Origin of the sequence: Methanolobus chelungpuianus (assembly GCF_024500045.1) — an archaeon.
GTDB lineage: Archaea > Halobacteriota > Methanosarcinia > Methanosarcinales > Methanosarcinaceae > Methanolobus > Methanolobus chelungpuianus.
The window spans coordinates 113852-165903 of sequence record NZ_JTEO01000001.1 but is presented as its reverse complement, the minus strand read 5'-3'; the positions used below and the strand labels follow the sequence as shown (position 1 = coordinate 165903).

The window sequence follows — 52052 nt, the reverse complement described above, 5'->3', positions numbered from 1 at the left end:
GGCGAATATTGAAAGCCTTGCGCGACAATCCGGCGCTATTTCGCCACATTTCTACGAGGATTTTAACTATTGGTTTTAATCCTATATCAATGTTACGGAGCGCCATCCCGTCACTGCATACAGCCGGAAATAAGCACCATCCAGGATGCTTTATTTATGCTGCTTTTGCAGGAGGAGCTAGATATACAAAAAAGGATATAAATCTAACGTAGCCAATTAATTGGAAAAGCATACTATGCCATAACTCAAAAAAACGGGAGCATGTACGCAACATTTAACAACGAATGATACTATAGCAGTACTCAAATCCGAGAATAATCAAACTAATCTAAGAGAGGAATATCACTGCAGAGAAGAAATGACACCGAGGAGAACCCTGAAAACACAATTACCAGGGTCAGGACCCCACGCAAAGAGAACAAAGAAGTGCTTGCGATAGTAGAGAACATGCTTGGGGCAAACAGAGTAAAGCTCAGATGCATGGACGGTGTGGTGAGAATGGGCAGGATACCCGGCTCCATGAAAAAGAAGACATGGATACGCGAAGGAGATATTGTTATAGCAGTACCATGGGACTTCCAGGATGAAAAGGCAGACGTCATCTGGAAATATACACGTCCGCAGGTGAACTGGCTGGAGCGGAAAGGATACCTTAAAGGCTAACCCTTATGAAAAAAGAAGTAACCCGGAAAGTTGAGCGGATCGACACACAGGTCGACGAGATGCGCGTAAGGCGCAAAGACAGCAATGCGCTTAAAGTAATCGAGAATGTATTTGACGACGCAACTCTCAAGACCCTGTACACCATCTCCAACAAAGGCATAATAAAAGCTCTGGGAGGGTCCATCAGCACCGGGAAAGAAGCAAACGTGTTCCTCGCGGAGGGAGAGGACAGGAACCTGGCAGTCAAGATATACAGGATATCCTCAAGCACGTTCAACTCCATGGAGGAATATATACTGGGAGACCCCAGGTTCCGCAATGTAAGACATTCCAAGCGCGATATCATCTTTGCCTGGACAAAGAAAGAGCATCGCAATCTGGAACGCGCCATAGAGGCAGGAGTAAAGGTGCCTGTCCCAATCATCTCCGAACGCAACGTACTTGTCATGGAATTCATGGGAGAGGGCGAAAGATCATACCCCCAGTTAAAAGAGGCAGGCGTTAATAAAGAGAATGCCAGAGCTTTTTTTGATACGATCAGCAAGTACATAGAACTACTTTACACAAAGGCTAACCTCGTGCACGGCGACCTGAGCGAATACAATATCCTTGTTGACCCGCACACGCAGGAACCCATCTTTATAGACATGGGGCAGTCAGTCACTCTTGAGCATCCCAAATCACAGGAATTCCTGCGAAGGGATATCGAGAACATAATACGCTATTTTAAAAAATACGGAATCGATGCAGATCCCGAAAAGCTCTATTCGACCATTCGCGAGATAAAAGAGAAGGGTCAATAATAAAACAGAGCATTATAAACATACATGGTAGATTCATTATGACACACGTTAAAGTTCCCAAGGACAGAATTGGTGCCATTATAGGCCCAAAGGGCAGTGTTAAGCAGCTCATTGAAAGCAAATCCGGTGCTGAGCTTGACATCGACAGCGAGAATGGAGTGGTGGAAATAATCCCGGGAGAGGAGCCAGTGGGAGCAATGAGGGCTACGGAAGTAGTGAATGCCATTGCAAGAGGGTTCAATCCTGAAAAGACCATAGGCATGCTCGATGACGACCTGCTCATGCTTGAAGTGATAGATCTCTCAAAGATCACCGACAGCCAGAAAGACCTTCTCCGCCTGAAGGGCCGCATAATCGGCAAAGGAGGAAAGACAAGAGAGATCACGGAAAGGCTTATCGGAGTCAAGATCTCCGTTTACGGCAAGACCGTGAGCATTATAGGCGGACCTGAACAGAACCAGATAGCAAGGACATCCATAGAGATGCTGATCAACGGGGCATCTCACGGCAGTGTTTACAGTTTCCTGGAAAAGAAGAGGCAAGAGCTCCTCCAGTCGAGGATGGACTATTACTGATAAGACAGTTACATTACAGGAAAAATATTTAAATCAGTCAGGATGATATAATACCGGTGCACACATGAGAGGCTATCTTACCAGGTCCGAAATAAAGATGTACGCAATCTTTGTACTGATATTGCTGCCCATTGCAGCCCTGTGTTACAACCAAAGCCTGTCCATCGGAAGCATATCATCCTTCTGGCTGATGGCCATACTTGTTCTGATGCTTGCAGGGTCTTTCGTAGAGATACCTGTCGCAACCATGCGTTCAGTGAAGAACGAGCAGCTTTCCAGATTCGCGCCCGTGATGGAAGAGATATATGCCGTCCCCCTCGTAAAAGAGCTCAGCATCGGCAAAGAACGGGTTTTTGACACCACGATAACGCTCAACCTGGGAGGCTTTTTGATCCCTGCGATAGCCATGATCTACCTGATGTTCACACAGCCGGATGTGACGGCTCTTGAGATCATGCTGATAATCATAGTCGCAGTCACCCTCCTGTCCAGCATCGTCAACGGTGTCGGGATTGTGGTTCCGGAATACACGGGAATACTGCCTGTCCCCTTTGCACTGCTGGTCGCGCCCCAGGAAGCAGCATCAATAACATTCATTGCAGGGATGGCAGGAATACTGCTTGGCGTCATTGCCCTTACAGTGACATTCAATAAGGAAAAGTACGGCAGTGCCTACCTGAACATAGGCGGTGCCGGGAGTTTTAAGGCTGTCTATATAACAGTTCTTATCGCAAGCCTGATTTCATATTTCACCTGAGGAGGATGAACCCGTCCTCTCAGCCCTGCGCTTCTCCATCTTTGCCTGCAGTACGGTTGGCGGCAGGTTCAATGCACGGTATTTTGCTATGCCGGAATTAGTGAATCTGAAAGGCTGCGGCGTATGATCCACACGGGTAGCCCTCATTTTCTGTATGGCCATGACAGGCATAGGAGTGGTGTCAATATCATTGGTCTGGATGAAGTCCAGGAATATGACACCGTCACCAAGGAAATCGAAATCGTCGAATTGCTTCTTTTCGATGCCGTGGGTCTTTTCAGTGATCAGCAGGGAGGTGACCATATTCTTTTTCAGGAGTCTGTGAAGTCCCCTCCACGAAGTGGAAGTTCTGAAATCACCCGGTGCGGTGAAAACATTCAGCGAGTCAAAGACAACCCGGTCAGGCTTATGAGAATCGATTATCTCTATCATTTCTTCTGAGGTCAGCATGGAGATACCGAATATCTCCAGGTAGCCATCGTCAATGAACTTCCCGACATCCCAGCCAAACCTGGTAAAATGCTGCACCAGCTGCTGGGCTCTTTCCTCGAAAGAGAAGAAGATGCATCTTTCCCCATTCTTCACACCTTCCATCAGGAACTGCATCGAGAAAGTTGTCTTCCCTGTACCGGGAGGACCTGTGACAATGACAGCAAATCCTTTAGGGAAGCCACCCTCAAGGAAATCATCAAGCCCGGGAATGCCGGTACTTATACGCTTGATGATCCTGTCGATGTTCTGGGTATCCAGTTTAGCCTTGAAGCGGGTAGCATCAAGGTTCAGAAGTGCTTTTTCAAGCACCACATTTTTTGCGCCAAGTTCTTTTTCATACCTATCAAGGACTTTGATAGCATCAGCACTTAATGTAGTATGAATGGGGAATTTTGTTTTCATCACACCACCATGTACATAATAACGCATTATATATTTAAAATGTTATGGTTATACCTACATAATTAAATTATTATGTTCACAGGTCATCGTCGATATCGCCATTTTCATCATCTTCATCAACTGCCACAAGGCCCCTTCCCGGAAGGAAGCTGCCCCTGCCGCGGCTTGCAACGATTTCTCCGTCCCAGACAATTTCTCCCCTTGCAATAGTATACTCGGGAAATATACCTTCCATACCTTCATAAGGTGTCCACCCTGCCTTACTGTGCAGACGATCACCCTTTATCGTGCTTGACTTTCGCGTATCCACGATTACCAGATCCGCATCATATCCTTCGGCAAAAGTACCCTTTGAGTGACGGTCAAAGCCAAATACACGGGCAGGATTCCTGCTTGTTACATCGATCATCCTTTCCAGTGGCAGAAGGTTCCTCTTAACAGCTACCAGCATCAAAGGCAGCAGTGTCTCGACACCCGGAACACCTGATGGCGCCTTCTTGATATCAGTCTCCTTCTCAGCCTCCGTATGAGGAGCGTGGTCGGATGCGACCATATCAATTGTGCCATCGTTGAGCGCGTTCATCAGTGCCTTCACATCATGCCTGCCCCTCAGAGGAGGGTTCATCTTCCCGAAAGTGCCAAGGCGGTCCCAGTCCCCCGTGGAGAGGAAGAGATGATGGGGGGTGACCTCCGAAGTGATCCCCAGGGAAGAAGACTGGCTCTGTGCAACATACTTTTCCTTGCGCAGGAGGCCTACGGTCTCCAGAGCACTTATATGACAGAAGTGAGATCTTGTCCGGTTCTTCTTCACAAGCTTGATAGCCTTCTCAACAGCAAGTGCCTCACACAGATTGGGCCTGGCCCGGGAGTGTGACTGTGGCGAGAAATCGCTTTTCAGGTGAGCCTCACATTCCAGTCTTGTGGCCTCATCCTCCGCATGGATGCATGCCATGGCATCAAGACATGCAATGACAGACAATGCCTCATCCAGGGTTTGTTCACTAATGTTCAGTTCGCCCGTGGACTGGGCCATGAATATCTCCCCGAATGCAAAGGCTCCAAGCTCCCACAATTCCGCAAGTTTCTCAACATTCCCTGTCACTCCCCCGTATATCCCGAAATCGATGATGGACTTGCGCCTAGCCATCTTGAGCTTCTCCTTAAAGGACCTTCTGTTGATGGTGGGAGGGATAGTGTTTGGATGTTCAAGGACGGTTGTAATACCCCCGGCAGCCGCGGAACAGGAACCTGTATACCAGTCCTCCTTCTGCGTCAGTCCGGGTTCCCGGAAGTGCACATGTACGTCGATACCCGCGGGCAGGGTCAGGCAACCTTCCGCATCGATGACCTGATCCAGTCTCTGGAGGTCGATCTGCTTTCCGATCTTTGCGATCTTGCCGTTGCGGATAAGTACATCTGCTGGCTGAAGATAATTATTGAAGAAAACCCTTGTGTCCTTAATGAGAATATCAGGCATAACACCATTTATATTCTTCAGCATATATGCATGTTCTGATAGATTCGACGTATGAATTCAAGAAATCCCGACCAATGTGAAAATTACTACATATAATATATATACCCAATAGACACTATATTCTAAATATATACCTAGAGGATTAAATCGTGAAATATATATAGTAAATACATAAGCGTTATGTATAATATCCGTGTAGGTCAACTGTCAACTAAAGAAAGTATAGGGAAAGTAAACTGAAAGGTGAATTACTAAATGTCAAAAGGAATGTTAAAGGCCATTTCTGCATTTTTCATTGTATTCCTGCTCATGGCACTGGTTTTCGTGGGTATCGGATGTACGGACCGCGGAGCAACTGACGACACTGCAGGTGTTCAGGATGCAAGCTCTTCAAGCATAACAGTAAAGGGATCAGATACGGTACTGCCGCTCTCCCAGGCAGAAGCTGAGGATTTCATGATGGAGAATCAGAACGTAAGAGTATCGGTCATTGGAGGAGGTTCAGGAGTTGGGTTTACCGCTCTCATTGACGGCGAGGTCCCGATAGCAATGGCATCAAGGGAAATAAAGGACTCAGAGATACAGAAAGCCCAGCAGAGAGGAGTTAACCCGGTAGAGCACACCATCGCATGGGACGGGATCGCAGTCGTTGTAAACCCGAACAATCCCGTCTCACAGCTGACCTATGAGCAGCTTCAGGGAATATACGACGGTAATATCAGCAACTGGAAAGAAGTTGGCGGAGAGGATCGCCCAATAGCGGTCATTACCCGTGACAGCAGCTCCGGTACTTACGAGTACTTCAAGGAAGAGATACTCGTGGACAGGGAATACCGCCCTGACGCACTGGCACAGCCTGCTACAGGAGGAATAGTCCAGGAAGTATCAAGGAACAAAGGAGCGATCGGCTACATAGGCTTCGCATACCTTGATGATAGCGTAAAGGCAGTCACACTTGACGGAGGAGAAGGCTTCGTTGAAGCAACTGAAGAGAACATCCTCAGTGGAGACTACCCCCTCTCAAGACCGCTCTACTATTATACGAACGGTGAGCCACAGGGAGCAGTCAAGGAATTCATAGACTTTGTCCTGAGCCCAACAGGCCAGGCAATAGTTTCCGAGATCGGATACTTCCCTGCAGCCAACTGAAGAGGTCACAAGCTGAATTTACAAATAAGGATAGCAGATGTTCAAGAGATATGGAACGGAAAAAGGTATTGAGTCGCTGCTCTTTATTTCAGCAGCAGCGGCAGTCCTTGCCCTTTTCCTTCTCTGTTTATTTTTATTCCGGGATGGAATCCTGCTTTTTAAAGATTATTCCTTCAGTAGTTTCCTGACCGAGAAAAGCTGGTACCCCACATCCTCATATCCCCGCTTCGGACTTCAGCCCCTGCTTTTCGGTTCGATCCTGGTGACAGTGGGAGCGATCCTGTTTGCAGTACCTCTCGGAATAGCAGCAGCAATATACATGTCCGAGCTTGCCGGCCCCAGGGTTGCTGGCGTACTGAAACCTTTAACAGAGGTACTTGCAGGCATCCCTTCAGTAGTTTTTGGCTTCTTCGGTCTTGTCGTGCTTGTTCCCCTGGTCCAGGATGCTCTTGACCTTAGTACCGGACAGACCGCACTTACAGGATCCATAATGCTGGGAATAATGGCGCTGCCCACGATCATCTCCATATCGGAGGACGCTATCAGTTCCGTCCCACGGTCCATAAAGGAAGGATCCCTTGCCCTCGGGTCCACAAGATGGCAGACCATCCACAAGGTAACAGTTCCAGCGGCACTTTCAGGAATATCGGCTGCAGTGATGCTTGGCATAGGACGTGCGATCGGTGAGACCATGGTAGTAATGATGGTTACAGGGAACACTGCCATAATGCCAGGATTCCCCTCCGGCCTGTTCGAACCTGTAAGAACTATGACAGCTACTATTGCGCTTGAGATGGGAGAGGTCCCCCAGGGAAGCGAACACTTCCACGCACTCTTTGCAGTGGGATCCGTGCTATTCATAACCACTTTCTTGATCAACATAGTAGCCGGCCATATCAAGGACAGGTACAGGTTCAAATTGTGATAATATGCTCTCAAATGCAAAGACAAATGAAAAAATAGCTTTCACTCTCTTGCGGATGGCCATGGGACTTGTGGTGCTGTTTGTACTCATCATTCTGTATTATATTGTAGCCAATGGTTACAGTGCGCTCAGCCTGGAGTTCCTGACAAGCATGCCGGCTAAAAGAATGACAGCAGGAGGCATCTATCCTGCAATAGTAGGAACCATTTACCTGATAATAGTTTCAATGGCGTTCGCGCTCCCCCTGGGAATCCTTGCAGCGATCTACCTGAACGAGTATGCAAGGCCCGGAAAGGTCACATGGACCATTGAGATGGCTATAAGCAACCTTGCAGGAACACCTTCAGTAGTGTTTGGCCTGTTCGGGCTTGCCATGTTTGTAAAGTACCTCGGTTTCGGACCCTCCATACTTGCAGCATCCCTTACACTTGCATTGATGATCCTGCCGGTGATAATAAGGTCAAGCCAGGAAGCCCTTATCACCGTCCCCAGGGAATACCGTGAAGCTTCACTTGCCCTGGGTGTGACGAAGTGGCAGACTATCCGCAGGGTCGTACTGCCCGTAGCAATCCCGGGTATGGTGACGGGAGCCATATTAAGCGTGGGCAGGGTTGCCGGAGAAACGGCACCGATACTGCTAACCGGCGCAGCATACTTCCTTCCAAGACTGCCTGATTCGGTTTTCTCGCAGTTCATGGCGTTGCCTTACCACCTGTTCGTGCTTGCCACCGCGGGCACAAACATAGCACAGACAAGACCCATCCAGTACGGTACGGCACTGGTACTCATGATAATCGTACTCGGAGTCAACGTTTTTGCCATAGCCATACGAAACCATTACAGGAAGAAAATGCACAGGTGAAGATCAATCCCATAAGCAGTACCAACTGATAATAAACTGATCCAGAGGTAACATTTGTGACAGATGATTTTACAAGCGATACGGAGATAGAGGTCAGAGGGCTCAACCTCTGGTACGGCACAAACCATGCGCTGCATGACATATCTATAGATATACCTAAGAACAGCGTAACAGCCTTTATCGGGCCTTCGGGCTGTGGTAAATCCACATTCCTGAGGTGTCTCAACAGGATGAACGACCTTATCCCAAACTGCAGGATAGAAGGTAATGTGAATATCAACGGAGAGGACATATACAGCAAGGCAGTGGATGTTGTGGACCTGAGAAAAAAGGTAGGAATGGTGTTCCAGAAACCTAATCCTTTCCCCATGTCAATACATGACAACGTTGCATACGGGCCCCGCATACATGGCGCTCCCAGAAAAGAAATAGACGGCATTGTAGAATATGCACTCAGATCCGGTGCTCTCTGGGACGAGGTTTCCGGCAGGCTGAACACCTCAGCCCTTGACCTCAGCGGCGGCCAGCAGCAGAGGCTCTGCATCGCAAGGACCCTTGCAGTGAAACCGGAAGTCATACTCTTTGACGAACCATGCAGTGCGCTCGATCCCATATCCACTAACAAGATAGAGGACCTTATACTGGAGCTTAAAAAGCAATACACTATTGTAATAGTTACTCATAATATGCAACAAGCTGCCAGGATTTCCGATTATACGGCATTCTTCCTACTTGGCGACCTGATAGAGTTCGGAAGAACGGAGCAGATATTCGAGAGCCCGCAGAAAAGAGAAACTGAAGATTATATTACAGGAAGGTTTGGGTGAAATATGACACGTACACACTACCAGCACAGTCTGGATGTTCTCAAGAAGAACGTGATGGAAATGGGAGAGAAATCGCATAAGCTGGTCACAGATTCCGTGAGGGCATTAGGTTCAAGGGATATCGGGCTTGCAGAGGAGGTCATTGGCAGAGATAAGGAGATCGATGGTTACGATCTGAAGATAGAAAAGTGCGTTTCCCAGCTTATCGCACGCGAGAGCCCGACAGCCGGAGATATGAGATTTGTGACATCCTGCTTCAAGATATCGCTTGACCTTGAGAGAATGAGCGATAATGCAGTGGACATTGCCAAAGGGACCAGATGCCTTGAGGAAGGACATACACAAGCTCCGGAAAACATCTTCAGGATGGCAGAACTGGGGCAGGAAATGCTCAGGCGGTCCATGAAGGCTTTTGACACACTGGACGAGAAGCTCGCCAGAGCAACGGCTAAGGAAGACGACAAGATCGACAGGCTCTTCTATGAGACCCAGAGGGAGCTTATCGAAATGATGAGTGATGACAAGTCCATGATAAACAATGCATCTTACCTGCTGTTTGTCATACGCTACCTGGAGCGCATAGGTGACCATGCGTGCAACATCTGCGAGAGCGTGGTCTACATGGCCTCAGGCGAGAGAGTGGATCTGAATTAGACACGGGATCGTGTAAAAAAGAAAAGGGGCGCAAGGCCTAGAAATCAAACAGGGAGCTCTGCGATCTTGCAGAAGGGGAACTGCCTGAGGGCTTTTCCTCTCTCTTCTTCCTGTTGTTGACCGCCGGTTCCCTTGGCCTGTCAGAGAAATCGAACAGGCCTTTTTGTTTGGAGTCATAATCGAGGTTGGAGATGTCAACCCCAAAGGCATCCAGTATCCTCTCTACGGGCGGAAGCACCTGTTTCTTGATATAGTAATCTACGTCGATAGGTATGTTGTGCTCCCTGACATATTCCGGGTCCTCTGCACGGTTGACGAAAAGGTCTTTGCCTGCCGTAATGACAAAGGGAATACGTTCACCGACAGCTGGCGGGGCACCTGTCCGCTCCTCTATCTTTTCAACAACAGTGAGATGGGGCTGCTTGTTCTTATAGCGGGAGGCATTCTTCGAGAACATGCGTGTCATGGTAAGGTCGTCGATTATATCCTTGTCCTTGCGCACATCGATATTCCTCACGCGGTCCACCACCTGGCGTACGTGGGAAACTGCCGCCTCAACATTACCTTCCTTAAGGATCAACTCCAGGACACGGTTAAGCGTCTTGGATGTAAGCTCACACCAGTCCCTCCGGACAGTTTCCATGCCTTTGACCTTGATGGAATCCTTCCATTCATTTCCTGCGCGTTCAAAGACCCATATTGCATATCTCTTCTTGGCCAGGAAGATGCCTCTCCTTGCTATGGATTCGAATTCAAGTTCCATCGGGTCAGGCAGTGAGGCTGAAACCGTATCTGCGATCCTGCTGCCCACAAGGCCTGCATCATCGAGGGATATGGGAGTCTTTGAAGTGCACTGGACGAAAACACTGTCTGTATCCCCGTACACAACTGAAAGTGAGACTGTCCTGTCGCCTGCCCGGGGAACATCCACTTCCTCTGTGAAGAGAACCTTGCTGTCCCTCAATACGACCTTGTTGATCTGTCCATTGATGATGGCCCGTGTATTAATGATATTCTCCCTGCCGAAACTCGTAACTGCATTGGCAAGCGGGAGACTGTAAAGCCTTGCTCTTGTATAACCTGAATACCCGTAGAAACTGTTAAGCAGGATCTTCAGTGCAAGCTGGGTTGCATCGAGCACCCGATGCTCTTCCTCACTGGAGGCACCCTTCATGCGCTTCTTGGTCTCTATTCTCCGGTTCAGGAGATTCTCCAGGATAGTCGGCATGACGCCCTTGAAGATTTCCGCAGATACGAATTCCCCTCCCGAAGGAGGCTTTATGGTCTCTCCCTGCGGGCGGTCCTTTTCCACAACGGTGGTATAGCAGAGGTTATGCGCCATCATTATGGTCGGATAAAGTGACTTGTAGTCCATTATGATGATGTTCTCGATAAGCCCTTTCTTTGGCTCGAGGACCTCACCGCCTTTGAGACCTTCACTGCTGAGGTTCCTGAAGCCTACCTCATCATCGGAGGGCTTGGGAGGAATTACGCGATCCCGTTTGCCATATTCCCTGAGCAACAGGTTATCCACCATGGAGGTCTGGCCGCCGTCGACAACCTCCTGCAGCAGGGAACCGCTTACCTGGGACACCGCAATATACTTGTCCAGCAGCCTGAGCCTCATGAACAGTTCCAGGGCAAGCTCGGAGTCACGCTGGGCGTAATCGATGAAACGCAGTATCTTTTCCCCGGAGTCTTCCCAGTGCTCTTCCATCTCGGAGGGGGCGATGTCCAGTTTCTCCATATCAAGGAGTTCCTTTGCCACGTTGCGGAGCGTGTATCGCTTCAGACTGAACTGGCTGCGGATAAGAGGCAGCGCATCCACAACTACCCTCCCGGGCATGGAGACCATGGTGCGGGTCCCTATCTTACGGTAACTGAGCAGCCTGCCGTCCCTGCCTGTTACCGGCCTGACCGTATTCACAGGATCGTTGAGGATGCTTACCCTGTCGACAATATAGGGAATATCGAAGTCCAGTATGTTGTAGCCACCGACAATGTCTGGATCGTACTGCTGGAACACTTCGAAGAAGCGGTTGAGCATATCGGCTTCACTGGCAAAGGTCTCCACATTATCGCTTACTCCTTCTACAGGCTTTGAGACCAGCACAAGGGAGCCATAACCCTCAAAGGCAGGGCTGAAGGAAAGGCTGACCATGATTATGGGAGATGTCTCGGGCATGGGCAAAGACCCGCCCAGAGGCAGGCATTCTATATCGAATGCAAGATACTTCAGAGGGGCGTTTGAAAGTTTCTCGATCTCCTCTATGGAAGAGGCTGTGATGACGTCGTCACAATAAAGTCTCTGGTCCGGGGAACTATCGGAAGAGGGCTCAACTGAAATCCAGCCCATGCCGTGCAGTTCACGGTCAATGAGGAAGCGGTTCCTGAAGAGGATATCCGTCTCGTATATCTCCTTGACAGCAGGGATGCCTGCTATCTCATCGCGTATCTCGGGAACGTTCCCGGGATCGTAGGTGGTCACCTTGAGCATGGGCTTCGGAGACACTTGGTAGCCTACAGGCTCGAATTTATTAACGATCTCCACTTTCTTTATCGCGGAGGAAAAGCGCTCTTTGAGCAACTCACCGGCAGATCCGGGGTCGCTTTTAGTGTTCACATAGAAATAGGGCTCAAAACCAGGTACAAAACAACAGACGCTCCTGCCATCCTCTCCTCTCCCGAAAAGCCGGATGACGGGTCCCTTGTCCTCACGGACATAATCAGCGTCCAGTATCTGAAAATTCATGGCTTCCCTTATGGTGGTACTATTCATATATGTTTTGTTTTAATGCCTGACCGGCATACTCCGGAACTGCCTTCCCGAGAGTAAGAACAAGTATATCTATAAGGCCGGATAAAACTCCAACTGGTTATTTGGGGAATGTAACTAGTGAAAGGGGTAGTATGAATGAATCAAGATCATGTCAACTACTGGTGGGTGTTTCCAGGATTTAAGGTAGAACGAGTCCTTTCAGGGCTAAACCTGCCGGTGAACATTGCATTTGTACCGGACACGGGTAATATTAAAGAAAAGCCGTTATTTTATGTAACGGAACTGTACGGGCAGGTAAAGGCAGTAACAAAAGATTATAAAGTGCATACATATGCCGAGAATTTGCTGGACTACAGACCCAGCCACGAATTTCCGGGCACAGGTGAATCCGGGGTTATAGGGATATGTGTAGAACCCCTGACAGGTGACCTGTTCATATCACTGGTATACAAGGAGGGTGAAAAAACAAAGGCCAAGGTTGTCAGGACAAGCAGCGGCGATGGACTGAGGATGGAATCTCATGAAACCATCATAGATGACATACCTTCTACTTTCCGCTCCCATCAGGTACAGGCTGTTACTATCGGACCTGACAGTAAACTGTATATCAACAACGGGGATGGAGGAGAGGCATGGAAATCGCAGGATGTGAACGACCTGCGCGGGAAAATATTGCGGCTTAATCCTGACGGGACCATACCCTGGGACAACCCCTATCAGGATAGTCCGGTATATGCCGGAGGCCTGAGGAACCCTTTTGGAGGAGTGTGGAGAAAAAGCGATAACCATCTCTATGTTTCGGACAACGGGCCGCATAAGGATGACCGCATTGCAAGGATAGAACCGTATGGTAACTATGGATGGCCCGGAGATATGCGCAAAGGATCCATATTCTGGTGGCACCATACCCAGGCTCCGACAGCCTTAGACTTCATGCAGGGAGGGCAGTTCCCGCCCCAATTCAATGACCACTTGTTCGTAGCCCTTTTTGGCAATACCTACAGCGAAGGAAGAGTGGATGGAAAGGGAAAGAGGATAGTTAAAATTGAACTGAACGCCCAGGCAAGTGCAGTCAAATCATATGACGATTTTGTAATATATACCGGCAAGGGACCTGCAAGCCCATGCGGCCTGGCCTTCGGACCGGACGGACTGTACTTCTCAGACCTGCATGGAGAAAAGGACAGCGGGGGAAATATCTATAAGGTAACTATTGATCCTGAAAAGCTTCAGGGGCTGATAGAATACGGAATGGAAGACGAGTATCCGGGATTCTGGGCAGAACTCCGGAGCTGGGCTAGGGCTAAAGGAATTGCCTGATTTGTCCTGAGAGGATTGGCGGGGAATATCAATGGAATATATAAAAATATCAGGAACAGATATCAGAGTATCAAGGATTGGCCTAGGAACTCAGCCAATCGGCTATTTCGATAAGGAGTCGGGCATGCGGACCATCAGGAAGGCGCTTGACCAGGGCATTGATCTCATGGACACCGCACCCGTGTACGGTGACGGAAGAGCTGAAGAGATCCTGGGAGAAGTTTTGAAGGACTACGATCGCGAGGAAGTGATAATCTCAAGCAAGGCAGGGATGGAAAAGATCAACAGTAGACCTGTAAGAAATGCCAGTCCTGAACTGATGGAAAAGACACTTGAGCAGTCGCTTCAAAGGCTTGGCACGGACCACATAGATATTTTCCATGTACACTGGCCTGATCCGCTTTATCCTGCAGAGGAAACTGCCAGGTTCATGGGCGAACTTAAGGAAGAAGGAACCATAAGGGCTATCGGGGTCAGTAACTTCAGCTCCGAGCAGACATATGAGTTTTGCAGGCATGCGGAGGTCAATGTCTCCCAGCCCCCGTACAACGTGTTCGAAAGAGCTGTGGAGGTGGGTGTACTGCCCTTCTGCCAGAAGAACGACATAACGCTCATGGCATACAGGACCCTCTGCCAGGGCCTGCTTACAGGGAAGATGAGATTGGATGCTGATTTCAGCAGCCACCCGGTGAAGAAGGCCGACCCGAAGTTCCAGTCTCCAAGATATCAACAGTATCTGGAAGCTGTGGGCAGGATAGATGACTTCATGAAAGAAAAGCATGGCAGGACAGTACTGGATCTTGCCGTCCAGTGGATCCTTGGCTACGATAACACCATAGCCCTCTGGGGCGGATGGAAGCCTGAGCACATGGAGCCTGTCAGCGAGATCTTTGGCTGGAAACCTGATCCGGAAACAAGGGACCAGGTGGTAGAGATAATCAGGAAGACAGTCAAGGATCCGGTGGGACCGGGATTTCTGGAGCCTCCAACAAGGCAGAAAACAGATTAAAATGGCTGCATGAGCAAAATCACTGCCAATAAAATGTAAAACATGCCCGGAGCGTGACTCGAACACGCGACCTCCAGATGTCTCAGGAGATTTGGACGCACGGTTAATATTCCCTATGAGTCTGGCGCCCCAACCGACTAGGCTATCCGGGCAGTGCAGCATGTAAAAGGGCAATCTTGTATTAAAGCGTGTCGATTGAATATCGCATTCCATTACCTGTTTTTAATAACGCCTGAAAGAAAATAGTAATGAGGAACCGGATCAATACCCGGTTGCCTCAGCCAGAGCACGTGCGGACTCAGGGTTTGCGGAGTTGCCTCCGACAACGATCACAAAGTTCTCGTTGCTCCAGATATACCTGTACCTGGCAGCCTGTGTTCCGTCTGCAGTCGTGTAGGTGTTTATCCGTGTTGCAGCATGATCATTAAAGGAGTCTTCGGTAAAGCGCTCCCCAGAGGAAAGCGGCCTGAAGGTAGCCTTGTACTGCTCCACGAAGTTCTCTGCCGCAGAGCTGCTTTCCATCTCAATGGCATGGATGTAGTAATCCACAGCACCGGTGTCCTGGTATAAGCCCTCTGCCGCGCCGGTAAGATCCGATACCGCGACATACTGCCTGCTGACCTCATCCACTGTCATGGCCCTCGAACCCAGGTACTCAAAGCCGGAAGCATCTTCAACAACCACAACATCAGCAGCATCCACTCCGGACATATCCCTGCCGCCGTTCCCACCGATACAGCCGGACAGCGCCAGTGTAAGCATCATGATAGCAAGTGTGCTGCACACTAAAAGTTTCCTGTTCAGTTTCATCTGTAAACCTCAAACTGCGAAATAAACATTCGCCGTTCTAAATGAATTGCATTAAAAAAAGAATTGTAGAAGGGAAGATCCCTTCTAGCGTTTATCTATTGTTCGTTTAGTTCCTTCTGACAAGGTATGCGACTGCAAGGAGACCTGCAACTGCGAAGATTGCCTCAAATCCTGGGGACTCTTCCTCAGGAGTGTCGACTGGAGTGTCGTTGGTTGGAGTGTCAACTGGAGTCTCGTCAACTGGAGTCTCGTTTCCTGGAGTCTCGTTGCCGTTGTCGACTGGAGTCTCATCGGTTGGAGTGTCAGGCTGGGTTACGCCATCGCCCTCGATAGTTACTGTAGCGAATGGGTAATATCTTACTGCAGTATCGTCTGCAACCTTGAAGCTCATGCCCTGTGCGATTGAAACAGTCTTGTCTCTTGTAAGGGTTATGGAGTTAGTGTTTTCCATAAGGAGGTAGTCAGCTCCTACTGTTACAACCTCGAGCTTGTCGAAAGTGTCATCAGTCTCGATTTCAAGTACATTCTCGTAGTCCATGAGCCAGATACCGTCAACAACTGCAAGGCTGTCAACCTGTCCCTGGAAGACGTTGGTAACTGCGACTCTCAGAACTGCAACATCATCCTCACCGGCGATATCGTCAGCTTCGTAAGTCCAGACTGCGGTAGAGCCTGTGGATACATCGAGGATCTCATCTTCTATGAACTCTCCGTCCTTACTGAACTCTATCCAGACCTTGTTACCTTCAACATCGATCTGCTTTGCAGTAATTGCATAGCCTTCTGGAAGCTGAAGTGCTGTACCGGTTCTCAGAGTGTACTTCTGATCTGCATCCAGAAGAAGCTTTGAGAGCTTGTCTGGTGTGTTGTTGTCGAGTGGGATGTACTTCTCAGCGAAGAGACCCATGACATTGTAAGAGCCAAGCAGGTTGCCACTTGCATAGTCTACGGACTCGATTGAGGTGTTGTATGTAAGGTCGCCTGCTGCAATGGTACGGCTGCTAATTGCTGCGATCTCCATTGTTTCAGTAGAAATGTTGTCATCCAGGTCATAGTAGAAGCCTGCGAAGTTTGTAGCGTCGAGTACGCCAGGGCCTGTTAAAACAGAACTCCTGATCTCAACACTGGTAGCTGCACTTGCTGACATTACGGTCAATGCCATCAGCATAAGGGCAACTACTACAGTTGTCGTTAATTTAGTCATTTTTGTTCCTCCGTTTAGTTCTAATGTCAAAGAGTGAGAATCATGGAATAAAGCACGATTTGTGCTTTATGGGCTTCAGCCGGACCGGACGATTTGTCGGGTTCGTTTATTGCCGAAGGAGACTTCATCACCCTCCTAATCCCGTCATATTGGATTACAAGTGTTCTATTAAACAATTGCCGTATTAAATCTTTTGTGGTCAAAATTCGGGGAATTATCACACTGCACTGGCAAGTATCGATGCATTTGACGGTAAATGTCGAATTAAAAGCTCCCATGTTCGATAAAAGCCGATGAAAACCTGAGATTTGAGGTTCTTTTATATATGATAGGATGAAAGCCCATCGTACTTGTATCTAAATTAATAGGGCCAGGCAGTACCTGATCTTCAGCATCTGTTTTACTAAACACATGCAATTATCAGGGATAGGATGCCAGATTGGATTTATAGTATAAATGCCTGCCTGTACTTTCATCCGGACTGATATTTTTCCACAATCTTCTTCATGACATGGATTCACACGGATGAACACGGATTTCGGGAATTTTGGATATAGAATTCTCTCCGGGCCCAATCTGTGAATCCGTTATTATTATATGTGCCAGGACATTTAAAATAAGGACAGGACCTCAGATTAGCCTGATAACCCCTCATTATAATAAGAATAAGTTCAATATATTTATATATACGGTACAATAGAAGACATATCGTAAAAATCATTCATCCGCTTTGATACAAAACATGACCTCCCTGCTACAGGGAGTTATTGATCTCACAAGGAGTGAAAAAGTAAAATGTTCGATGGTGCAGTTTCTGAAGTAATCTCGATGGAGGACGCGGCAAACCGGGTCAAGACAGGCATACCCGGCTTTGATGAGCTGTGCGGTGGCGGGCTTATCAGGGACAGGACATACCTGATATCCGGCACATCGGGTGCAGGGAAGACCAACTTCTCAATACAGTTCATATATAACGGCATTACCAAGTACGGAGAGAACGGGATCATAGTCGCGACCGAGGAGCGGCCCGAGCAGATACGGGAGAACGTCCTGAAGTTCGGCTGGGACCTTGAGGCACTCGAGGAGGAGAACAAGCTGGTGATAATCGACGCATGCTCCACCAAGATAGGCATCCCCTCCCAGGAGAAATACGTCGATGTGCGGCCCTTCGATATCCGTTCCATGATGGACCAGATCATCGCAACCCAGGAAGAGATCAATGCCCGGCGTGCGCTCATCGATTCCACAACATCCGTAAGTTTCTACCTGCAGGACCCTGCGAAGATCAGGATAGAGCTCCTCAAGCTCAGTACCACGCTGGAGGTCATCGGCCTTACCTCAATGATGACATGCGAGCTGATCGAAGAAGAAAACCCTTCCAGGTTCGGCGTGGAAAACTTCGTCACCGACGGGACCATCGTACTATACTACAAAAGGCATGAGAACGTGCGCATGAGAAGCATGGAGATCTACAAGATGCGCGGTTCCGACCATAGCAAGAAGATCCACCCCTATGACATAACCCCCGACGGGTTCGTCATCCATCCGCACGAAGAAGTCTATTCCATGTTCTGAATGGAACGGGACCAGGGCTCCGGAAACAACAAAAGGCCATCTTATCTGCCGGATACCGGTCCATCGTTCTTCTTCATCGAAAGATAGGATCATAAAAAAGAGATGTGCAACTCAGAGAACTGCCATCAAGCAGGATTCCCAAGTCCCTGTAACTTAAAGCCACCTGTTGAAGCGGTAAAATGGAAGAATTGAAAAATATCTCCTGTGGGATTAAAAGCCTGGATGAATTGCTGGGAGGCTTCAGGTCACCATCCACTATGCTGATAGCAGGGACTGCAGGGGTCGGCAAGACGATCATGGCTCTGCAGATGCTCTCCGAGGCAGCCCGTAACGGGGAAAGTACATTATATATCCCTATCACCACCGAGAAAGAACATAAGCTCAGGATGTACCATTCTACGCTTGATTTCTTCGATGATTCATTCAGGGTACATCCGATCAACCGCCAGCTTTCTGAAAAAGACCCCCTGACAACGCTTATAGATATCGGCAACGTCATAGACTCTGCCAAACCCGACAGGCTCGTGATCGATCCTGTCACGCCTCTTGGCTTCGGGTTTGTGGAACAGGAGCGCAGACGCTTCTTCTATACGCTGGATTCGATGCTGCAGGAGAGGGACATGCTTACCCTGCTTGTGGGAGAACTGGTACGGGAAGAGCTGCACAGGTCAGTCATCAGCCATCTCTCTGACGGGATCATATATCTTTCACGTGCAGATAAGGGAGCAAGAGCTGACCATTACCTGGAGTTTGTCAAAATGAGGGGCATTGATCCTGGAAAGAGGCCAGAGATCACATCCTGTAAATACCTGTATGATATTACGTCGAAAGGCTTTACAGTCTATCCACACCTTAAGCCCGAGAATGATTTCAGGCTTGACGATTCACGGGTAGAGGCCGGGATCCCGGGCCTTGACTGCATGCTGGGAGGAGGGATGATCAGATATAGCAGCACCCTTGTAGCAGGAAAGCCTGGCACCGGGAAGAAAATATTCGGTCTTCAGTTTATCAGCCAGGGCCTGCAGAATAGTGAACCCGCACTGGTAGTAACTTTCGACGACTCCCCCCACCAGTTACTCATGGATGCGAGAAGAATGGGATGGGATCTGCTCCCCTATATCGACACAGGGCAATTGCGCTTTATCTGCACGAACCCTGGCAGCATCTACCCTGCAGAACATGCACTCAGGATCAAGAAAGACATAGAAGCAGCAGGTGCAACAAGGGTCTTCTTCGATGGCATCAACAACCTGGAGATATCCATACCTGATCACCTCAAACTGCGCGGATACCTGCACTCCCTTACAAGCTACCTTAAAAGTAAAAACATCACATCATTATTTACAACAGACACTGAATCCTGCGATTGCCCCGGTGACGAGAGAATAGATTTCGCCTACATCATGGACTCCGTGGTGATCCTCCACAGCTCCAATGCAAACAGCCGTATGTACATGTGCATAACAAAATCAAGAGGCACGAAGCATAAGAATGCCGTAAGGGAATATTCTATCACGGAAGAAGGGATAAAACTGCGTACTGACACCCTCCTCGGGTAAAAGAAAAAGGCAGTAGAGGGTCAGATAGTGCGTACCCGCTTCTCTACGGCGTCACCAAGCTCGGTCAGGCTATAGGAGCCGTTATCCTGCTTTATGAGACCCTTTTCCAGCAGTTCGTCAATGATCTTTTTAACAGAAGGGCTGGCGATATGCATGTTCTTTGCCAGGCGGTCCACGTCCAGTTCATGCTTTGAGCCCAGAAGGGAAAGAAGTTTCTGCCTATTCTTGTTTCCTGTCACAAATCCTATCATGTCTTCCATTTTATCCTCACTATCAATAGGAGCCACATAGTATAATTATTTTCTCACTTCATGTCTTATTAAAGAGCATCAGATCAGATATCGCTTCAAGCACAGGTCTTTAGCCACCAGTTTATGCTTTCCCAGTGTACTTCAGGCAGATTCACACGAGAAGGGATAGATTTCGGGAACACTGGTTTTAGAAGCCACTGCCACGTAAGAGCAGTGTAAATCAGTGCTGATCCATGTCTGAAAAAATAAACAGGAAAACACAACAAACCATAAAGACATGGATTTGCGCAGTTGAAAATGAATCTTACATAATTAGTTTCATTAGATTAGAAAGAGGTTTTAAGAAGTTGCGATACCCGCTTACTACTGGGCCATAAGGATACATTTATAAACGGTGATGTATATGTAGTTGTGGCGGGCTAGTCCGGGTAGGCCGGCGTTACCTGTAACCCGAAATCGCCGATATGCGGGGGACGAAGCCAAGAGGAGATGTCTGGATCATTTTCAAACCTGTGATCTCAACTGAGAAGCCCCGTCCTGTTTGGATGGTGTCGGTATAAGGGCTTGTTGGAGAACCTGTTCTTATATCTTAACTGCGGGAACCAGTTCAGGACCGGAAGGGAGCAGACCTACCGTGGGCAACTATCGCTTGCAGGGCTGCGGGGTGGAGAAGAGGCCACAGATAATTTGAAGATGTGAAGGGCAGCGACTTGCGGCGTGCCCGCTACCTGACTCCAGAAGCATTAAATACATTGCTTGCATTTAGGGACGCATTCTGATAGTGACGAGATAGCCAAGCCCGGTATGGCGCAGGATTGCTAATCCTGTGGTGCTTCGCATCACGGGGGTTCGAATCCCCCTCTCGTCGTCCATTTTTCCGGTTATTGAGACGTCGGGGCGAAAAGAACTAATCACATGAGCTCTTATCCAACCACGTTATGTCAGAGAAAATACCCCTCCCGGTTCTGAACAATCATCCGAGGAACCAGACGAAGAAGACCGTGTCCTGCAATTCCTGTGGCACGGGAGGTTGCAGAGGCGGCTTCGGAATAAAGCAGGGATCTGAAAAGGAAGAAGCCTTCAGGCTCATATTCCTGTATGTTGCCATGGGGATCATTATGTTCGTAGTAGCCTACGGAATAATGAGACTTCTATCTTACATCAGCGGATAAGGTTATTCTTCCGCTTTGGCCCTGGAGCTGACCCTTCTACTGTTTCCTTCGCTACTATCTTTTCGCCAGCCAGAGGATATCGCTGCACTCTGCCACAGCTCAGGCATGTGATGTTAAGGCGCCCGTCTTTCAGGCGGACCCTGCAACTGGCCCCGGGAGAGAGAAAGGAGCCACAGCCTTTGCACATTTTCCTTTTCAGTTCAGAAGGCAGGCTCACCCGATAGCGCATCCCGATCCGTTTTGCCAGGGAAACATACCTGTTGCTTCTTACAGGACTCTCCGCATACTCCCTGCCTGCCAGATCGAACAGGCAGACTATACGTTCATATGCGATGTCCTTTGCAACTGCTTTGTTTTTCTGTCTGTGTTTTGCCATGGATACTTCCTCAGAAAGGATCAAGGATGATTACATCTATGTTTGGCGCTCCTGATCCGACCATCCGGGAGAATTTATCCGGATCAGCATCCTGCCTCCCGGGATCATAATGCATAGGTATGGCGACCTTGGGAGAGAGAATAACTGCAGCCTCAGCAGCTTGTTCCTCCTTCATGGGAGAACGGCCGCCTATGGGAAGAAGGGCTACATCTACCGAGAAGTCACGCATCTCGGGTATTACGGCAGTATCGCCTGCATGATATATCCTCAGGCCGCCTATTTCAAGTATATACCCAACACCGCCGTTCTGCGGTTCAGGGAGGGTTTCACCCTCGTATGCAGGAACCACTTCTATGCCCACGCCTTTTATAGCAAGTTCACCCGTCAGGGAATCACCTGCTGCGACCCTTCTGGCGTCCCCCCTGAAATCAAGGCTGACGCTTTCGGGTACAAGTGTCGTTGCATCGCCCTTGCGGACCTTCCGGATGGACTCCGGATGGCAGTGCTCATCATGTTCCTGTGTTATAAGGAGTATGTCTCCCATATCCTCTGAAGGAACATCGTATGCAGGCAGATACGGGTCGATGTAGATTACCCGGTCATCCCCTTTGATCATGAAACCTGCGTGCCCTAGCCAATCTATTGTCACACTGCCAATTGTTACACTGCCCAAATTATCACTTCATCAGCCTTGCGCCTGTATTTTATTATGATACTCCTATAGTACTACAGATGACGACATGATATATCTTAAGTTTGCTGAGCCGGCGAACTGTGACGACAGTTATATCAGATGGATTGTAAATGAATATTCTAACTCACCACCAGATCCCTACAGACATCATGAAAGGCATGAACTATAAGAAAACCAACATTCTCTGCTCCTCAGCAGATCCGGCAAGCAGAAATATCAAAGAGAAGTTACTGTTGATCCGGGAGTGGAAACCCGTGGAGGAGCTTCCGCGATTGTGGGAAGGCCTCGCCGGTATACTCGAAACTGACACCCACAGGATAATCGAGATCGAACAGCATCACATATACCAGGACCGTATCGATGAGACCATGGAACAGCATGGATATGATACCGACCTCATCATTGTGGCGTCCAGGCATAAGAGCAGTGACGGCAGGGCAGTCCTGACAGCACATTTCACAGGAAATGTCAAAAGTGCGCATTTTGGCGGGAGGCCTTTTGAGCTGTCCGTACCGGCCCCTTTTATGATCAGTTCCATCCTTCGCAACATGCAGCATCTTGCAAAAGGGACCGGCTTTGAGATAAACATGGAATCCACTCACCACGGCCCCACAGATATTGCAACTCCAATGGTGTACGCCGAGATCGGCAGTGGGCCGGAGCAGTGGGTCGATCCGGCTGCAGGAGAGATCGTTGCAAAGGCAATAATGGAAGCTGAGCCGGTAAATCAGCCGGTGGCGATTGGTTTTGGAGGCGGGCATTATGCAAGCAGACAGACAAAGCTGTTACTTGAAGAGGACATCACTTTCGGGCATAATTTCCCGGACCATCAGCTGGGCGACATAGATATTGAGCTTATAAGGCAGGCTTTTGACAAGTCCGGGGCAAAGTTCGCATACCTGGATCGGAAATCGATGCCTGCCAGGGAAAGGGACAGGATACAGGGCCTCCTTCAGGAGCTGGGATACATCGTACTGCGGGAAGGGGATATAAGGGAGTTGAGAGGTCTTGACTGGGAACTGTTCCTGGATATCCGCAGGATGGCTGAAGAACTGTGCCCCGGAGGCAGGTTCAGGATAAACAGGTGTTTCAGGAGCGCAGCGGCCAGTGCACTGCAGGCAGGACAGGAGGAGAAGATCCATGCTGCAGTGGTGAACGAGCAACTGCTACAGGAAGTAGTTTCCGTGGACAGGGAGGCACTATACCGGACCCTGGAAGAGTTTGCTCCCGTTTATCTTGAAAAGGAGAATGGCACATTATCCGGACACATACTGGGCTTCGGTGAAAAGGTAAGAATAATGACGCAGGATATCATAAATGAATGCATTAAAATACTAAAAGAGCATTATGAAGTTAAATATATTCCAGAGGAGAATCTAATTTATATAGTGACTGAGAAGTTCAGTCCCGAGATGGCAAAGGGGCTTGGTGTCGGTCCGGGTCCTCTGTATGGAAAACTGGCCAACAAGGAAACAGTTATAGTCAATGGAAATGTTATCGGACCGGAAATGGTCCACGTGCGAAAGATTAAAGAAATCCCATTGACCATTCACTAACAATCACCCGTAACTGAATACACGACATCTGAGGGAAAAAAGATGAAATCCATAGTAGAAGAGGCACTGGCAAGGTCTGAACAGGAAGCGCATCTTCGCAACCCGGCTAGAAGCCAGGATCAGAGAGACATCAATGCTGAACTAGAAGAAATGCTGCGTGAGCTGCAAACCAATATCAAGGTAATTGGTTGCGGTGGCGGTGGTTCTAACAGCGCGCAGAGGATGGCTGACGAAGGAATAAAGGGCGCAGAGCTTGTTGCGCTCAATACGGATGCACAGCACCTCCTGAACATAAGTGCCGACAGGAAGATACTCATCGGAAGGAAGAAGACAAGAGGACTTGGTGCAGGCAGCCTTCCGCAGATAGGAGAAGACGCAGCCCTTGAGAGCGTGGATGATATTGCCAGCGTGGTTCAGGGAAGCGACATGGTATTCATTACAGCCGGACTCGGAGGAGGAACCGGAACAGGTTCAGCCCCAATTGTTGCAGAGGCTGCAAGGGATGCAGGCGCACTGACCATCGCAGTGGTAACATTGCCTTTCAGCGTGGAAGGCCATGTGAGGCGCACAAACGCAGAAGCAGGCCTTGAGAGATTAAGGGATGTGGCAGATACTGTCATCGTCGTACCAAATGACAAGCTGCTGGAAGTAGTTCCCAGGCTGCCCCTTCAGGCAGCATTCAAGGTTTCTGATGAAGTCCTCATGAGAGCCGTAAAAGGTATTACAGAGCTCATCACAAAACCAGGGCTTGTCAACCTTGACTTTGCCGATGTAAGGACCGTGATGCAGAACGGAGGAGTTGCCATGATAGGTCTTGGCGAGGCAGAGGGCGAGGCAAAGGCAGTGGAATCCGTGCAGAAAGCACTTCGCAGCCCGTTGCTGGACGTTGATATCTCAGGTGCTACATCAGCCCTGGTCAATGTTGTGGGCGGACCGGACATGACCATTGCAGAAGCAGAGAGCGTAGTGCAGGAAGTCTACAACAGGATTGACCCGGAGGCAAGACTTATATGGGGTGCCCAGGTGGATAACTCCCTTGAGAATACCGTGCGTACCATGATCGTGGTTACCGGAGTGAAGTCCCCGCAGATCTACGGCCACGGCGGTGCAAAGAACGTCACCAGGAGATACGGCATAGACTTTGTCAAATGAAGTCCTTATAAAGACAGACTACCGGTTGAACAGTACTGAATGCACTGTTCAATCGAAAGGTATTTTATTATATACGCTATTTAGATGGCTCTATAAATTGCGTTTGGCAGGAATTTACCAAAGCTATTATCCTATCATCTTATCAAGCTTAACCGGTTGTGAAGTACTTGGCAGAAGAATTTGATATTAAAGAACTTAACAGTAACATAGGCCAGACCCTCAGGTCCTACCTCAGGGTGCTCAAGCTTACAAAGAAACCCTCCAGGGAAGAGTTTCTGACTATAGCAAAGGTTGCCGGGCTGGGAATCCTCGCAATCGGATTTGTAGGGTTCATCATATACGTGCTATTGGTAGAATTGCCGAGAATGGTGTGAATATGGCCGAAGATTCTGCGATATTTGTGGTCAAGACTACTGCAAATCAGGAGCGCTCAGTTGCAAACATGCTCACACAGGTCGCACGCAAGGACCATCTTGATATCAGGGCGATAATCGCCCCTGATGAGCTTAAAGGATATGTTCTCATCGAAGCACCCGAACCAGGTGTTGTTGAACAGGCCATCCAGACAGTTCCCCACGCGAGGACAGTTGTCAAGGGAAGGTCAAGCATAGAGGAGATATCCCACTTCCTTACTCCGAAACCCACTGTAACAGGCATAACAGAAGGCGCGATCATTGAGATCACTTCCGGCCCGTTCAAGGGAGAGAGAGCCCGCGTCAAGAGAGTGGACGAAGGTCACGAGGAGATCACTGTGGAACTCTTCGATGCAGTTGTACCGATACCTATAACTATTCGTGGCGATACTGTAAGAGTCCTCAGGAAAGAAGAAGAGAACAATTCCTGATACAATTTATTTATAATCAAAATTCAATGGTGATGTTCAAATGGCAAATGTCGTTGAAGCACTGGTCCCGGGAGGCAAAGCAAACCCAGGACCACCACTTGGTCCGGCACTTGGTCCTCTGGGGATCAACGTAAAAGCCGTGATCGATAAGATCAATGAGAAAACAAAGGATTACAACGGAATGCAGGTCCCCATCAAGGTAATAGTTGCTGCGGACAAGACATTCGAGATCGAGGTCGGTACACCCCCGACAGCAGCACTGATCCTGAAGGAACTTGGACTTGAGAAGGGTTCAGGAGCCGCAGGGACCACCATGGTAGGCAATCTCACAATCCCGCAGGCCTCCAAGATAGCACGCATGAAGAAGGATGATATGCTTGCATACACCTTAAAGGCCGCTGTCAAGGAAGTCCTTGGTGCTTGTGTGCCAATGGGCGTCACCGCTGAAGGGATGCATGCCAGGGAATGTCAGAAGGCCATTGATGAAGGCAAGTTTGACGACGTGCTGGCAGCAGAATCCTGGTAACCGCACTTACACAGGCCTGACCGATAGGTTTAAAACTGTTGTTTAAGTAAAGGTGCCCGTTAGACAGAGTTTCAGTCATCTAACTGAAACTCTAAATAAGCCGTAGTAGACCGGAACGGTCCTGCCTGAACATTTTGTTCAAACTACGGGAGGTAAAGAATGGCAGAACAAAATATAGTAGAAGCTATTAACAGGTTATTGCAGGAGTCACCACAGCGTAATTTCGCTGAGAGTGTGGACCTGGCTATAAACCTTAAGAATCTTGACATGAGTCAGCCTAAAAACCGTGTCGATGAAGAGATATTATTACCGCACGGTTTAGGAAAGGACCTCAAGATCGCTGTTTTTGCGAAAGGAGAAGTAGGTCTCCAGGCAAAGGAAGCGGGTGTCCAGTACGTATTCACTGATACGGACATCGCTGACCTCGGTGCTGACAAGGCACGCGCAAGGGCTATTGCCAACGAATGTGACTTCTTCATTGCCGAAGTTCAGTATATGGCCCAGATCGGTAAGAACCTGGGTGCGATCCTTGGTCCGAGAGGAAAGATGCCAACACCCCTGCCACCTGGCAAGAATGTTGGGGATCTTGTGAACAACGCAAAAAGCTCCATCAGGATAAGATCGAAGGACAGGCTTACGTTCCACGTATCTGTAGGACGTAAGGACATGGATGTCAACAAGCTGGCAGACAATGTGGAAACTGTCCTGAACAGGGTCGAGCAAGCTCTTGAGAAGGGTAAGCATAACATAAGATCTATCTATGTTACGACCACCATGGGCAAATCCGTGAAGGTGGTATAAATGGAAGACATTCACCACGCAGAGCGCGTTCCTCAATGGAAGAAACAGGAAGTTGAGGAGATCAAGGAACTCATCAGGAAGTATCCCCTGTTCGGAGTAGTGGGTGTCGCCGGAATTCCTGCAAAGCAGCTTCAGAAAATGAGAAGGGACCTTCAGGGTACTGCTGTTTTGAAGGTTGCAAGGAACACACTCATCAAAAGGGCATTTGACGAATCACACGAAGATGTCATGAAGATGGATGATTACATCGACGTGCAGACAGCCCTTATCTTCACCGAACAGAACCCGTTCAGACTTTATAAGGTGCTTGAACAGAGCAAGAGCCCCTCACCCATAAAGGGAGGAACTGTTGCACCCAAGGACATTGTTGTTCAGGCAGGTCCGACCGGTTTCCCGCCAGGACCCATACTCGGAGAAATGCAGAGTGTAGGGATACCGGCTGCTATAGACGCCGGTAAGGTAGTGGTAAGGGAAACGAAGACGGTTGCAAAGGAAGGAGAGGTCGTCTCCCAGAAACTTGCAGCCATGCTCACAAGGCTTGAGGTTTACCCGATGATAGTGGGCCTGGACCTCAGGGCAGTCCTTGAGGCAGGTTCAGTCTTTACACCGGACGTACTTGCCATCGATGAGACAAAGTTCTTGTCAGATGTTATGCTGGCAGCCCGGCAGGCACTCAACCTCTCAGTCTATGCAGCATACCCGACCGCAGACAGCATCCGCGCGATCATTGCAAAGGCTACAACAGAGTCACGCAACCTTGGTATCAATGCAGCTGTGCTCGAACCGGACATCATGGATGCCCTGCTTGGAAAAGCATACTCACAGATGCTTGCAGTGGCATCTGCAGCTTCAGATGTTAACGGGGAAGCGATCGATGACGAGCTGAAAGAGGCCCTTGGAGCAAGGGCATCAGCAGCAGCGGTCATAACCGAAACAACTGCAACTGAGGCCGTTGAAGAGAAGGAAGAAGAGGAAGAGAACAGCGAAGAGGAAGGAATGGCCGGACTCGGAGCTCTTTTCGGATGAACAGGATGGACATAATTACAGATTTACATTAATAAACAAAAGGTGATTTCACATGGAATACATATACGCAGCACTTTTATTGCACAAAGCAGGTAAAGAGATTACAGAAGCAACAGTCACTGCCGTACTTCAGGCAGCAGGCGTAGAGGTCAACGATGCACGCGCAAAGGCACTCATCGCAGCCCTTGAAGGCGTAGACATCGAAGAAGCAATGGCAACCGCAGCAGTCGCAGCAGCACCAGCAGCAGTCGCAGCAGCACCAGCTGCAGCCGCAGCAGCACCAGCAGCAGAAGCCAAGAGCGAAGAAGAAGACAAGGAAGAGGCAGAAGAGAGCGGAATGGCCGGTCTCGGTGCACTCTTCGGGTAAACATCGATCATTACTGCTCGCCCTGTGCGAGCAACTCTCTTTTTTTAGCTGATTTATTATCATAAAAGCAGCATCATAAGACAAATCTATTTGATGCATGATGTGACAGTCCACAAGCGTGAACTGCCTTGCTTCACAGGCACTTCTAAGTCCTCTTAAAGAACATTATCCCAAATAGTACAATTGCACTTGAAAAGCCTAATATCCCTATCAAAGGCAGGTATCCGGTTCCTTCGGCTGCCAGATAGGTCGATGTTATGAGGATCGCCAGCAGGAATACATACTTAGAGATTGTGTCTGCAAGCTTGTATCTTTTGATCTCACTGCTCTTCTTCTCTAATTTCTCTATCCTGTAGCCGCGGATTGTCTCGATCACATCACTGACACCCTGAGGGAGCTCCTTGATTATCTCCAGATATCTGTCCCCCTCCAGCTGCAGGTACTCGGCAGCCTCAAAAGGCGAATATCTTTTCATGAAGACCTGCGTGATGACGGGCTTGGCGTTCTCCAGCAGGTTGAACTTCGGGTCAAGTTCCAGGCAGTTTGCCTCGATCAGTATCAGAGCCCTTTCAAGGGTTGAGAACTCACTTGGAAGGGACAGGTCGTACTTAAGTCCCAGGGTGGCATAGTTATCACTCTGCCTCTCGCCTACGGAATAATTCTGTTTTGATATGATATCATCAAGGTCTATCTTGAAACGGCGGACATCAATATCCTCCTTGTATATCCCGGATATTTTCAGGAAAGCCTCAAAAACGATATCCACTTTTTTCTTGTAGATACCATAGAAAAGGTTAAGCATATTGCGGCGCAATTGATCATCAATGCTGCCCACCGCTCCAAAATCGATATAGGCTATACCATCCTCCTGGAGAAGGATGTTGGAACTATGCGGGTCGGCATGGTAGAAACCGTCGATATAGACCTGTTTGAGATAACTGCTGCTGATCAGCTTTGCATACCACCTTCTTTTATCGGCAGGTATCCGGGAAAGCTTCCTGACAGGTATGCCCTCCATATAATCCATGATCAGGACATTCTCATTGGAGAAATCCTCATAGACTCCTGGCACATGTATCCCTTCCACGCCTTCAAAATTATCTCTGAAGCGCTTGAGGTTCCTCGCCTCGTTCCTCAGGTCCAGCTCCCTGTTCAGCACGTCCCTGAATTCAAAAAGAAAGGCATCGATGTCGAAATTACTGCCAAGCCCCAGTGCCCTTACTATTAAAGGCTTGAGGTCGTCCAGGATTGCAAGGTCCAGATTGATTATGTTGATAAGATCGGGTTTTGTTATCTTTACAGCAACCTTCTTACCCTGGTACACGGCTTCGTAGACCTGTGCAATAGAGGCGCATGCAATGGGAGTGGTATTGAACTCATCGAATACCTCAAGCACATCAAAGTCCCTGCCAATGTCGGCATCATCCGATGGCCTGCAAGCGAATCCGCCGAACGCGGCCTTCATCAGCTCAAAATCAACCCTCCTCACATTATCCTGGAGACGGGAAAGTTCCTCCACATAAACGGCAGGGACAAGATCCGGTCTCTTGCTCAGCATCTGCCCAAGCTTGACAAAGGTGGGGCCAAGTTCCTCCAGCGCCATCCGCAGATTCTCAGCATTCTTCCTGTTCCTGATGTCTGCCGTACACAGGTTGCGCCTGTTTGAAACATAGTAACTGTTGACTTCGCTGTAAAGAGCACTGAAAAGACCGTACCTGTAGAATACCCTGAAAATAGTGACATACCTGCGGAGTTTTTTGAACATCATTTTATTATTTGACCTGTAACTAGATATATTTTCGTATTCTCCTGCCCTTTTTACCGGGATGGCATCTTATGAGGACCTTCTCAAATGGTAACACTAAACAACTATTTATAACAGGCTTCTTATGTACAGAGTGATTCCGGCCGTTGTATCCACACAGGGAAAGCGATGAACATGACAACTGAAGCACCTATTATAGAGCTCAAGGATATCTCGTACTTCTACGCCAGCAGCAAGACAAAGGCGCTTGACAGTGTCAGCCTGAAGATCTATCCCGGTGAGAAGATAGCTATCCTCGGGGCGAACGGAGCCGGGAAGTCAACACTGTTCAGGCACCTCAACGGCATACTTAGGCCAAGCTCCGGCCAGATCCTTATCAACGGGCAAGAGATCACGCGCAAGAACATAAAGCAGGTAAGGCAGACAGTGGGGATGGTTTTCCAGAATCCTGACGACCAGATACTGGCCCCTACCGTGGAACAGGATGTTGCCTTCGGGCCAATGAATATGGGGCTTTCCCAGGAGGAAGTTGAAAGAAGGGTTGCTGAAGCCCTTGAACTCGTGCACATGTCCGGCTTTGAGGAACGTTCACCCCATCACCTTAGCGGGGGCCAGAAAAAGCTTGTTGCCATTGCTGGGATACTTGCAATGCGACCCAGGGTAGTCGTACTTGATGAACCTACAGCAGGGCTGGATCCCCTTACGGCCAGCCAGGTGATCAATATGATAGAGGAAATGAACCTGCAGCTGGGAATCACCGTAATACTTTCCACCCATGATGTCGATATAGTGCCTTCTTTCGCTGAGAGGGTATATGTGATCCATGACGGGAGAATAGGCGCAGAAGGAACTCCTGAAGAGATATTCAGCAAATGTGATCTTCTCAGGAATGCACACCTGCGAATGCCCCGAATCGCAGAGGTATTCAGGCTGCTGCAGGAAAGCGGGGTCGATGCAGACATACAGATAACGCCATCCGAGGCCAGAAACGAGATATTGCGTCTGCTCAGGATGCATGCATAATGACAAGGGCAAAAGAATGCAGATAACTCTTACCGACATCGAGAGGGAATCCTATAAGGACAGCCCTGTCCACAACCTGGACGGGCGTGTCAAGATACTTGCTACCGTCGCCATTATAGTCTTTGCAGTAAGCCTTCCCCGGATAGATGACGGTAATTTCACCCGTCTGCTGGTGGTCGAGATATATCTGATACTTCTCATCTTGCTGGCAAGGCTTAATCCTCTGTACATACTCCTCAGGTTCCTTGCAGTATTACCTTTCGGGCTTGCCATGATCCTTGTGCAGCCTTTCATCAGGCAGCCTTTCATTGATACGTTTACACTGTACCCGGTCGCTCTTCCCTTTGGCTTGACGATGACCTATGAAGGGATATATTTCGGCCTTAACCTGCTGGCAAAATATGTGGCCAGCGTGACAGCGATCATACTGCTCTCCTCGACAACTAAAATGAACGACATGGTTGTCTCGGCAAGGCGCCTTGGAGTACCGGGAGAATTCACGCTGCTGCTTACGATGATGGTCAGATACCTCTTTGTGTTCTGGATCGTGCTCAAGCGCATCAGGGTAGCCCAGCAGACACGCCTTTTTGACATCTGGAACAAAAAAACGCCTCGCAGGTGGATACTCGAGCAGGTCGGATATACTATCAGTTCCCTCTTTGTACGCTCATACGAACAGGGTGAAAGGACCTACATCAGCATGCTTTGCAGGGGATATGGCGGCGAGGCTGCCAATATGTATGTGCACAGAAGGAAACTTGACAGCAGGGATATCCTGTTCTCTCTGACAACAGCTGCAATGCTGACAATACTCACGCTGGCATGAGAAAAAAGGGAAAAGTAAAGAAGGCACCCCAGGAACAGGCAGGCTGCCTCCCATATGTATTTAAAATAAGCTGTTCGATTTACTTCTTCTTCATTACTTTACCTAGGGCAAGGCCAATGCCAAGTAAGATCAAAGTGCCGATAACAATGGCTCCTGCCTCTCCTGCCTTACCATGACCCTCAATGGAATAATCAGGCATAGGGGACTCGAACACAGGAGCAAGCTCTTCCAGGGCGCTCATTCGTTCTTCACCCAGCACGCCTTCTGCCGCACTTTCAAGACCGTCAGGATCCGAGGAGGCAAGGAATGGTGCAAGTATGGAGATGAGCAAGGCAATAACTATACCTGCATAAAGGAACCTGGTATTGCGGTTGCCTGAGACAGTTGCGTTCATGCGACATTTCCTCCGTGTTCAGGGTTCAGAAAGGAATTCTCAAGAAGATCGGGCCTTGAGCGCTCTATAGCCGCAATGGCTATGGCTGTAATAAGTCCTTCTCCTACGAAGCCTATTATCAGATGATAGGTCCCCATTGCCGTTATGCCTGCAACAAGAGGGAACAGGCCTGCAAATGTCAACTGTACGGATGCAGCAATGGCCGATATCAGAAGACCGGCCCAGGCCCCTATGAAAGAGGCAGACTTCATTCCCAGCTTCATTTTTCTTAACGCCACGAAAGCATAGTATCCCGTGAAACCTGAAATGACACCCATGTTCAGGATATTGGCGCCCATTGCTGTTATGCCTCCGTCCGCAAAGACGAAACCCTGGACCAGCAGCACCAGTGTCAGTACGAGCACTCCGGCCATTGGGCTTCCGAAGATGATAGCTACAAGCGTTGCGCCGACCATGTGGCCGCTGGTGCCCATGCCTATAGGGATGTTAAGCGCCTGTATGGCAAATATCCCGGCTGCAAGCGCTGCCAGGACCGGTACTTTCATGTCATCCATCTCCCTCCTTGCCCACCTGAACGACAGGTAGATGAAGGGAAGAGCAATGACCCAGTAAATAAGGGCATGACTTAGGGGTAAGAATGAATCAGGTATGTGCATTGTGCCTCTACTCCAATCGATTTAGTGTTGATCTGGTATGGATAGTGATATGAAAAATACTAAATATTGTAACACTCGTGCATACGGCCACAATGGTATATATTTCTTTTGGACTACAATTTTATAGATTCGTAATACTAAAAAGCATTCTGTATTATACATCAATAGCGCAGGATATTGAGTAACTCACACTGTGACTGTCACATTTATCATGTAGAAAGTTATAATTCCGTCCAAAGAAAGAGATCCACAATGGCAAACTTTTCACCAATCACTGCCGCAAAAGCCCTCTGGCAGATGCGGATCAGAAAGAGGCCTTTCGTCCTCTCCCATGCAGTAAATTCTTCATGCAATATGCAATGCAGCTTCTGTGAGTACTGGAAGGAGAAGGGGCCGCAGATGGGACTGGAGGAGATATTCCGGCTTCTGGATGAGGCAAGGGATTTTGGCATCCAGGTCTACAATGCCTGGACTGTTGAGCCGCTATTAAGAAAGGACCTGCCGCAGATATTCGAGCATGCCAAATCCCTCGGCATGACCACATCCATGATAACCAATGGACTCCTGCTGGAAAAAAGAGCTGAGGAGCTTGTCCACCTTGACTATCTTTCCGTATCTGTCGACGGCACTTCCAGTTATAAGGATATACGGGGGATAGATTTTGACAGGATACTTCCCGGCATCATCAGGGCAAGGCAAGTGATGGGCAAGCCGTTGCTTCTGAACTGTGTTATCAGCGGGAAGAACCTTGACGACATCCGGGAGCTCATTGAGCTTGCAAGGGACCATGACCTGAAGATATCCTTTGAACCCATGTACGAATTCGGAGGCATTGCCGGAGACACCTGGGATGAGCTCGGGATAAGGGACATGGATAAATACCGCGCTACCGTGGACAGGATCATCGAAATGAAAGGACAGGGCTATCCCATAATTAACTCCCTGACCTATCTTACCATGGTAAGGGACCTGCGGACGGACTATAAATGCCACGCCAGCGACCTGATACTCTGCGTGGCGGCAGACGGCAGCATAGAGAACTGCCGGGTGCACAGGCAGCCACTGGGCAATATCAGCGAGGGTATTGCCAGTGTGTGGGAAAGGACACGCGAGGAAAGGAGGATTAAGGCAGAAAACTGCGGAAAATGCCTTTTCTTCGGCTACGTGGAGAACAGCCTCCTCTATGACTTCAATCTGGAGGTCATGAGACACTATGACTGGATGTGAACAGGGTATTAATCAAAGACTAATTATATATAATTTGGTCAATAATATAAGATATATCAGTCACAGGTTGATCCCATGATATCTCCACACACCCGCAGTATACTTTCTATAACCTTATTGTTCATCCTTTCGGCTTCAGTGATAACAGCAACAGCAGGCGCAGAGGCCACCATAAGAATATTCCCTGAATCGGCGAGGGTCAGCGAGACCGGGAACTTCTCTGTCGAAGTGTTCATCGAGCCTGGTGCATCGGTCTCAGGTGCCGAGTTCACACTGACGTACGACCCTTCACTGCTGGAGGTCACCCGTGTCTCAGAAGGCTCTTTCCTTAAGCAGAGCGGAGAACAGACCATCTTCTCGTCTGGCATCATTGATAACACCAACGGCACGGTAAGTGGTGTTTACGGGCTCATGCTGGGCAGGGAAAGGATACTCGGAGCAGGTACTTTCGCAAGCATAGAGTTTACAGCTCTGGGAAAGGAAGATATAGCCCTCATAGAACTCAGAGATGTTACGGTTACCAACTCCACAGGTGCAAAACTGCCTGTCTCAGTCACCAGCGGAAAAGCACTCATAGGCAACGTAAAGGAGTCAGACGGGGTAAAGCAGGCAGGTCACCGGCAAATGACATTAGGAATTCTTGCACTGGCGGGATTACTACTGGCAGCAACGAGAAAAATATGATCTATGAGGACTGCGAACATCCCTATGCAGTCTTTCCCGGGAGCCTGACAGAGACCCGGTCGCCATTGTGCAGACCCAATGTCCGTGCTGCACTGCCCTGGTTCACTGCGATCTCGAAGAATCCGTGGCTTCCTACAAGGCAGAGCAGGTCACCGACAGCAGTCTGTCCGTATGTTCGCAGGAAGGGAATATTGTGGCTGTTTATATGCAACGTCGCTCCGGGAGTTACTTTTTTAGATATAAGGTCACGAGGGATATTAGTGACCACATTCCCGAAATCATCAATAAAGATGACCTCTGCCCCTATACAATCGTCCCGCACGAGCACGCCTGAAATATCAAGATCGACATGATCATCGATCCTGCCACCTGCTTCCTTTACATCCATACCTTTTGCGATAAGGGCCCCTATACGCGCAAAGACATCCCTGCCGTGAAAGGTGGATGAGACTGCACCCAGAAGATCCCTGTTGGTGATCTCGAATACCTCCGGAGCACCCAGCTTCCTTGCAGCAGGGACCATGAGACCATTATCAGGACCCACGAAATAATGCCCGCCTGAGTGGATAACGATCGGCCTGCGGGAAGTGCCCACTCCGGGGTCCACAACCGCTACATGCACTGTCCCTGCAGGGAAATACTCGATAACGCTACAGAGCGCAAAGGCGCCTGCACGTATATCTGCATGAGGGACAGAGTGGGTGACATCCACGATATCTGTGCCGGGACAGATACTGAGTATCACAGCCTTGAGCGATGCCGGGTAGAGGGTGCCGAAATCAGTTGTAAGGGTCACTATTGTCATAATAGGTGGATTTACGCGGCACTATAAAACCTGAGTGATGCACAGAAGATACCTCGGAAAGAGAAAGCAACAAAAAAAAATGGTAAGAAAACAAGTAATGCCCGGGGGCATTACTTTAAGAGGTTGTAGCTCTTGTTGACGATCTTGAGCGCGCAGAAGTCACCGCACATTGTGCATGCGTCCTCATCGCCCGGAGCCCTGCTGTCCCTGATGCTCCTTGCGAGTTCCGGGTCGAGTGCAAGCTTGTACTGTGCTTCCCAGTCAAGTTTTGCACGTGCTCTTCCCATCGCAAGGTCTATATCGCGAGCGGTCTCCGGGTACTTGACCATGTCACCGACGTGTGCTGCGATCTTTGAGGTCTTGACACCCTCAACCACGTCCTGGAGGTTTGGAAGTGCAAGGTGTTCTGCCGGTGTTACGTAACAGAGGAAGTCACATCCTGCTGCTGCTGAGGCTGATGCACCGATGGCTGTCACTATGTGGTCCCGGCCTGCACCGATGTCCGATACGAGCGGACCGAGCATGTAGAATGGTTTTCCACCGCTCATTGCCTTCATGAGCTTGACGTTCATTTCTACCTGGTCAAGTGGTACGTGACCTGGTCCTTCGACGATAACCTGAAGGTCGTATTTGTCATGTGCCTTTTGTGCGCACTCGGAGTTGATGATAAGTTCCTGGACCTGTGCCCTGTCGGTTGCATCGTGGACCGCACCTGCGCGCATTCCGTTACCTGTTGAAAGAGTGACTTCATGTTCCTTGAGGATCTCACAGAGATAGTCGAACTGTGCATAAAGCGGATTTTCCTTCTCGTTGTGCAGCATCCATGTGCTCATGAATGCACCGCCACGGGAACACAGACCGCCGTACCTTCCGTGAGCCTTGAGCCTGTCAAGGACTATGTTGTTGATACCTGTGTGAATGGCCATGAAGTTGGTACCGAGTTTTGCCTGCTCCTCGGTTGCATACCAGAGGTCGTCCTCTGTCATGTGGACAATGGAACCGTCCCTCTTTGCTGCTGTGATGAATGCCTGGTAGAGAGGCACCGAGCCTACTGAAAGGGATATTGCATCACACACTTTCTTCCTGATACCAAGGAAGTCGCCGCCGGTACCGAGTTCCATGAGCGTGTCTGCGCCTGCTGCCTCTGCTGCCTTTGCCTTTGCAACTTCCATTTCCTCATCAACGATGTCTGAAGATGCGCCGATGGATGCATTGACCTTGGTCTTTAAGCCTTCACCGATTCCGCAGAGCTTTATATCCCTGTATGGGGTCATAGGGATAACGATCCTGCCTGCTGCAATTCCGCGCCTTATGAACTCAGGGTCCTTTCCTTCGTTCTTGGCTACGATCTTCATCTCTTCTGTGATCTTACCGTTCTTTGCATCTGTTACTATCGTCATGATCTGTTCCTCGCTGTTTGATGTACCCTACAAGAATCATATCATATATAACTCTTTTTAAAAATTTTACTTTAATGCAATTCAAGCTAACTTTATTTTGTAAAACTGCATTAAAATCTGGGGATACCGACTCGTGGAAATAAATATGCCTCGCAATCGTTTAAAGATAGATATTTGTTCCTTATGCTGTGGGCAGGCTTCACTTGTGCAGACACCAACTAAACTTGTTTTGTGTTGGCCGGGCGAATTACTCGTGCAGGAGAATCAGGCAGGCATCCTCCTCCAAAAGTAACGAATCGGAAAGAAAAAGATCATGTGAAAAGGGGTTGAAGAAATAGGAAAGTATAGCTGCGCCAGTTATTCCTTTTTTTCCTGCAGGGAATCAATATCCTCCGCAAGTTTACGGAAGGTGCGCATATTCTCCCTGTGAAGGGAAACGATCAGATCGCTAAGCATCCCGAAAAAGAACATCTGGAAGCCTGCAAGAAGAAGGATGGCAGTCAGTATTGTAAGAGGTATGCGGGTCACGCCCTGCACCCACTGGAGGACCACGAAAAGACCTGTGACAAGACCCGCCAGCATGAATGCCACACCCATGATACCGAAATAGAACATGGGGTTATGCAGTTTCGCCATCCGGTATATGGTCTTGGCTATCCTGGCGCCGTCCTTGAGCGGGTTGAGCTTGGTGTCAGCCTTATGATGCCTTTTGAGATACGATATCGGGACAACCTTTATCCGGTGGTCTTTCTTGATACTGTCGATGGTCATCTCGGACTCTATCTCAAAACCTACCTCCCTCAGCTCAAAAGACTTTACCGCCTTGCGGGTGTAGCCTCTGTAACCTGTCAGGATGTCATCAAGCCATTCGCCGTAAGCAAAACCAAAAAGCTTGTTAAGCACCCTGTTACCAAAATGGTTAAGTTTAGTAAAAGCGCCGGCCTCATAATCCGCAAACCTGTTACCCATAACATGATCGGCAGTGCCGTCCAGGAGAGGTTTCATGATAGTGTGTATATCGCTTGCAAGATAGGTGCCGTCTCCATCCACCATCACAACATACTCACTGTTGATAATAGTAAACGCTTCCTGGATGGCCTGACCTTTACCTTTGCCGTTCTGGACGATGACACGTGCGCCTTCGGCCTCAGCCAGGCGGCGTGTATCGTCAGCACTGTGACCGTCGATGACGAGGATATTATCGAAGCCCTCGGACCTGAAATCCCTTATCAGCTGTCCGATGGTGGCTTCTTCGTTCAGTGTGGGTATCAGGACACACACTTCTTCATTCGACAATGTACTCACACTTGTCCGCTTAGAGGAGACCCATGCTGTCAAGCTGCTGCCTTACGACCTCAACACCCTGCTCACAGTTCTCAGGGGACTTGCCGCCGGTGACCACCAGCTTGCCCGAGCTGAAGATGAGCACTACTACCTTGGGGTCTTCGATGCGGTACACAAGCCCCGGGAACTGCTCGGGCTCATACTCGATGTTCTCAAGACCAAGACCGATAGCTATTGCATTCAGGTTAAGGACTGCCTGCAGGTCTGCTGAAGCGACTATGTTCTGCACGGTTATCTCAGGTTTCTCGATGGTCTTGATGCCGATCGCGTTGAGCTTTTTGGCCATGTTGCCGATAACGGTATGGACATCATCTACATTCTTCGCGCCTGTGCATACCACTTTTCCAGATGTGAACACCAAGAATGCAGCCTTCGGGTCGGAAACCCTGTAAACGAGGCCGGGAAATTTCTGCTTATTGTACTCTGCACCCTCGAATTCGGCCTCGATCTTGGTAAGGTCGAACTCTTCTGCAAGCTTTGTAGACGCTACTACATTTTCGATCTTGATGTTATAATCTGACATGGTATATCCTCGTATTTAAAGCGGAGTTATATTCAGCGATTCAATATATAAACTTATACCCTCTTGTTTATATATCTTTTTAAATAAATGCATTTAACTGATGCATGACCCACCTATGCATAGACAGGACAACATCCTATATAAAGTATTCACCCTTCAAGTTTTTTGAGGCCTCCAAGAACAGAGTCATATTTGCTGCACACACGCTCAATAAGGCTGCCGTCCAGATTCCTGTGTGTCGGGACAAGTATATCGGCTCCCTCACTCACATTGATGCCTCCGCCCGACAGGCCGTAATCAGGAGCTATCACTATACCCTCCGATGATACCCCGAGCCTCAGGTCCTTCACGATACGGGCGACCATCTCGGTTGCGGGCTTGACCTTTTTACTGAAAACAAGGGCCTTTGAAACATACCTTTCCTCAAGGTCCTCTATAAGAACGATACTTTCCCTCACTTTCTCAGGATCGGAAACATTTTCCAGGGCCTTCATGGCTTCTGTCAGGTCGCTGAATGTCGTGGAGCCCACTTCTATGATCTCGCCGTCATAGTACCTGCTGACGCGCTCCCTGTAGCCCCTGGAGACCACAAGCTTGTAGATATCGGCAAGCTCCTCCAGTTCCTCTTCCGTGGGATCGTAGGCATTGATGACCCGGTATTCACGGATGCCGCACATCTCCATAAGGGACTCGTACATGGGAGTGACTCCTACGAACCTGCGCCCAAGCCATTTGTTGAGACCGCTCTGTCCGCTCTGCTGTCTGGAAAGCTCCACGATCTTCTTTTTGATAAGCTCAGGGTCATTGGACTCAAGCCCGAAATAATCCGCAAACAGGGGAGCCGTTTTCAGCAATTTGGTCCTGCCGTGGGGAACTGCCTCGATGAGCCCTCTCTCCTTAAGCTCACGTATGTGATCGTAAGCGGAGTTACCCCGCTGGTCTATCAGGTCCGACTGGACAATAGGCTGGTGATACGCTATCATGGAAAGGGTGCGCAGCATCGGGGCGCTCAACTCCTTGGGCGCGAATGGACGCACTATATCCGTGTAGGCCGGTTTTACCTGCATCACGTAGCGTTCTCCAATATCGAGTATCTCGATACCACTTTCGCGTGCCGCATAATCATCGATCAGGCTCCTGACTATTGGAACGACCTGCTTTTTGGGCTTGTTGATCAGTCTTGCCAGTGTTGCAGCATCAATAGCCGAACCGGCAGCAAAAAGAGCCGCCTCGATTGCTTCCCTGTCACTCATTCTTGCAGTGCACCTCTTTATACTGCCTCAGTGCCTCCACTGAAAGGATACACGTACAGCTCGCCAAAGAGTTCCCTCTGCGTAAGCCATATCTTCTTCTCGGTTGCAAGAAAAAGCAGGGACACATAGGTCATTATGTTCTCGGATCGGTCCTCGCCCAGGAGATCGGAGAGCTTCACGAACTCCTGGCTCTCAAGCTCATGTCTGAGCTTCTCCCCGAGGCTTTTGACACGTCCCAGGATGTCCTCTTCGTGGGCGATACCCAGCACCTCATCAGTGGTTACGGCAGAGCGTTCCTCAAGTCTCCTGCGGATGCTGCGGTCTTTCCTTCGGGTCTCCACCTTTTCAGCTTTCTGAAGCTCAAGTATAAGCTCCTGTAGGGTTACCGGGCGTGCTGCCTGGCGGCGGATGGGAAGTTTTGGCACGGGATAATCATCCACATCATAGAAGTCAAGGTCATCCCCTAAATCTTCGAACCCATAGTCCTCCTGTTCCTCCTGGATAATACCTGTGGACTTCATCCTCAGGAGAATAGAGGCATACAGCAGTGTCCTGCCCGAGATGCGCAGGTCCATCATCTGCATTTGCTCTATACGCTCGAGGAATATGTCAGTCACATTAACTATATCGATATCCCAAGGATTGATATCCCCGTTCTTAGCAAGATTGACCAGTATCTCCACAGGCTCGCTGAGCACATCCTCCGAGAACTCTATCCGGGAACTGTCAACGCCCAGTCCCCTGAGAGTTTCCATAAATTCAGGGTCTATGAATCCCGGCAGGACAGACTCCATCGGCTGAATTGTATCCAGAGGGATACCTATATCCGGATCTATATCCTCAATAAGTTCGCTCAACGCAATTTCACCCCTGTGATGCTTGTAATATTGTTTTCCTGCATGGCCACTCCTATTGTCCTTTCGGCAGCCTCTATCATGGGTTTCCTCAGGGAGACCACAATGAATTGGGCATTTTCCACGGCCTTTTTGACACGCTGGGCAACTTTTCCTGCATTGGAACCGTCAAGGAACATGTCTATTTCATCGAATGCATAGAACGGGGCAGGACGGTACTGCTGGATAGCGAACACGAATGCCAGGGCAGTGAGACTCTTTTCTCCTCCGGACATAGCCTCCAGGCGCTGCAGGGTCTTCTCCCGGGGTTGCGCCTTCAGAGTGAGCCCGCCGGAGAAGGGGTCATCGTAACTATCAAGGACAAGCTCCCCTGAACCATCGGAAAGCTCGTTGAATATCTCCTTGAAAGGTCCGTTGATCCCGTGGAATGTCGTCATGAAAGTATCTTTCTTAAGCTGCTCATACTGCTGGATCCTTTCAAGTATCTGCTCCCTTTCCCGGGAAAGGGTGTCACGCCTTGTGACAAGCTCGTTGAGCCGCAGTTCCACCTCATCGTACTCGTCAATGGCCCTCATGTTGACCGGCTCAAGCCTCTCCATGGCCTTTTCTATGGAAGCTATCCTTGTACGCACGGTCTCGTAATTGGGAACTTCATCGGTATCCTCGATACCACGCCTCTGCAGCTCCTCACCCAGCTCGCCCACCTGCTCATCCAGGGCAATTTTCGTGGCTTCCAGTGCCATTTTGTGACGCTGGGCCTCATCATATTTGGACCTGGTCGCATCCAGCTGCTTCCTAGCAGCTATGTGCTCCTCGTGGAGGTTGGCACGCTGCTGCTGCAGTTCCTTCAGCTTTCCGGCAAGCTCTTCTTCACGCTGCTTTTTCTCAAGTAGGGACTTCTCGAGCTCCTCTATCTGGTCCTTAAGCTCCTTTACACGCTGCTTATGGGAGGATTTCTTCTCCTCCATTGTCCTGATAAGCTCCCTGTTCTCTTCCATTTTGGAGTTGGAATAGTCCCTGTCGAGTTTAAGCGCATTTATATCGGATTCAATATCACGTACCCTGTTGTCAAGGCGCCTGATCTCCTCATCCAGCTGCTCTGCCTGGCGGTTAAGTTCAGGAACCTGGGAGCCGGCAAGCTTTTCTTCAAGCACGGCGATATCCCTTTCCAGTGATTCCACAGCCAGGCCCTTCTCCTCCTTGTCAGAGACTATCCTTTCCATTTCCTCCCTGAGCTGCTTACGGGATTCTTCAATAGCCGCAAGTTCGGCATTCTTGGATTCGATAAGCTGGGTGAGGCGCTCACCCCTTCCTGCTATCTCTTCGATGTGCATCTCCTTCTTGGATATCTCCTTGTCATGTTCGTTGATCTCACGGTTGACCTGGGAGATGTGCCCTTCGATCTGGTCCAGTTTCTTGATAGCAGTACTGCGCCTTGAATCGAACTCAGTTATCTTCTCGGCAAGTTTCACAAGCTTATCCTTCTCAGAAGCCGCGAACGAAAGACCGGAGCGCTGCTGCTTGGAGCCTCCAACCATTGCGCCGCTCTTCTCCACCATGTCGCCTTCCAGGGTCACCATCCTCAGGCCACCCATCAGGCGGCGGGCATTGGTCAGTGTGTCGACGATCAGAGTGTCCCTGAAAACGTACCAGAAGGCAGACTCGAACTTAGGGTCAAAATCAATGAGATCTATGGCATAACCAACAACACCCTGCCTGTCGGAGAGGTCCTTATAGGGCCTGCGCTGCTCCATCTTGTTCAGGGGAAGGAATGTTGCCCTGCCGCCCTGCCTCTGCTTGAGATAATCAATGGCTCTTGCAGCGTCCTCATCGTTCTCAACGACCACGGCCTGCATCTTGCCGCCTGCGGCTATCTCAAGGGCGGCGGAGTACTTCTGGTCCACGCTTCCAAGCTCTGCGATGGTGCCATATATCCCCGGAAGTCCATGGTGCTTCTTCTCATTCATCACCATCTCAACAGCCTTTGAGTAGCTGCTATGGTCTTCGGCACCCCTGACACGCACCTCGATGCGGGCGTAGTCCTTCTCGTAGTTGCGCAGCTCGGCCTCAAGGTCCTTTATCACGGACTGTATCTGGGCGCGGTTGCGCTCAAGATCGTCAATGTCCCTCGTGAGGGAGTCGATCTTCTCGTTGAGCTTGTCAATATCATACTGTACCGAAAGGGTGTCACTTTCGGAGGACTGCGATTTCGATCTTGCGTCCTCGATCTCACTTTCGATATCACGCACTTCAGCGGATTTCCTTCTGAGGGAGTCCAGCAGGCGGTCCTCACTGCGCATCAGCTCGTTCTTCCCGTTTTTCGCTGTTTCCAGCTGCGATCTTAGAGTGGAGATCTCATCCCGTGTCTGTGCGAACTTGGCATCCACATCCGCGATCTTGCTCTGGAGTATCATCCGCTGGGTCCTGCGCTCGGACATCTCGGCCTGGATAGTGTCCTTACGTTCGGATTCCTCTGATATCTTAGAGTCCAGCGTCTGAAGCTTGCCTTTGAGCTCATCGATCTCCACAAAGGTCTTCCTTCGCCTGGCTTCGATGTCCTCCACTTCGTTGTCTGCAAGCTCGATGCTGTCCCTGCAGCGGGACATCTCTCCCCTTATCCCTTCGATCTCCTTCTTAATCTGGATCTGCTCGTCCTCACCTGTCTTCTGGATGGAGGAGGTCAGCTCGTCCAGGGCTTTTTCAAGCTCTTCCACCTTGCTTTGCCTCTCTGCAAGCGCAGCGGATAGATTTTCAAGCACGCCTTCCTTGGCTTCGATATCAGCAGTGACCGAACTAAGCTCAGTTCTTGCATCCTTGAGCTTGGCAAGGAGAACGAAACCTTCGAACTTCATCTTCTCTGCCTTGAGGGACTGGTATTTGAGTGCCTGATCGCGCTCCTCCTTGAGCTTACCAAGCTGCTGGCCGACCTCCTCTATGATGATATCAACACGCTCAACCCTTTCACGCACGATCTCAAGCTCGTTCAGGGCCCTTTCCTTCTTGCTGTCGAACTCAGCAACACCCGCGATCTCATCAATGACCTTGCGCCTTTCCACCGGCGTCATATTGATAATACGGGTGACGTCACCCTGCATCACGACATTGTAGCCTTCGGGAGTAACCCCGGCCTTTGCCAGCTGGGTATGGATATCTGTGAGGCTCACAGCCTTGCCGTTAAAATAGAAATAGCTATAGTAGCCCGTATCTGTCTCGCGTATCTTCCTAGTGATAGAGATCTCATCACTTGCCACAGGCATCTTATGGTCAGAATTATCGAACTTGATAGTGACCTGGGCAAAATCCGGTTTTTTTGCACTGTCGCCGTTGTATATAAGATCCGTCAGCTTCTCGGCCCTCATTGTGCGTGAGCTTGAGAGTCCCAGCACAAAGAGGATGCCATCTATTATATTGGATTTACCACTGCCGTTTGGCCCTGATATGGTGGTAAAACCTTCGTAGAAAGGGATCCTGACCTTTTTTCCGAAGGACTTGAAGTTTATGAACTCAATTTCCTTAATATGCACGTGATTCCCCTTTCTTTACAAAGGACTATTTCCTGCGGGTAATGGTTACCACTGCATCTTCGTTGTCACGTGATTCGACAGTTTCGTATTCCGTCTCAGCCTGCCTGCGCTTTGCAGCATTCTCATCCTCAGCAACTATATAGTCACATGAATTACGCTGTGGAGCACGGGTCTTGCGGAGCTGCCGCTCATCATCAGTCTCTGCGACTATGTACTCTGAATGGGGCTCCGGCCTTTGAGGAGGCAGGGGTTCAGCCTGGGGAGCCACTTCCCTGATATTCAGGCGTACATTTCCCGGCCTTGCAGCAGCATTACGGGAATCGTTCCGGGCCTGCTCTGTTGACCGGACCGAGACATTGGCCCTGTTAGCCGGAACTGCGGGCTGGGGAGGAACGAACTGTCTTGTCGGTGCTGTGATTATAGGAGCACTTGGAGGAGGGCTTACCCTTGGGGGAGCCGCTACCGGCTCCGGTTCAGGCCTGTATAGCTTCGGTTCCGTACGATCGGCAATTTTCTCTGCTGGCCTCTCCACGATCTTCTCCACGGGCGCTGGTGACTTGACCTCTTCTTTCCTCTGCCTGGGCATCGAGAGCTCACTCAGGGACCGGATCATTGACTTCTGGTCGAGCAGTTCATCCATTACGCCGTTGAGGTTACTGGTCAGCGCCTGGATCTTGTGCTCAAGGCTGACAATGCGGTTATTGATATCGAAATCACTCTTAAGGTCACTGCGTATCTCCCGGAGGATAGAATCACGCAATGTGCTCTTGATGTCCTCGAGTTCCGCTTCCTTTTCCTTCAACTGGCGTTCAAGCCGCTCAATGATAAAGTCTCTGTTCTCATTCATGCAAAGCCTCGCAGATCCATTCGGTCCCTCAGGTGTTTCAAAAATACTGATATATTATATGGACAATAGTATAATATAACTTATGGTTGCTTTTTTAATATAGATGGTTAATAAGCCTTTCCTTATCACTCAAATTATTTTGCTGTGATTGACGAGCTGTTAGTCACCGGGTCCTTCTCTACAGTGAAAACATGATCTGCGGAGTCTATCAGAGATTCATCATGTGAGACCACAAGGATCTGTCCAACGCCTATATCGCGCATCATGTCTATCAGCTTGATGAGCTGGTTCACATGCCCCCTGTCAAGGAAAACCGTAGGCTCGTCCATGATAAGCGGGGGAAGCCCCGCCTGCCTGCCTGCAACACCCAGGGAGAGCAGGCGATAAATTGCACATCTCAGTACCAGATTGAACAGGGCCCTCTCTCCTCCGCTGAGAAGCCGGGGCTCAAGGGAGGTCCCGTCCTTCTCGAAGACCGTCAGATTATAATCCGCATCAAGCCTGACATGCGAGTAGGCATTGTTAGTGTACATGAATGCGAATATCTCATTGATGAAAGTATCCAGGGCCCCTATGTTATTGGAACGTAACTGGGAACGGATGCGCATGTACATCGCCTCGAGCTCCTCGGCATCTGCATAGATGGCATTCAGATATTCCACCCTGTTGTTCAGCCGGCCAAGGGTCGCCTTTTGTTCCTCAAGCCGCCTGAGCTCATTTTCAAGCATCCCGGCTTGCTTTGACACGCTTTCCCTTTCCTTGTGCAGCCTTTCGATCTCAGAGCTTATGACCCCGAACGCTTCTTCGTAGTCCCTCAGGAGGGACTGGAGCTTATCGATATCGAAACCCCCGCTCCTGGAATCGATCTCCCTGAGTGACTCCTGCTTCTCAGCTATCTGGGAATCAAAGATAGAGATCATTTCCCTCAGGCCGGAGATCCTCTCCTCCGTCTGGGAGATGTCAGCTCTTATCCTGTCGCTTTCCAGAAGGTCCATACGAACCTTGCGGGCAGCCTCGATGAGTTTCATTGACGTAGCATGCTCTTTTTCACTTGCCTCAAGTTCCTGCTTAAGCACCTGTATACGGCCCTGTAGTCCCCCGGAGGATTCCTCAATAAGAGACCTTCGGGAAGACAGATCCTCTTTCCTCTTATCGTAGTCAGCTATCATGGACCTGTATTCTGTGCCCACTTTCTCAAGACCTTTAATAGTGTCTTCCAGAGATTTGATCTCCCTGCCGGCTGTTTCCATATCGTTCCGGTAGGTTCGGGCCTCCCTGACACGGCCCAGCTTGGAGTCCAGGCTTTCCTGCTTCTTCTTCAGTGCAGCCATCTCTGCCTGAAGCTCTTTTGCTTTTTGTGAATCCGCAGCTGTGGATTCTTCAATGCATGAGCCTTTAAGGTCCTGCATGCATGTGGGACACTTGCCTTTGCTCAGGAGATCCCCGGACCTTTTCATACGCTCCTGTATCTCAGACAGCTTTACCGTGAGCTCTTTCTCCTTGCCGTGGAGATTCTTTTGCTGGTCTGTGACAAGGTCGAAGATCTCCTCAATATTATCCAGTTTTTCCACTGTCAATCCCAGGGGCTCAAGATTTGCTATAACAGAGGATCTCTTCTCTTCAAGCTGCACGATCCTGGCGCGTGCTGCCTCTGCTTCTGACTGCAGGCCTGCTAATTTTTCCTTTCCCTGTGAGACCGACCTCTCAAGTTCTCCAAGCTGCTTCCTGTTCTCTGCCAGGGATTCGGCAAGATTGGACTGTTCCTTCTCAAGGACTGCCCTGTTCTTGCTGATACCGCTCATGCGGTCCCTCAGAGAGCGCTCGCCGGACTCTATACCCGAGAGGATGACCTCCAGATCACCATCTTCAAAGCCATGACCTGAACGTGTTTCCCGTATCCTGTCCAGTATCCCTTCCCGGGCGTTCCTTGCGGAGATAATACTCTTCTCAGCAGACCCTATCTGCAGGTAGGCGCGATCCTTCTTCTCGGCAAGTTCCTTTACCTGGGACTGGACAGAAGTTTTCCTTGCTGCCAGTTCCCTGAACTCCGCTATCTTCTTTAAGGTCTCCTCCTTCAATGAGAGCGCACGATCTCTCTTCTCATTGAGCGAGAATATCTCCCTCTCGAGGTTCCCGGAAAGGGTCCGCAACTCTGCAAGCCTCTCTGCAGGGTTTGAATCCTCTATGGCCCTGACAGCTGCATCCACCTCCCTGATACGGCGCTCAGTATCTTTCTGGTGGCGCCCGACCCCTATGCGTGCACTTGACGCCCTCTCCCTGTACTCCTCCAGTTTTCCAAGCTGCAGCAGGTCATCTATCATCTTCTGCCTGTCCTTCGGCTTGGAGTTTATCAGTACGTCGATCTCACCCTGTCTGATGTAAACGCAGTTCCTGTACGCTTCTTCGTCCATGCTGAGCAGGGAGCGGATAGCATCATAGGTGCGGGTAGGCTGGTCGAAAAGGATCTCCGAGTCCCTCCTGAGAATAGCACCGGTGTTTGAAGCGCGCCCTTTCTCGGGATCGTTCCTGAAGAACTGCTCCACTGAATAGTCATGGCCGTTCTGCTCGAACTCAAGAGTAATGGAAGCTTTTGTAGCGCCTTTGCGGATGATATCCGATATTACAAAGTCCTTGTCCAGCGTCTTGCTTCCGAAAAGGCAGGTAAAGCAGGCCTCCAGGAGGCTGGACTTACCACTCCCATTGACCCCGGAGACTACAGTAACGCCGTCCTGGAAGGAGAGATCAAGCTCCTTATAGCTCCTGATATTCTCTATCTTCAGTCGTTTTATCCTCATAGGTAGTCACCAAGGTTATACTGCCGTGGTCCGGAGGCGGTCTTATGTTTCTTATCTTCAGGCATCTCCGGTCCTTTTTCCGGAACAGGCTCCGGGGTACTCTTGAGGGGATCACTTTCCGGAATGTCACTCTCCCTGGCCGGATAGTCCTGGTTATTGTTCCCGATAAGGGTCAGCTGCTGCTGGCTGCCTGTTGGGGCCGCGTGCTCTGAAGCCGCCCCTTTGACGCCTGCAGATCCACTTGCATCCGGGAACTGCCTTTCAGCTTCATTCCCTGTAACCCCTGCTGCAGCTTCCGGTGCCGGTTCTTGTTGTTCCCTGACTGGCACCGCATAAAGGTCATCTGCCCTGACAGGTTCGATGATCCCTTCTGCAGCAGCCGCAGTTTCTTCCGGGGATCCGGGGGTCAGGGCTTCCTCATACCCATCCTCCTGCAGTGCCGGCCTTTTAGGGACATCCACCTTGTCCGTGAAATCCATCCCCTCGAGCAGTTCGCCAAGCCGGTCTTCCACTTCAGTGTCTACCCTGCTCTTTACCACCACAGGGTCCCGGATTATCTCATCCAGCATCAGGCCACCCCGGGTCAGGTGCATCCCCCTTAGCTCCTTTTTGACAGCCTCATCGGGGTCCGTAAAACAGAAAGATAACGAAGGGTCTTCTACGGAAATATCGCCTGTCCTCAGGTCCCTTATGCCAGGTACCAGGGCCTTGCGTGAGAGCAGGAATTCCTCTATCTCACTGAACTTCACCTTTATTTCAGGATCCCCAGAGATATTCACGAACACTACCTTATCCTCCACATCACGCTCCTTGATGGCGGAGAATATTTCCTCGTAAGCTTCAGATCCCTTGCTGAGGCTGACAGGTATGAACACAAAATCCCTGGTAGGTATCATCCTTTTACTTATCTCGATACCCTCACTGCCTGCTGTGACGATATTATAGGAGCGGGGCTCAAGCTCGGAGATGCCGTTGCGCTCCGTACTGCCGCAATATGTCACCCAGGTCTCACTCAGGAGGATTATCTCATGCTTATGGTTATCGCCAAGAAGCACGGCATCGACTTTGAACGGAAGAGAGTTCAGGACTTCCTGCACATCCCATTCCCCGAAAGCAAAGGGCTTCATCATCTGGTGCATGACAAGCAGCCTGTGCTCGGCAGAAGCAGCATTATTCATAGTATTATCAGAATGGAATACAGAATAGTCAAACATAGGAATGCGAGACTTGGGGACGTGGTCTATCCCATATACAGCCACATTACCCAGCGTGTAAGGAGTGATGCCAAGACGTATGACAAGTCCCATGCTCTCGTAGAGATCGAGCCACTGCGTACTCTGCTTGCTCTCGTGATTGCCCACCACCGCGAGTAAAGGTATCCGTGCATCCTTCAGCCGGGAGAACAGTTTCATTGTCTCCAGTATGTCATCCAGGGTCGGGTTCCTGGAATCGAAAAGATCGCCCGCATGAATTACAGCATCGACCTTCATTGCAACAGCATCATCTATGACCTTTGCAAATGCATCGAGAAAATCCTGCCTGCGCACTTCACTGTGGTACTGGCGGTAACCTAAATGAGTATCCCCTGTGTGGATTATCCTTATTTCATCCATCGTGGCATATGATATGCACTCCCCGTTTTTAAGATTGCCTGTTAAAAGCATCGTCCTGCCTTCGGAAGAGGATATCGGGCTCAAGGAGAACATACAAATAACAGGAATATTATAATATTCTCCATTATAGTAACTGAGGTATTTATGGACGATAAAGGCCAGATAACCATAGACTATCTGATAAGCATCACGATCTTCTTGCTTGCAATTGTCTTCGTGTTCAGTTATACCTCCGGCATTTTCACGCCGTTCCAGTCCAACTCGGATGAAGTGACGCTGATAGCGGACAGGGTCTCTACGAACGTTGTGGAAAAGAGGATCAGTGCCGGAGATGAAGGCCTTCCCAACCTTGTGAACGCTACAAAGATGAATGAATTCTTCAGTGAACTCAATAATGCCAATTATCAGTCCACCATAAATTCCCTTGGTATGAACGGCAGCTACCTGCGCTATGAACTGAACGTCACGGCTGAGAATATCAGCAGTGGCAACATTGTCTACAGTGCAGGAAAGGAGATACCCCCTCAGGTGAACATCGGACAGACAAGACGGATCATACTCTCCAGGGATGAAGCCACAGGCAATACGGAAATGCTGATCCTCTCGTTCAGGGTGTGGTAAATTGAAGAAAGATCTGCTGTTCAGGCCGGGGAAAGAGGAACGTGCCCAGATGCACACACTCGAAGCTATCATGGCCTCGCTCATTATGGTCGCCATTATAGTGTACACCGTGCAGGCAACTTCACTTACCCCCCTTACATCTTCCACTGCCAATGCCCACATAGAGGCCCAGCTACAGACAATGGGTCAGGACATGCTCAATGCACTCTCATACTCGCCTTATGGGAGGGATTCGGCACTGAAGACTGATATCCTGAACTGGGACGGTGAGCAGTATGTCTGGAACGGCACTATTTACAAGACCGTAAGAACACCAACCCATGAGCTTCAGCAAAGCTCACTTGCAAGGACACTGGAAGCCGTTGCGGTCAAGAGAGGAATAGCCCATAATGTATACTTCGGCTGGGTCAACGAAGAAGGCGTCTCCGTATCGAGGAGATACATATACAACGGGGACCCTTCCAATAACGCCGTGGTGATATCAAAAAGAGTACAATTGTCCAATGCGGATGTCGGCAACGCAACCGAATTCATGAAAAGTACGGGCATTCCTGATGCAGATAATAGCACAGAGTTCTACAACGTCGTCAATGTAAAGATGATGCTCTGGAGGATGTAGTGATCGCATGAAAAGTTTCAATGATTCCGCACAGTTGCTGCTCATAGCAGGATTCGCCATCGGAGTAGGCATAGTTGTGATAACGGTTATGCTGAACAATGTGATATACGCCAGCAACATGGCCTCGGAATCAAGTATCGATACCTCACGTTATGATATTGCCAATGCCATCCAGACAACTACTGAAGCATATCAGGATGCCTACAGATACGCCCTGGACGGCAGTAATAATACTACTGATGACACTCAGTATAGGAAGTATATTGAATCCTATTCCAGGAAAGCCTCACAGAACTATGCGATAGCAGGTTTCACATTCCACCTGCAGGACCATGATTATTCAGAACCCTATTTCACCCACAACGGGCTTGCAGAAGGGAAAAGTAACTGGACCCTTGTGAGCAATGTAGATACTGCTGAAGTATTCTATCTTACACCAAATACCTCGAGTATGGGGAATGAATCCAATCCTCTTGTTATTGAAGCAGTCAATCATAGCGGGAGTAGCCTGTGGCTAATGAGGATGTACAATACAAGCGGAACTATAAATATAACTGTCATAGTCAGCTCATCAATACCCAGTTACCGTAATGTAACAGCAGTAACACCGCTGGAAATAAACATAACAGGCAACCAGATCAATGGGGCAGGGGTTCCTTCGTTCAACTATCC

51 protein-coding genes, 2 tRNA genes and 1 other RNA gene (1 of these 54 cut by a window edge) are annotated in these 52052 nt (G+C 49.5%); 32 read left to right on the top strand and 22 right to left on the bottom strand.

Going from position 1 to position 52052, the window contains the following annotated elements; all coding sequences use genetic code 11:
- The 5 genes from PV02_RS00875 to PV02_RS00855 form a co-directional block, all read left to right on the top strand.
- A partial coding sequence (locus tag PV02_RS00875) for a hypothetical protein (RefSeq protein WP_256621437.1) occupies positions 1-212 on the top strand: 212 nt, incomplete at its 5' end.
- Between the two features lie 127 nt (positions 213-339).
- Positions 340-663, top strand: coding sequence for a translation initiation factor eIF-1A (gene eif1A, locus PV02_RS00870; protein WP_256621446.1), 324 nt, complete (start codon positions 340-342; stop codon positions 661-663).
- 5 nt (positions 664-668) lie between these two features.
- Entirely contained in the window at positions 669-1466 is a 798-nt protein-coding gene (locus PV02_RS00865) for a serine protein kinase RIO (RefSeq protein WP_256621436.1), read from the top strand.
- Positions 1467-1504: 38 nt separating this feature from the next.
- Positions 1505-2041, top strand: a complete 537-nt coding sequence (locus PV02_RS00860; protein ID WP_256621435.1) for a KH domain-containing protein — start codon at positions 1505-1507, stop codon at positions 2039-2041.
- A gap of 64 nt (positions 2042-2105) precedes the next feature.
- Positions 2106-2798 carry a DUF1614 domain-containing protein gene (locus PV02_RS00855; protein ID WP_256621434.1) on the top strand — a complete coding sequence of 231 codons (693 nt, stop codon included), beginning with the start codon at positions 2106-2108 and terminating at the stop codon, positions 2796-2798.
- Here the strand turns inward: PV02_RS00855 and PV02_RS00850 are convergent.
- Positions 2784-3692, bottom strand: a complete 909-nt coding sequence (locus tag PV02_RS00850; RefSeq protein ID WP_256621432.1) for an RAD55 family ATPase — start codon at positions 3690-3692, stop codon at positions 2784-2786. The genes PV02_RS00855 and PV02_RS00850 overlap by 15 nt on opposite strands.
- Before the next feature lie 76 nt (positions 3693-3768).
- Entirely contained in the window at positions 3769-5169 is a 1401-nt protein-coding gene (locus PV02_RS00845) for a dihydroorotase (RefSeq protein ID WP_256621431.1), read from the bottom strand.
- A gap of 255 nt (positions 5170-5424) precedes the next feature.
- On the opposite strand from PV02_RS00845, the gene PV02_RS00840 reads away from it, so the two are divergent.
- From PV02_RS00840 to phoU, 5 genes are read left to right on the top strand one after another with little or no spacing between them, the layout of a single operon-like run.
- On the top strand, positions 5425-6318 hold the full coding sequence (locus PV02_RS00840; protein WP_425438337.1) for a PstS family phosphate ABC transporter substrate-binding protein: 894 nt from the start codon (positions 5425-5427) through the stop codon (positions 6316-6318).
- Between the two features lie 37 nt (positions 6319-6355).
- Complete coding sequence (gene pstC / locus PV02_RS00835; RefSeq protein WP_256621430.1) at positions 6356-7243, top strand: phosphate ABC transporter permease subunit PstC; 888 nt, start codon at positions 6356-6358, stop codon at positions 7241-7243.
- 4 nt (positions 7244-7247) lie between these two features.
- Positions 7248-8105: a phosphate ABC transporter permease PstA gene (gene pstA, locus PV02_RS00830; RefSeq protein ID WP_256621429.1), complete on the top strand. Its 858-nt coding sequence runs from the start codon at positions 7248-7250 to the stop codon at positions 8103-8105.
- A 56-nt stretch (positions 8106-8161) separates the two neighbouring features.
- On the top strand, positions 8162-8932 hold the full coding sequence (pstB, locus tag PV02_RS00825) for a phosphate ABC transporter ATP-binding protein PstB (protein ID WP_256621428.1): 771 nt from the start codon (positions 8162-8164) through the stop codon (positions 8930-8932).
- Positions 8933-8935: 3 nt separating this feature from the next.
- The gene (phoU, locus tag PV02_RS00820; RefSeq protein WP_256621427.1) at positions 8936-9586 is read left to right on the top strand and encodes a phosphate signaling complex protein PhoU; all 651 of its coding nucleotides are present in this window, start codon (positions 8936-8938) and stop codon (positions 9584-9586) included.
- A 37-nt stretch (positions 9587-9623) separates the two neighbouring features.
- Here phoU and PV02_RS00815 read toward each other — a convergent pair whose 3' ends face one another.
- Positions 9624-12338 carry a DNA-directed DNA polymerase gene (locus PV02_RS00815; protein WP_256621426.1) on the bottom strand — a complete coding sequence of 905 codons (2715 nt, stop codon included), beginning with the start codon at positions 12336-12338 and terminating at the stop codon, positions 9624-9626.
- 162 nt (positions 12339-12500) lie between these two features.
- Between PV02_RS00815 and PV02_RS00810 the strand changes: the two genes are divergently transcribed.
- Together PV02_RS00810 and PV02_RS00805 are read left to right on the top strand one after the other, a co-directional pair.
- Positions 12501-13685, top strand: a complete 1185-nt coding sequence (locus PV02_RS00810; protein WP_256621425.1) for a PQQ-dependent sugar dehydrogenase — start codon at positions 12501-12503, stop codon at positions 13683-13685.
- Positions 13686-13716: 31 nt separating this feature from the next.
- On the top strand, positions 13717-14694 hold the full coding sequence (locus PV02_RS00805; RefSeq protein WP_256621424.1) for an aldo/keto reductase: 978 nt from the start codon (positions 13717-13719) through the stop codon (positions 14692-14694).
- Positions 14695-14737: 43 nt separating this feature from the next.
- On the opposite strand, the gene PV02_RS00800 is transcribed toward PV02_RS00805, so the two are convergent.
- The 3 genes from PV02_RS00800 to PV02_RS00790 form a co-directional block, all read right to left on the bottom strand.
- Positions 14738-14846 (bottom strand) — tRNA-Met (locus PV02_RS00800).
- Positions 14847-14955: 109 nt separating this feature from the next.
- Entirely contained in the window at positions 14956-15504 is a 549-nt protein-coding gene (locus PV02_RS00795) for a hypothetical protein (protein ID WP_256621423.1), read from the bottom strand.
- 106 nt (positions 15505-15610) lie between these two features.
- Entirely contained in the window at positions 15611-16708 is a 1098-nt protein-coding gene (locus PV02_RS00790) for an S-layer protein domain-containing protein (protein ID WP_256621422.1), read from the bottom strand.
- 795 nt (positions 16709-17503) lie between these two features.
- Here PV02_RS00790 and PV02_RS00785 point away from each other — a divergent pair.
- Entirely contained in the window at positions 17504-18283 is a 780-nt protein-coding gene (locus PV02_RS00785; RefSeq protein WP_256621420.1) for an ATPase domain-containing protein, read from the top strand.
- Between the two features lie 179 nt (positions 18284-18462).
- Entirely contained in the window at positions 18463-19842 is a 1380-nt protein-coding gene (locus PV02_RS00780; RefSeq protein ID WP_256621418.1) for an ATPase domain-containing protein, read from the top strand.
- 20 nt (positions 19843-19862) lie between these two features.
- Here PV02_RS00780 and PV02_RS00775 read toward each other — a convergent pair whose 3' ends face one another.
- The gene (locus PV02_RS00775; protein ID WP_256621417.1) at positions 19863-20102 is read right to left on the bottom strand and encodes a winged helix-turn-helix domain-containing protein; all 240 of its coding nucleotides are present in this window, start codon (positions 20100-20102) and stop codon (positions 19863-19865) included.
- A 403-nt stretch (positions 20103-20505) separates the two neighbouring features.
- Between PV02_RS00775 and ffs the strand changes: the two genes are divergently transcribed.
- The 3 genes from ffs (at position 20506) to PV02_RS00760 (ending at position 21265) form a co-directional block, all read left to right on the top strand.
- Positions 20506-20820, top strand: an RNA gene (gene ffs, locus PV02_RS00770) — signal recognition particle sRNA.
- 56 nt (positions 20821-20876) lie between these two features.
- Positions 20877-20961 (top strand) — tRNA-Ser (locus tag PV02_RS00765).
- 70 nt (positions 20962-21031) lie between these two features.
- A complete protein-coding gene (locus PV02_RS00760; RefSeq protein WP_256621415.1) occupies positions 21032-21265 on the top strand; it encodes a hypothetical protein in 234 nt (77 codons plus the stop codon).
- On the opposite strand, the gene PV02_RS00755 is transcribed toward PV02_RS00760, so the two are convergent.
- Together PV02_RS00755 and PV02_RS00750 are read right to left on the bottom strand one after the other, a co-directional pair.
- A complete protein-coding gene (locus tag PV02_RS00755; protein WP_256621414.1) occupies positions 21255-21641 on the bottom strand; it encodes a ribonuclease P protein component 4 in 387 nt (128 codons plus the stop codon). The two genes, PV02_RS00760 and PV02_RS00755, sit on opposite strands and share 11 nt — an antisense overlap.
- A gap of 10 nt (positions 21642-21651) precedes the next feature.
- Positions 21652-22290: an MBL fold metallo-hydrolase gene (locus PV02_RS00750; RefSeq protein ID WP_256621413.1), complete on the bottom strand. Its 639-nt coding sequence runs from the start codon at positions 22288-22290 to the stop codon at positions 21652-21654.
- Positions 22291-22445: 155 nt separating this feature from the next.
- On the opposite strand from PV02_RS00750, the gene PV02_RS00745 reads away from it, so the two are divergent.
- The 8 genes from PV02_RS00745 (at position 22446) to rpl12p (ending at position 28607) form a co-directional block, all read left to right on the top strand.
- Positions 22446-23891: a D-aminoacyl-tRNA deacylase gene (locus PV02_RS00745; RefSeq protein WP_256621412.1), complete on the top strand. Its 1446-nt coding sequence runs from the start codon at positions 22446-22448 to the stop codon at positions 23889-23891.
- A 42-nt stretch (positions 23892-23933) separates the two neighbouring features.
- The gene (gene ftsZ, locus PV02_RS00740; protein WP_256621411.1) at positions 23934-25043 is read left to right on the top strand and encodes a cell division protein FtsZ; all 1110 of its coding nucleotides are present in this window, start codon (positions 23934-23936) and stop codon (positions 25041-25043) included.
- A gap of 167 nt (positions 25044-25210) precedes the next feature.
- Positions 25211-25417: a protein translocase SEC61 complex subunit gamma gene (locus PV02_RS00735; RefSeq protein WP_256621410.1), complete on the top strand. Its 207-nt coding sequence runs from the start codon at positions 25211-25213 to the stop codon at positions 25415-25417.
- Positions 25418-25419: 2 nt separating this feature from the next.
- Positions 25420-25887, top strand: coding sequence for a transcription elongation factor Spt5 (locus PV02_RS00730; protein WP_256621409.1), 468 nt, complete (start codon positions 25420-25422; stop codon positions 25885-25887).
- A gap of 40 nt (positions 25888-25927) precedes the next feature.
- Positions 25928-26413: a 50S ribosomal protein L11 gene (locus PV02_RS00725; RefSeq protein ID WP_256621408.1), complete on the top strand. Its 486-nt coding sequence runs from the start codon at positions 25928-25930 to the stop codon at positions 26411-26413.
- Between the two features lie 159 nt (positions 26414-26572).
- A complete protein-coding gene (locus tag PV02_RS00720; protein ID WP_256621407.1) occupies positions 26573-27214 on the top strand; it encodes a 50S ribosomal protein L1 in 642 nt (213 codons plus the stop codon).
- On the top strand, positions 27215-28240 hold the full coding sequence (locus PV02_RS00715) for a 50S ribosomal protein L10 (protein ID WP_256621405.1): 1026 nt from the start codon (positions 27215-27217) through the stop codon (positions 28238-28240).
- A gap of 52 nt (positions 28241-28292) precedes the next feature.
- The gene (gene rpl12p, locus PV02_RS00710) at positions 28293-28607 is read left to right on the top strand and encodes a 50S ribosomal protein P1 (protein WP_256621404.1); all 315 of its coding nucleotides are present in this window, start codon (positions 28293-28295) and stop codon (positions 28605-28607) included.
- A gap of 145 nt (positions 28608-28752) precedes the next feature.
- Here rpl12p and PV02_RS00705 read toward each other — a convergent pair whose 3' ends face one another.
- Positions 28753-30375 carry an ABC1 kinase family protein gene (locus PV02_RS00705; RefSeq protein WP_256621403.1) on the bottom strand — a complete coding sequence of 541 codons (1623 nt, stop codon included), beginning with the start codon at positions 30373-30375 and terminating at the stop codon, positions 28753-28755.
- Between the two features lie 165 nt (positions 30376-30540).
- Between PV02_RS00705 and PV02_RS00700 the strand changes: the two genes are divergently transcribed.
- Together PV02_RS00700 and cbiQ are read left to right on the top strand one after the other, a co-directional pair.
- Positions 30541-31395: an energy-coupling factor ABC transporter ATP-binding protein gene (locus PV02_RS00700; protein ID WP_256621402.1), complete on the top strand. Its 855-nt coding sequence runs from the start codon at positions 30541-30543 to the stop codon at positions 31393-31395.
- 16 nt (positions 31396-31411) lie between these two features.
- Positions 31412-32221 (top strand): cobalt ECF transporter T component CbiQ, encoded by an 810-nt coding sequence (cbiQ, locus tag PV02_RS00695; RefSeq protein WP_256621401.1) that lies wholly within the window; start codon positions 31412-31414, stop codon positions 32219-32221.
- Positions 32222-32300: 79 nt separating this feature from the next.
- On the opposite strand, the gene PV02_RS00690 is transcribed toward cbiQ, so the two are convergent.
- Together PV02_RS00690 and cbiM are read right to left on the bottom strand one after the other, a co-directional pair.
- Positions 32301-32615, bottom strand: a complete 315-nt coding sequence (locus PV02_RS00690; protein WP_256621400.1) for a PDGLE domain-containing protein — start codon at positions 32613-32615, stop codon at positions 32301-32303.
- Positions 32612-33271: a cobalt transporter CbiM gene (gene cbiM, locus PV02_RS00685; protein ID WP_256621399.1), complete on the bottom strand. Its 660-nt coding sequence runs from the start codon at positions 33269-33271 to the stop codon at positions 32612-32614. The genes PV02_RS00690 and cbiM overlap by 4 nt, the downstream gene beginning before the upstream one ends.
- Before the next feature lie 252 nt (positions 33272-33523).
- On the opposite strand from cbiM, the gene PV02_RS00680 reads away from it, so the two are divergent.
- Together PV02_RS00680 and PV02_RS00675 are read left to right on the top strand one after the other, a co-directional pair.
- A complete protein-coding gene (locus PV02_RS00680; RefSeq protein ID WP_256621398.1) occupies positions 33524-34498 on the top strand; it encodes a radical SAM protein in 975 nt (324 codons plus the stop codon).
- Positions 34499-34636: 138 nt separating this feature from the next.
- Positions 34637-35182: a cohesin domain-containing protein gene (locus PV02_RS00675; protein WP_256621397.1), complete on the top strand. Its 546-nt coding sequence runs from the start codon at positions 34637-34639 to the stop codon at positions 35180-35182.
- Between the two features lie 22 nt (positions 35183-35204).
- Here the strand turns inward: PV02_RS00675 and PV02_RS00670 are convergent, their stop codons facing one another.
- From PV02_RS00670 to PV02_RS00625, 10 genes are all read right to left on the bottom strand, one after another.
- Positions 35205-35987 (bottom strand): SAM hydrolase/SAM-dependent halogenase family protein, encoded by a 783-nt coding sequence (locus PV02_RS00670; protein WP_256621396.1) that lies wholly within the window; start codon positions 35985-35987, stop codon positions 35205-35207.
- A gap of 110 nt (positions 35988-36097) precedes the next feature.
- The gene (gene thiC / locus PV02_RS00665; RefSeq protein WP_256621394.1) at positions 36098-37387 is read right to left on the bottom strand and encodes a phosphomethylpyrimidine synthase ThiC; all 1290 of its coding nucleotides are present in this window, start codon (positions 37385-37387) and stop codon (positions 36098-36100) included.
- 357 nt (positions 37388-37744) lie between these two features.
- Positions 37745-38683: an S-layer glycoprotein N-glycosyltransferase AglJ gene (gene aglJ, locus PV02_RS00660; RefSeq protein ID WP_256621393.1), complete on the bottom strand. Its 939-nt coding sequence runs from the start codon at positions 38681-38683 to the stop codon at positions 37745-37747.
- A gap of 19 nt (positions 38684-38702) precedes the next feature.
- On the bottom strand, positions 38703-39254 hold the full coding sequence (locus PV02_RS00655; protein ID WP_256621392.1) for a TATA-box-binding protein: 552 nt from the start codon (positions 39252-39254) through the stop codon (positions 38703-38705).
- Positions 39255-39403: 149 nt separating this feature from the next.
- Entirely contained in the window at positions 39404-40507 is a 1104-nt protein-coding gene (scpB, locus tag PV02_RS00650) for an SMC-Scp complex subunit ScpB (protein ID WP_256621391.1), read from the bottom strand.
- Positions 40508-40524: 17 nt separating this feature from the next.
- The gene (locus PV02_RS00645; protein ID WP_256621390.1) at positions 40525-41364 is read right to left on the bottom strand and encodes a segregation and condensation protein A; all 840 of its coding nucleotides are present in this window, start codon (positions 41362-41364) and stop codon (positions 40525-40527) included.
- Positions 41361-44885, bottom strand: coding sequence for a chromosome segregation protein SMC (gene smc / locus PV02_RS00640; protein WP_256621389.1), 3525 nt, complete (start codon positions 44883-44885; stop codon positions 41361-41363). Before smc ends, PV02_RS00645 begins: the two co-directional genes overlap by 4 nt.
- A gap of 25 nt (positions 44886-44910) precedes the next feature.
- Positions 44911-45732 (bottom strand): hypothetical protein, encoded by an 822-nt coding sequence (locus tag PV02_RS00635; RefSeq protein ID WP_256621388.1) that lies wholly within the window; start codon positions 45730-45732, stop codon positions 44911-44913.
- Positions 45733-45866: 134 nt separating this feature from the next.
- Entirely contained in the window at positions 45867-48527 is a 2661-nt protein-coding gene (locus tag PV02_RS00630; protein WP_256621387.1) for an AAA family ATPase, read from the bottom strand.
- A complete protein-coding gene (locus tag PV02_RS00625; protein WP_256621386.1) occupies positions 48524-50224 on the bottom strand; it encodes a metallophosphoesterase in 1701 nt (566 codons plus the stop codon). The genes PV02_RS00630 and PV02_RS00625 overlap by 4 nt, the downstream gene beginning before the upstream one ends.
- 60 nt (positions 50225-50284) lie before the next feature.
- Between PV02_RS00625 and PV02_RS00620 the strand changes: the two genes are divergently transcribed.
- The 3 genes in view from PV02_RS00620 to PV02_RS00610 are tightly spaced (at most 7 nt apart) and all read left to right on the top strand, a layout consistent with a single transcriptional unit that may run on beyond the window.
- Positions 50285-50761, top strand: coding sequence for a DUF7287 family protein (locus PV02_RS00620; protein WP_256621385.1), 477 nt, complete (start codon positions 50285-50287; stop codon positions 50759-50761).
- Between the two features lies 1 nt (position 50762).
- Positions 50763-51380, top strand: a complete 618-nt coding sequence (locus tag PV02_RS00615; protein WP_256621384.1) for a DUF7288 family protein — start codon at positions 50763-50765, stop codon at positions 51378-51380.
- Between the two features lie 7 nt (positions 51381-51387).
- Positions 51388-52052, top strand: partial view of a hypothetical protein gene (locus PV02_RS00610; protein WP_256621382.1) — the 5' portion only. Its footprint extends 205 nt past the window's final position; the window shows 665 of its 870 coding nt (coding positions 1-665); the start codon lies at positions 51388-51390; its stop codon lies off the right edge, out of view.

Bases quoted from the DNA above. Each gene is read 5' to 3' on its own strand.
- PV02_RS00730 (WP_256621409.1), top strand. From the start codon at position 25,420: ATGGCCGAAGATTCTGCGATATTTGTGGTCAAGACTACTGCAAATCAG.
- PV02_RS00630 (WP_256621387.1), bottom strand. From the start codon at position 48,527: ATGAGGATAAAACGACTGAAGATAGAGAATATCAGGAGCTATAAGGAG.
- PV02_RS00725 (WP_256621408.1), top strand. From the start codon at position 25,928: ATGGCAAATGTCGTTGAAGCACTGGTCCCGGGAGGCAAAGCAAACCCA.
- PV02_RS00680 (WP_256621398.1), top strand. From the start codon at position 33,524: ATGGCAAACTTTTCACCAATCACTGCCGCAAAAGCCCTCTGGCAGATG.
- cbiQ (WP_256621401.1), top strand. From the start codon at position 31,412: ATGCAGATAACTCTTACCGACATCGAGAGGGAATCCTATAAGGACAGC.
- PV02_RS00810 (WP_256621425.1), top strand. From the start codon at position 12,501: ATGAATCAAGATCATGTCAACTACTGGTGGGTGTTTCCAGGATTTAAG.
- PV02_RS00860 (WP_256621435.1), top strand. From the start codon at position 1,505: ATGACACACGTTAAAGTTCCCAAGGACAGAATTGGTGCCATTATAGGC.
- pstC (WP_256621430.1), top strand. From the start codon at position 6,356: ATGTTCAAGAGATATGGAACGGAAAAAGGTATTGAGTCGCTGCTCTTT.
- rpl12p (WP_256621404.1), top strand. From the start codon at position 28,293: ATGGAATACATATACGCAGCACTTTTATTGCACAAAGCAGGTAAAGAG.
- ftsZ (WP_256621411.1), top strand. From the start codon at position 23,934: ATGAAATCCATAGTAGAAGAGGCACTGGCAAGGTCTGAACAGGAAGCG.
- PV02_RS00795 (WP_256621423.1), bottom strand. From the start codon at position 15,504: ATGAAACTGAACAGGAAACTTTTAGTGTGCAGCACACTTGCTATCATG.
- PV02_RS00855 (WP_256621434.1), top strand. From the start codon at position 2,106: ATGAGAGGCTATCTTACCAGGTCCGAAATAAAGATGTACGCAATCTTT.
- scpB (WP_256621391.1), bottom strand. From the start codon at position 40,507: ATGAGTGACAGGGAAGCAATCGAGGCGGCTCTTTTTGCTGCCGGTTCG.
- PV02_RS00850 (WP_256621432.1), bottom strand. From the start codon at position 3,692: ATGAAAACAAAATTCCCCATTCATACTACATTAAGTGCTGATGCTATC.
- PV02_RS00620 (WP_256621385.1), top strand. From the start codon at position 50,285: ATGGACGATAAAGGCCAGATAACCATAGACTATCTGATAAGCATCACG.
- PV02_RS00805 (WP_256621424.1), top strand. From the start codon at position 13,717: ATGGAATATATAAAAATATCAGGAACAGATATCAGAGTATCAAGGATT.
- PV02_RS00670 (WP_256621396.1), bottom strand. From the start codon at position 35,987: ATGACAATAGTGACCCTTACAACTGATTTCGGCACCCTCTACCCGGCA.
- PV02_RS00700 (WP_256621402.1), top strand. From the start codon at position 30,541: ATGAACATGACAACTGAAGCACCTATTATAGAGCTCAAGGATATCTCG.
- PV02_RS00775 (WP_256621417.1), bottom strand. From the start codon at position 20,102: ATGGAAGACATGATAGGATTTGTGACAGGAAACAAGAATAGGCAGAAA.
- PV02_RS00720 (WP_256621407.1), top strand. From the start codon at position 26,573: ATGGCAGAACAAAATATAGTAGAAGCTATTAACAGGTTATTGCAGGAG.
- PV02_RS00745 (WP_256621412.1), top strand. From the start codon at position 22,446: ATGAATATTCTAACTCACCACCAGATCCCTACAGACATCATGAAAGGC.
- PV02_RS00715 (WP_256621405.1), top strand. From the start codon at position 27,215: ATGGAAGACATTCACCACGCAGAGCGCGTTCCTCAATGGAAGAAACAG.
- phoU (WP_256621427.1), top strand. From the start codon at position 8,936: ATGACACGTACACACTACCAGCACAGTCTGGATGTTCTCAAGAAGAAC.
- PV02_RS00845 (WP_256621431.1), bottom strand. From the start codon at position 5,169: ATGCCTGATATTCTCATTAAGGACACAAGGGTTTTCTTCAATAATTAT.
- PV02_RS00815 (WP_256621426.1), bottom strand. From the start codon at position 12,338: ATGAATTTTCAGATACTGGACGCTGATTATGTCCGTGAGGACAAGGGA.
- PV02_RS00690 (WP_256621400.1), bottom strand. From the start codon at position 32,615: ATGAACGCAACTGTCTCAGGCAACCGCAATACCAGGTTCCTTTATGCA.
- PV02_RS00705 (WP_256621403.1), bottom strand. From the start codon at position 30,375: ATGATGTTCAAAAAACTCCGCAGGTATGTCACTATTTTCAGGGTATTC.
- PV02_RS00755 (WP_256621414.1), bottom strand. From the start codon at position 21,641: ATGGCAAAACACAGACAGAAAAACAAAGCAGTTGCAAAGGACATCGCA.
- PV02_RS00760 (WP_256621415.1), top strand. From the start codon at position 21,032: ATGTCAGAGAAAATACCCCTCCCGGTTCTGAACAATCATCCGAGGAAC.
- PV02_RS00780 (WP_256621418.1), top strand. From the start codon at position 18,463: ATGGAAGAATTGAAAAATATCTCCTGTGGGATTAAAAGCCTGGATGAA.
- PV02_RS00840 (WP_425438337.1), top strand. From the start codon at position 5,425: ATGTCAAAAGGAATGTTAAAGGCCATTTCTGCATTTTTCATTGTATTC.
- thiC (WP_256621394.1), bottom strand. From the start codon at position 37,387: ATGACGATAGTAACAGATGCAAAGAACGGTAAGATCACAGAAGAGATG.
- PV02_RS00865 (WP_256621436.1), top strand. From the start codon at position 669: ATGAAAAAAGAAGTAACCCGGAAAGTTGAGCGGATCGACACACAGGTC.
- PV02_RS00790 (WP_256621422.1), bottom strand. From the start codon at position 16,708: ATGACTAAATTAACGACAACTGTAGTAGTTGCCCTTATGCTGATGGCA.
- PV02_RS00635 (WP_256621388.1), bottom strand. From the start codon at position 45,732: ATGAATGAGAACAGAGACTTTATCATTGAGCGGCTTGAACGCCAGTTG.
- pstA (WP_256621429.1), top strand. From the start codon at position 7,248: ATGCTCTCAAATGCAAAGACAAATGAAAAAATAGCTTTCACTCTCTTG.
- cbiM (WP_256621399.1), bottom strand. From the start codon at position 33,271: ATGCACATACCTGATTCATTCTTACCCCTAAGTCATGCCCTTATTTAC.
- PV02_RS00785 (WP_256621420.1), top strand. From the start codon at position 17,504: ATGTTCGATGGTGCAGTTTCTGAAGTAATCTCGATGGAGGACGCGGCA.
- PV02_RS00655 (WP_256621392.1), bottom strand. From the start codon at position 39,254: ATGTCAGATTATAACATCAAGATCGAAAATGTAGTAGCGTCTACAAAG.